This is a genomic window from Vibrio sp. CyArs1 (assembly GCF_022432925.1).
Classification (GTDB): Bacteria; Pseudomonadota; Gammaproteobacteria; order Enterobacterales; family Vibrionaceae; genus Vibrio; species Vibrio mediterranei.
Window position 1 is genome coordinate 1,093,556 of sequence record NZ_JAKRBO010000001.1, and the last position, 57,671, is coordinate 1,151,226.

Annotated in this window: 48 protein-coding genes (2 of these 48 running past the window's edge); 22 read left to right on the forward strand and 26 right to left on the reverse strand. The window is 43.6% G+C overall.

Translation table 11 applies throughout. The features are described from left to right. Positions 1-382, forward strand: partial view of a lactate dehydrogenase gene (locus MMA19_RS05155; protein ID WP_240205681.1) — the 3' portion only. The gene continues 1,091 nt to the left of window position 1, outside the view; the window shows 382 of its 1,473 coding nt (coding positions 1,092-1,473); its start codon lies beyond the left edge, outside the window; its stop codon occupies positions 380-382. 41 nt (positions 383-423) lie between these two features. On the opposite strand, the gene MMA19_RS05160 is transcribed toward MMA19_RS05155, so the two are convergent. Beyond that, positions 424-1,314, reverse strand: a complete 891-nt coding sequence (locus MMA19_RS05160) for a DMT family transporter (protein ID WP_038226127.1) — start codon at positions 1,312-1,314, stop codon at positions 424-426. Between the two features lie 112 nt (positions 1,315-1,426). Here MMA19_RS05160 and MMA19_RS05165 point away from each other — a divergent pair, with 112 nt between their 5' ends. The 4 genes from MMA19_RS05165 to MMA19_RS05180 all read left to right on the forward strand — a co-directional run bounded on the left by MMA19_RS05165 (position 1,427) and on the right by MMA19_RS05180 (position 6,714). Then, a complete protein-coding gene (locus MMA19_RS05165; protein WP_240205682.1) occupies positions 1,427-1,801 on the forward strand; it encodes a DUF3302 domain-containing protein in 375 nt (124 codons plus the stop codon). A gap of 3 nt (positions 1,802-1,804) precedes the next feature. Next, the gene (locus MMA19_RS05170) at positions 1,805-2,935 is read left to right on the forward strand and encodes an HlyD family secretion protein (protein WP_006069327.1); all 1,131 of its coding nucleotides are present in this window, start codon (positions 1,805-1,807) and stop codon (positions 2,933-2,935) included. A 220-nt stretch (positions 2,936-3,155) separates the two neighbouring features. Next, positions 3,156-4,250 (forward strand): NapC/NirT family cytochrome c, encoded by a 1,095-nt coding sequence (locus tag MMA19_RS05175; RefSeq protein ID WP_240205683.1) that lies wholly within the window; start codon positions 3,156-3,158, stop codon positions 4,248-4,250. 16 nt (positions 4,251-4,266) lie between these two features. Next, positions 4,267-6,714, forward strand: coding sequence for a molybdopterin guanine dinucleotide-containing S/N-oxide reductase (locus MMA19_RS05180; protein WP_240205684.1), 2,448 nt, complete (start codon positions 4,267-4,269; stop codon positions 6,712-6,714). Between the two features lie 72 nt (positions 6,715-6,786). Here MMA19_RS05180 and pdxY read toward each other — a convergent pair whose 3' ends face one another. Beyond that, a complete protein-coding gene (gene pdxY / locus MMA19_RS05185; RefSeq protein ID WP_006069330.1) occupies positions 6,787-7,644 on the reverse strand; it encodes a pyridoxal kinase PdxY in 858 nt (285 codons plus the stop codon). A gap of 224 nt (positions 7,645-7,868) precedes the next feature. Between pdxY and MMA19_RS05190 the strand changes: the two genes are divergently transcribed. Together MMA19_RS05190 and gltS are read left to right on the forward strand one after the other, a co-directional pair. Then, positions 7,869-9,143 carry a mechanosensitive ion channel family protein gene (locus tag MMA19_RS05190; RefSeq protein WP_006069331.1) on the forward strand — a complete coding sequence of 425 codons (1,275 nt, stop codon included), beginning with the start codon at positions 7,869-7,871 and terminating at the stop codon, positions 9,141-9,143. Positions 9,144-9,509: 366 nt separating this feature from the next. After that, complete coding sequence (gene gltS / locus MMA19_RS05195; protein WP_006069332.1) at positions 9,510-10,736, forward strand: sodium/glutamate symporter; 1,227 nt, start codon at positions 9,510-9,512, stop codon at positions 10,734-10,736. A gap of 70 nt (positions 10,737-10,806) precedes the next feature. On the opposite strand, the gene MMA19_RS05200 is transcribed toward gltS, so the two are convergent. The 5 genes from MMA19_RS05200 to MMA19_RS05220 all read right to left on the reverse strand — a co-directional run bounded on the left by MMA19_RS05200 (position 10,807) and on the right by MMA19_RS05220 (position 18,276). Beyond that, positions 10,807-11,349: a glutathione peroxidase gene (locus MMA19_RS05200; protein ID WP_240205845.1), complete on the reverse strand. Its 543-nt coding sequence runs from the start codon at positions 11,347-11,349 to the stop codon at positions 10,807-10,809. 198 nt (positions 11,350-11,547) lie between these two features. Next, entirely contained in the window at positions 11,548-12,474 is a 927-nt protein-coding gene (locus MMA19_RS05205) for a DnaJ C-terminal domain-containing protein (RefSeq protein ID WP_038226117.1), read from the reverse strand. Positions 12,475-12,616: 142 nt separating this feature from the next. Then, entirely contained in the window at positions 12,617-14,512 is a 1,896-nt protein-coding gene (gene dnaK, locus MMA19_RS05210; RefSeq protein WP_006069335.1) for a molecular chaperone DnaK, read from the reverse strand. A gap of 203 nt (positions 14,513-14,715) precedes the next feature. Next, complete coding sequence (locus MMA19_RS05215; RefSeq protein WP_031493751.1) at positions 14,716-15,135, reverse strand: Hsp20 family protein; 420 nt, start codon at positions 15,133-15,135, stop codon at positions 14,716-14,718. A 282-nt stretch (positions 15,136-15,417) separates the two neighbouring features. Continuing rightward, positions 15,418-18,276: a M16 family metallopeptidase gene (locus MMA19_RS05220; protein WP_240205685.1), complete on the reverse strand. Its 2,859-nt coding sequence runs from the start codon at positions 18,274-18,276 to the stop codon at positions 15,418-15,420. Between the two features lie 352 nt (positions 18,277-18,628). Here MMA19_RS05220 and glgC point away from each other — a divergent pair, with 352 nt between their 5' ends. After that, a complete protein-coding gene (gene glgC / locus MMA19_RS05225; RefSeq protein ID WP_124941733.1) occupies positions 18,629-19,942 on the forward strand; it encodes a glucose-1-phosphate adenylyltransferase in 1,314 nt (437 codons plus the stop codon). Positions 19,943-20,003: 61 nt separating this feature from the next. Here the strand turns inward: glgC and MMA19_RS05230 are convergent, their stop codons facing one another. The 3 genes from MMA19_RS05230 to MMA19_RS05240 form a co-directional block, all read right to left on the reverse strand. Beyond that, on the reverse strand, positions 20,004-21,170 hold the full coding sequence (locus tag MMA19_RS05230; protein WP_124941732.1) for an MFS transporter: 1,167 nt from the start codon (positions 21,168-21,170) through the stop codon (positions 20,004-20,006). Between the two features lie 86 nt (positions 21,171-21,256). Next, on the reverse strand, positions 21,257-22,207 hold the full coding sequence (locus tag MMA19_RS05235) for a glycyl-radical enzyme activating protein (RefSeq protein WP_240205687.1): 951 nt from the start codon (positions 22,205-22,207) through the stop codon (positions 21,257-21,259). 70 nt (positions 22,208-22,277) lie between these two features. Beyond that, positions 22,278-24,569, reverse strand: coding sequence for a pyruvate formate lyase family protein (locus MMA19_RS05240; RefSeq protein WP_240205688.1), 2,292 nt, complete (start codon positions 24,567-24,569; stop codon positions 22,278-22,280). Positions 24,570-24,830: 261 nt separating this feature from the next. Between MMA19_RS05240 and MMA19_RS05245 the strand changes: the two genes are divergently transcribed. Beyond that, positions 24,831-25,517 (forward strand): GntR family transcriptional regulator, encoded by a 687-nt coding sequence (locus tag MMA19_RS05245; protein WP_240205689.1) that lies wholly within the window; start codon positions 24,831-24,833, stop codon positions 25,515-25,517. Positions 25,518-25,830: 313 nt separating this feature from the next. Next, a complete protein-coding gene (locus MMA19_RS05250) occupies positions 25,831-27,750 on the forward strand; it encodes a fructose-specific PTS transporter subunit EIIC (protein ID WP_240205690.1) in 1,920 nt (639 codons plus the stop codon). 129 nt (positions 27,751-27,879) lie between these two features. On the opposite strand, the gene MMA19_RS05255 is transcribed toward MMA19_RS05250, so the two are convergent. The 7 genes from MMA19_RS05255 to MMA19_RS05285 all read right to left on the reverse strand — a co-directional run bounded on the left by MMA19_RS05255 (position 27,880) and on the right by MMA19_RS05285 (position 32,796). Further along, the gene (locus tag MMA19_RS05255) at positions 27,880-28,707 is read right to left on the reverse strand and encodes a hypothetical protein (RefSeq protein ID WP_240205691.1); all 828 of its coding nucleotides are present in this window, start codon (positions 28,705-28,707) and stop codon (positions 27,880-27,882) included. Positions 28,708-28,718: 11 nt separating this feature from the next. Continuing rightward, on the reverse strand, positions 28,719-29,255 hold the full coding sequence (locus MMA19_RS05260; protein ID WP_240205692.1) for a PadR family transcriptional regulator: 537 nt from the start codon (positions 29,253-29,255) through the stop codon (positions 28,719-28,721). 61 nt (positions 29,256-29,316) lie between these two features. Beyond that, a complete protein-coding gene (locus MMA19_RS05265; protein WP_006069346.1) occupies positions 29,317-29,508 on the reverse strand; it encodes a YqaE/Pmp3 family membrane protein in 192 nt (63 codons plus the stop codon). A gap of 226 nt (positions 29,509-29,734) precedes the next feature. Then, positions 29,735-30,349, reverse strand: a complete 615-nt coding sequence (locus MMA19_RS05270) for an outer membrane beta-barrel protein (RefSeq protein WP_240205693.1) — start codon at positions 30,347-30,349, stop codon at positions 29,735-29,737. A 97-nt stretch (positions 30,350-30,446) separates the two neighbouring features. Further along, the gene (locus MMA19_RS05275; RefSeq protein ID WP_240205694.1) at positions 30,447-31,445 is read right to left on the reverse strand and encodes a DUF1989 domain-containing protein; all 999 of its coding nucleotides are present in this window, start codon (positions 31,443-31,445) and stop codon (positions 30,447-30,449) included. 118 nt (positions 31,446-31,563) lie between these two features. Beyond that, entirely contained in the window at positions 31,564-31,863 is a 300-nt protein-coding gene (locus MMA19_RS05280; protein ID WP_006069349.1) for a hypothetical protein, read from the reverse strand. A 12-nt stretch (positions 31,864-31,875) separates the two neighbouring features. Beyond that, positions 31,876-32,796 carry a DUF1989 domain-containing protein gene (locus MMA19_RS05285; RefSeq protein WP_088878916.1) on the reverse strand — a complete coding sequence of 307 codons (921 nt, stop codon included), beginning with the start codon at positions 32,794-32,796 and terminating at the stop codon, positions 31,876-31,878. A gap of 253 nt (positions 32,797-33,049) precedes the next feature. Here MMA19_RS05285 and MMA19_RS05290 point away from each other — a divergent pair, with 253 nt between their 5' ends. Continuing rightward, on the forward strand, positions 33,050-33,925 hold the full coding sequence (locus tag MMA19_RS05290; RefSeq protein ID WP_240205695.1) for a LysR family transcriptional regulator: 876 nt from the start codon (positions 33,050-33,052) through the stop codon (positions 33,923-33,925). 145 nt (positions 33,926-34,070) lie between these two features. After that, positions 34,071-34,931, forward strand: a complete 861-nt coding sequence (yghU, locus tag MMA19_RS05295; protein WP_240205696.1) for a glutathione-dependent disulfide-bond oxidoreductase — start codon at positions 34,071-34,073, stop codon at positions 34,929-34,931. 76 nt (positions 34,932-35,007) lie between these two features. Here the strand turns inward: yghU and MMA19_RS05300 are convergent, their stop codons facing one another. From MMA19_RS05300 to MMA19_RS05310, 3 genes are read right to left on the reverse strand one after another with little or no spacing between them, the layout of a single operon-like run. Next, positions 35,008-35,328 carry a DUF202 domain-containing protein gene (locus MMA19_RS05300; protein ID WP_240205697.1) on the reverse strand — a complete coding sequence of 107 codons (321 nt, stop codon included), beginning with the start codon at positions 35,326-35,328 and terminating at the stop codon, positions 35,008-35,010. Further along, positions 35,309-35,665: a DUF202 domain-containing protein gene (locus tag MMA19_RS05305; protein ID WP_038226096.1), complete on the reverse strand. Its 357-nt coding sequence runs from the start codon at positions 35,663-35,665 to the stop codon at positions 35,309-35,311. The genes MMA19_RS05300 and MMA19_RS05305 overlap by 20 nt, the downstream gene beginning before the upstream one ends. Before the next feature lie 51 nt (positions 35,666-35,716). Continuing rightward, positions 35,717-37,249 carry a sulfatase-like hydrolase/transferase gene (locus tag MMA19_RS05310; RefSeq protein WP_240205698.1) on the reverse strand — a complete coding sequence of 511 codons (1,533 nt, stop codon included), beginning with the start codon at positions 37,247-37,249 and terminating at the stop codon, positions 35,717-35,719. A 175-nt stretch (positions 37,250-37,424) separates the two neighbouring features. On the opposite strand from MMA19_RS05310, the gene MMA19_RS05315 reads away from it, so the two are divergent. Then, positions 37,425-38,237: an AraC family transcriptional regulator gene (locus tag MMA19_RS05315; RefSeq protein WP_038226094.1), complete on the forward strand. Its 813-nt coding sequence runs from the start codon at positions 37,425-37,427 to the stop codon at positions 38,235-38,237. A 122-nt stretch (positions 38,238-38,359) separates the two neighbouring features. On the opposite strand, the gene MMA19_RS05320 is transcribed toward MMA19_RS05315, so the two are convergent. Beyond that, positions 38,360-40,117: a sodium/substrate symport gene (locus MMA19_RS05320; RefSeq protein WP_240205699.1), complete on the reverse strand. Its 1,758-nt coding sequence runs from the start codon at positions 40,115-40,117 to the stop codon at positions 38,360-38,362. A gap of 10 nt (positions 40,118-40,127) precedes the next feature. Then, on the reverse strand, positions 40,128-41,288 hold the full coding sequence (locus MMA19_RS05325) for a glycoside hydrolase family 88 protein (protein ID WP_038230693.1): 1,161 nt from the start codon (positions 41,286-41,288) through the stop codon (positions 40,128-40,130). Between the two features lie 326 nt (positions 41,289-41,614). Here MMA19_RS05325 and MMA19_RS05330 point away from each other — a divergent pair, with 326 nt between their 5' ends. The 3 genes from MMA19_RS05330 (at position 41,615) to MMA19_RS05340 (ending at position 45,834) form a co-directional block, all read left to right on the forward strand. Continuing rightward, positions 41,615-42,865 (forward strand): carbohydrate porin, encoded by a 1,251-nt coding sequence (locus tag MMA19_RS05330; protein ID WP_240205700.1) that lies wholly within the window; start codon positions 41,615-41,617, stop codon positions 42,863-42,865. A 68-nt stretch (positions 42,866-42,933) separates the two neighbouring features. Next, a complete protein-coding gene (locus MMA19_RS05335) occupies positions 42,934-44,085 on the forward strand; it encodes an anaerobic sulfatase maturase (RefSeq protein ID WP_240205701.1) in 1,152 nt (383 codons plus the stop codon). 12 nt (positions 44,086-44,097) lie between these two features. After that, complete coding sequence (locus tag MMA19_RS05340; protein ID WP_240205702.1) at positions 44,098-45,834, forward strand: DUF4955 domain-containing protein; 1,737 nt, start codon at positions 44,098-44,100, stop codon at positions 45,832-45,834. 58 nt (positions 45,835-45,892) lie between these two features. Here MMA19_RS05340 and MMA19_RS05345 read toward each other — a convergent pair whose 3' ends face one another. Continuing rightward, a complete protein-coding gene (locus MMA19_RS05345) occupies positions 45,893-46,279 on the reverse strand; it encodes a hypothetical protein (RefSeq protein WP_006069353.1) in 387 nt (128 codons plus the stop codon). Positions 46,280-46,516: 237 nt separating this feature from the next. Further along, entirely contained in the window at positions 46,517-47,176 is a 660-nt protein-coding gene (locus tag MMA19_RS05350) for a nitroreductase family protein (RefSeq protein ID WP_240205703.1), read from the reverse strand. Between the two features lie 311 nt (positions 47,177-47,487). Here MMA19_RS05350 and MMA19_RS05355 point away from each other — a divergent pair, with 311 nt between their 5' ends. Further along, positions 47,488-47,913, forward strand: a complete 426-nt coding sequence (locus MMA19_RS05355) for a universal stress protein (protein ID WP_006069355.1) — start codon at positions 47,488-47,490, stop codon at positions 47,911-47,913. Positions 47,914-48,043: 130 nt separating this feature from the next. Further along, positions 48,044-48,640, forward strand: coding sequence for a TetR/AcrR family transcriptional regulator (locus MMA19_RS05360; protein ID WP_124941722.1), 597 nt, complete (start codon positions 48,044-48,046; stop codon positions 48,638-48,640). Between the two features lie 92 nt (positions 48,641-48,732). Here the strand turns inward: MMA19_RS05360 and MMA19_RS05365 are convergent, their stop codons facing one another. After that, positions 48,733-50,220: an MDR family MFS transporter gene (locus MMA19_RS05365; RefSeq protein WP_062458657.1), complete on the reverse strand. Its 1,488-nt coding sequence runs from the start codon at positions 50,218-50,220 to the stop codon at positions 48,733-48,735. Continuing rightward, positions 50,217-51,242: an HlyD family secretion protein gene (locus tag MMA19_RS05370; RefSeq protein ID WP_006069358.1), complete on the reverse strand. Its 1,026-nt coding sequence runs from the start codon at positions 51,240-51,242 to the stop codon at positions 50,217-50,219. The genes MMA19_RS05365 and MMA19_RS05370 overlap by 4 nt, the downstream gene beginning before the upstream one ends. A 238-nt stretch (positions 51,243-51,480) precedes the next feature. Here MMA19_RS05370 and MMA19_RS05375 point away from each other — a divergent pair, with 238 nt between their 5' ends. The 4 genes from MMA19_RS05375 to MMA19_RS05390 form a co-directional block, all read left to right on the forward strand. After that, the gene (locus MMA19_RS05375; protein WP_240205704.1) at positions 51,481-52,404 is read left to right on the forward strand and encodes a LysR family transcriptional regulator; all 924 of its coding nucleotides are present in this window, start codon (positions 51,481-51,483) and stop codon (positions 52,402-52,404) included. A 213-nt stretch (positions 52,405-52,617) separates the two neighbouring features. Then, positions 52,618-54,624 (forward strand): TonB-dependent receptor, encoded by a 2,007-nt coding sequence (locus tag MMA19_RS05380; RefSeq protein WP_240205705.1) that lies wholly within the window; start codon positions 52,618-52,620, stop codon positions 54,622-54,624. Between the two features lie 210 nt (positions 54,625-54,834). Further along, entirely contained in the window at positions 54,835-55,998 is a 1,164-nt protein-coding gene (locus MMA19_RS05385) for an efflux RND transporter periplasmic adaptor subunit (protein ID WP_062458660.1), read from the forward strand. Between the two features lie 9 nt (positions 55,999-56,007). Further along, a protein-coding gene (locus MMA19_RS05390; RefSeq protein WP_240205706.1) for a multidrug efflux RND transporter permease subunit crosses the window boundary here: on the forward strand, positions 56,008-57,671 show its 5' portion. The gene runs 1,450 nt beyond the window's last position; only the first 1,664 of its 3,114 coding nucleotides appear in the window; it begins with the start codon at positions 56,008-56,010; the stop codon falls past the right edge of the window.

A 57,671-nucleotide genomic window follows, 5' to 3' on the forward strand; every position in this document is an offset into this window, starting at 1 on the left:
AAATTGGGCTGATTCTGAACCATCAGAGATGATCGACGTTGTACTGATGGGATGGTGGCGCGACCGCTGGGCAGTGACTCAACAACCTTCCGGTGCGAGTAAAGGAATATGTTATCTAGCCGGGAGTAATCCAAATGTTCCTTATTGGTTGAAATCGGCTTCGACCAAGCAGATAGATTTTTACCAAGACCGATTCCAATTGCTGTTCGAAAGCTTTATCAACGAACCAAGAAGAAAACTAAGACCTGCCGGAATTCATCCGCTATTGGATATCTTCAGAGCGTGGCACAACCTTTGTTACCAAGACAAATCTGGCCAAACTGCGGCGCAACGTTTAGGGGTTACCGACTCGCCTATGACACTAAAATGCCTACTTAGTTAGTAGGCATTTCGATATTATTTTCTGTTTCTTCCTGCATTTGATTACAAGAAAAACAGGGAAATTCCTCCCAATGCACATAATGTCCCAAGTACACTTCGTTTAGTCACGCGCTCCCCACGAATCGCGTAAATGATTAGGATAAACAACGGGCTGGTTGCAATCAGTGTTTGGGCAATCGCAGGGTTGGCGTGCTTTAAGGCTACCTGCTGTAGCCACAATGCTAAGAATGTTCCTACAAATATCGCGGCAAGCAACCAGGTCCAATTCTTTTTCGACATATCTCGGCTTTGAGTAAGAATCGTCGAAAATGGCTTTTTCTCGACAAATGGAATGATGGCGGCAACCGCCATGACACCAATGACTAACCGAATGAGTGCACCTAGCAACGGAGGGAGATCCCCTTGCACCAAAGCAAAGTGGGAAATCACCACCCCAGAAGCCTGACAAACGCTAGCGACGAGCCCATACCCAACACCGTGAAGATTGAGAGCCGACCCGTCACTTTCATTCGGTTGGAATACAACTGCTGTCACCGCAATGGTAGTAATGATAACGCCTAACCAGCTTTGCAATTGCAGTGCTGCACCAAGAAATATAAGCGCGAGAACTCCTGACAAAGGCGGTGCCAAAGATTCCAGCAACAGAGTTTTATTAGCACCGATTCTTTTTAACGCCGCAAAGTAGGCACTGTCACCAATGGCTATACCAATAACACCAGAGATACCTAAAACCCATAAATACTTAGGTTCTATCGCAACCTCTGGCATTGGAGTAAATGGCAGAACAATCAACATCATCAACGACGCGATTGATCCTTTAATGATATTAAGTTGTAACGCAGTAAAGTGATGTGAAAACTGGCTGTAAATCCATGTTGCAATCGCCCAAACCATCGCAGCGCCTACCGCAGCTGCTTCTCCAATAAATCCCACTTTCTATCCTTTTAATTACCGCACAGTGTTGTTTAATACATAAATATAACAGATACTTAACTTACCGAATGAACACATTGTTCTCTTCATTACTTGTTAGCAAGGATGCATTATGTTTCTTGATTATTTTGCTCTAGGCCTTCTTGTCTTCGTTGCTCTGGTTATTTTTTATGGAATTATCGTCATTCACGACATTCCTTATGAAATAGCAAAAGAGCGTGACCATCCTCATCAGGATGCCATACATGTCGCTGGTTGGGTAAGCTTATTTACGCTTCACGCAATATGGCCATTTCTTTGGATTTGGGCAACCTTATGGCGTAGTGAACGCGGTTGGGGTTTTCATAAATTAGAAGAAGAGCAACACGATCTTCATCACCGACTCGAACGTCTTATCGATCAAGTTTCCGAACTTGAGCAAGAAGTCACTTATCTTAAAGGCAAGCAATCTAACGCTGCCGTTCAAAAACAAGCAGAGGAGAAGTAATCCATGGATTTATTACTTATACTCACTTATGCAGCGCTATGTATTGCCATTTTTAAGATCTTTAAGATTCCTTTGAACAAATGGACAGTGCCTACTGCAGTGCTCGGTGGCGTGGTACTAATCGGTACTCTTATTCTTTTGATGAACTATAACCATCCATTTAGTCAAATCGGTGGACAGTTTTACAGTACTACTCCCATTGTTTCTAGCGTGCGTGGTAAAGTCATTGAAGTCGATGTCGAAGCGAACCAACAGCTTGAGAAAGGCGATGTGTTGTTCCGTATTGATCCAATTCCATTTGAAGCGGAAGTGATTCGTGCAAAAGCCGCGCTTGCAGACGCGGAGCAAGATGTACTTCAACTAGAAAGCGCGTACAAAGCGGCCCAATCTGACACAATCAAAGCTCTAGCCGAGCGCGATAAAGCTGAACGAGAATATGCTCGTTACCAAAAAGGCTTTAAAAAAGGCGCTTTTACGGCGCAACAAGTCGATACTCGCTTGCAAACCTTCAAAGCAAATCAAGCCGCTTTGGAAGCCGCTCAGGCGAAGGAAGAAAGTGCACGTTTAGCGTTTGAGTCGCAAATTTACGGTGAAAACACTACCGTTGCTCAGCTTAAAGCCCAATTGATACAAGCTGAATTCAACCTTCAAGAAACTGTGGTTCGTGCCCCAACAGATGGCTTTGTAACACAGTTGGCTCTTCGCCCTGGCATGATGGCTGTTCCGCTTCCACTCGCTCCTTTGATGACATTTGTCCATACCGAAGAAAATTTCTACATTGGTGCATTTCGTCAAAACTCTTTGCAGCGACTTCAGCCCGGCTTCGAAGCTGAGTTCTTATTTAGAGCACTACCGGGCAAGGTGTTCAAAGGTAAAGTCGTCGAAGTCCTTCCTACAATTCCCGAAGGACAAATTAGCGCTAGCGGCACACTTAGAACCACTCAGAGTTTCAACACCATGGGACGTGCTATGGTGAAATTGGTGATCGAAGATGACATGAGTCAATATGTCCTGCCGACAGGTTCTAACGCAGAAATTGCTATTTATTCAGATAGTTTCACTCATGTTTCTATTATGCGTAAGGTTTTGATACGAATGAAAAGCTGGCAGAATTATCTGTATCTTGATCACTAAATAGATATTTGTATTAGAAACTAGGTACATATTCTCAAGGACACCATATGGTGTCCTTTTTTTGTACTCTAATTCCGACAGAGAAAAGTGAGCTTTAGCACAGTTATAAAAACCCACAAGATTAGTGCGCTTATCTATGATTCAAATCAAAACCAAACATACTACTAAAGGAGTAGCGTTATAAATAATCACGAAATGACACATTTATTAATAAATACTTATGAATTTAAAAAAACGATATATTTTGCTCATTACCTGTGTGGGAATATTAATTGGTTGGCTGAGTTTTGGCGGCACTGCTGCAATTATGCACAAAACATCCAGCACCGAATTTTGTCTTTCCTGCCATACGATGCAGATCCCTTATGAGGAATATCAAGGCTCCATCCACTTTACGAACGCAAAAGGTATTCGCGCAGAATGTGCAGACTGCCATATACCAAGTGACCCACTCGATTACGTCATCACTAAAATCCGTGCTTCAAAAGATATCTATCACGAGTTTGTAACCGGCAAAATTGATGATGAAGACAAATATGAAGCACATCGTATGGAGATGGCAGAAACTGTTTGGGCGCAATTGCGTGCGAATGACTCCGCCACCTGTCGCTCATGTCACTCATTTGATGCAATGGATACCTACGAGCAATCTGAAGATGCCGCAAAAATGCACGAGTACGGTATTGCTAACAATCAAACATGTATTGACTGCCACAAGGGCGTCGCTCACTTCGCGCCTGAACCGGAGCTTGATACTGAAGCTTATAACCGTGTCGTTGCGCAAACGGATAACACACCAGCAGATGCAACGACGGTTTACTCCGTAGGGCCTATAGCTCTGCAAGAACTCGGCACCATCAATCCTGCTGTAGAAATGTCCGTGGTTAAACACACTGACACTACTCGCACAGTGGCGCTGTCAGGCTACCAAATGAAAGGGGCAGAACAAGTCCTATATATGGGCAAAGGGCAGCGAAACATCATCGCAACACTTTCAGACGCGGGTCAACAAGCACTGAACGTTGGCGAGTTCGAAGCAGACGAGTATGGAAATGAATGGCGCACTGCCACCCTCACCACCGACATTACTGAACCAGTATTAGGCAGTCCGGATGCATTGTGGGGCTATGCCGAAGAGCTAGACAATGTTTACTGCTCGACTTGCCACGCAAAAATCCCAGCGAACCACTTTACGGTCAATGCATGGGGACCGGTTGCAAAAGGTATGGGTGATCGCACCGATATCTCAGCTCTTGATTTAGAAATTCTCACTAAGTTCTTCCAAAACCACGCAAAAGACGTGGCTGGTCACTAAAAATAAGGAAAGCGTTATGACAGATATTACACGTCGTGGATTCCTCAAAGGTTCAAGTATGGCAGCAGGTGCGCTCGCTTTTACTTCCTTGACTCCCCTATCCGTTTCAGCAGCATCAAAACGAGGCTCAGGTGTTCTAACCGCAGGCCGCATGGGACCGATGCTTTGTGAAGTGGTTGATGGAAAGCTGATTTCCACTAAGAATGCGCTTGCTCAAACGGTACCAAATAGCTTGCAAACTACAGGTCCAGATCAGGTATACACTAAAGCTCGTATCAAATATCCAATGGTGCGCAAAGGGTATCTGGATAACCCTGAAGCACCAGCAGGCGAACGTGGCAAAGACGAGTATGTTCGCGTGTCATGGGACGATGCCTACAAGCTGATTCACGAGCAGCATATGCGAATCCGTAAAGCTAATGGCGCAGAATCGGTATTTGCTGGTTCGTACGGTTGGCGTTCATCTGGTGTGCTTCACAAAGCGCAAACTCTACTACAACGTTATATGAGTTTGGCAGGTGGCTACTCAGGTCACCTAGGTGATTACTCTACTGGTGCCGCGCAAGTTATCATGCCTCACGTTATGGGCTCGATTGAGGTGTATGAGCAGCAAACTACACACCCAATGGTGCTAGAAAACAGTGACGTCGTTGTGCTTTGGGGTATGAACCCACTAAACACCCTTAAGATCGCTTGGAGTTCAACGGACTGCTCTGGTTTGGAGTTCTTCCACCAGCTTAAGAAGTCTGGCAAAACCATTATCGCTATCGACCCAATGCGCTCTGAAACCATTGATTTCTTTGAAGACAAAGTCCAATGGATCGCGCCTCGCCCAATGACAGACGTTGCTATGCTCATGGGTATCGCACACACCTTGGTTAAGAAAGGTAAGCACGATAAAGCCTTCCTAGATAAGTACACCACTGGTTATGACCAATTCGAAGCTTACTTGTTAGGCAAAGAAGACGGTGTAGAGAAAACTTCAGAGTGGGCAGCGGATATCACAGGTGTTCCAGCTAAACAAATTGAGTTGCTTGCTGACATCTTCAGCGACAATCGCACCATGCTTATGGCTGGTTGGGGTATTCAGCGTCAACAATTTGGCGAGCAGCGTCACTGGATGATTGCTACATTGGCGGCAATGTTAGGTCAAATTGGTCTCCCTGGCGGTGGCTTTGGTTTCTCTTACCATTACTCAAACGGTGGTAACCCAACACGAGACGCTGGCGTTCTGCCTGCAATTTCTGCGTCTATTGGCGGTGGTTCGTCTGCGGGTAATGACTGGGCCATTTCAGGCGCAGTCAATTCATTCCCAGTTGCTCGAATTGTTGAAGCCTTAGAAAACCCTGGAAAAGCGTACCAACACAACGGTCATGAAAAAACCTTCCCGGACATTAAGATGATCTGGTGGGCTGGCGGTGCAAACTTTACCCACCACCAAGATACCAACCGTTTGATCAAAGCGTGGCAAAAACCTGAGCTCATTGTTATCTCAGAGATCTACTGGACCGCAGCAGCTAAACACGCTGACATCGTACTGCCTATCACCACCTCATTCGAACGTAATGATATGACGATGACGGGTGACTACAGTAACCAGCATCTCGTACCGATGAAAAAAGTCGTTGAGCCTCAAGGTGAAGCACGTAATGACTTCGACGTGTTTGCTGATATGTCTGAGCTTATCAAAGCAGGTGGTCGCGATGTCTACACCGAAGGCAAATCTGAAATGGATTGGCTAAAAGGTTTCTATGAAGCGGCTCAAAAAGGCGGTCGTGCTGCACGCGTTCGTATGCCTAACTTTGGTAAGTTCTGGGATACTAATGAACTGATCGAAATGAAGTTCAATAAGAAAGCGGCTGGATTTGTTCGCCACGCTGACTTTAGAAAAGATCCAGTGATGAACCCGCTTGGCACGCCAAGTGGCAAAATTGAGATCTATTCGAAAACCATTGAAGGCTATGGCTACGAAGATTGTCCAGCGCACCCTACTTGGATGGAGCCAACCGAGTTCTTCGGCTCAGCTAAAGGTGGCGAGCTACAGCTAATGACAGCGCACGCTGCTCACCGCCTACACAGTCAATTTAACTACGCTAAGCTTCGTGAAGAGTATGCAATCGCTAACCGCGAGCCGATTTCAATTAACACTGAAGATGCGAAGAAGTATGGTATCAAGTCTGGCGACCTGGTTCGTGCATATAATGACCGTGGCCAAGTACTAGTTGGAGCGCTGGTTACCGATGGCATCAAACAAGGTTCTGTTTGTATCCATGAGGGTGGCTGGCCTGACCTTGATCCTGAAACTGGCATGTGCCGAAATGGTGGTGCGAACGTGCTGACTAGCGATATTCCAACTTCACGTCTTGCTAACGGATGTGCAGCGAACTCTTCATTAGTCCGTATCGAGAAGTACACTGGCAAAGTACCGGGATTAATGGCATTCACTCCGCCAAAGAATGCGTAATGTAATTCGGTAAGCAAAACGGGAAACCTAAAGGTTTCCCGTTTTTTCATTGTATAAATATCACGTCAGTCGTTATTTAACCTGAACAATCGTAAACTGCTCTTCAGGCGCCACGATCTCTTCCTGAGCTGCAATAGTTTGTAGTTCCCATTCTTGACGGTTTTGCGTCTCTTTTAAAATGGCATAGCTGGCATTATTCGCGTGAGCAAAAGCTTGCTCGGCCGTCCAGCCCTTTAATAATCCAGCTGTGAATAACGCCGAGATCAAATCACCAACACCAACCGGTTGTTTTGTAAATGTCAGATGTGGACGTTGAGCAATAAAGCAGCCTTCTTGCGTTGCCAACATCATGGTAAATTTATCGTTAGAAATACTATGTAGGTGCTTCACCAGTACCATCTTAGGTCCCAATGTCAGTGCTTTCTGGCACGCCGCTACGGCATCTTCTAATGATTCAATATCCATCTGGGTGAACTGGCTGAGTTCAAACTGATTAGGAACGATAACGTCTGCCATTGGCATAACGTCATTAACTAAATACTCGGTGGTTCCTTGAGGGACAATACAACCTTTCTCCGGGTCACCCATCACTGGGTCACAGACATAAATAGCATCCGGGTTTCGCTGCTTCACTTTAGTGACGGCATCCTTAACTGCAAGACACTGCTCTGCACTACCTTGGTAACCAGACAACACCGCATTGCAGTCCTTTAGCTGACCAATATTGTCGATACCAGCGATAAGCTCTGAAATGTCTTCTGCCGAAAATGCTTTCCCTGTCCAACCTTGTTGATACTGAGTGTGGTTTGAAAACTGCACGGTGTGAATTGGCCAAACTTCAAAACCCATTCTCTGAAGTGGAAAAACCGCAGAGCTGTTGCCTGCGTGACCGTAAACCACATGCGATTGAATAGAGATGACACCTTTCATTGGAACTCCTGCACATTATTGTTCTGATTTAATTCATTGTATTTTCAATATGAGCGCCATCTTGTCAGCAAACAAGAGAAAGGTAATAAATTTCTTATCAGATATTCATAAGTTTCTTTAAACTGTATTGGAAACAAAAGCGTACACTTGTTTCTTCGTCTACGCTTTTTACATAGAATTGCTCCAAAAACGGTCTAACAATATTAAAAACCAAGGACTTTAGTTTGATTGAACACCACTTTCGCGACTTTGTTGCAGATAAATTAAACATCTATATGTCGACAGGCGAGCTCGATGGCGGAACGATGACACTCGTGTTAATCGTTATAAGCTTAGCCATTGCGCTGATATGTTTTATGGTTGCCCATCATGTGTTTGTGCGTTTCTTTAATCATATTCTGCTCAAAACCAATAAGCCTCTGGCGGAATGCGTCACTAATAATCGTGTATTCGAAAAACTCTCTATTCTTACACCACTGTTAGTACTAAACATATTCATACCCATTGCCATCAGTCACTATGACATTCTATCGACAGTGATTGATCGAATCTTAGCCATTTTGATTTTGCTTGTGATTCTCTGGATGGTGTATTGCTTCTTAGATGCGGTGAACGATCTGGCAACTTACAAAGGCATCACGCGTCGCATGCCTATAAAGAGTTTTGTCCAACTGATTAAGCTGTTTACCTTCTTTATTGGCGTCATAGTTACTATTTCAATATTGGCCAATGAAGCGCCCGTAATCTTGTTCTCAGGGCTTGGGGTGGCGACTGGTTTTGTCATGCTGGTCTTCAAAGACACTATATTGGGGTTTGTAGCCGGTATTCAGCTTTCAGCTAACCGAATGGTGAGCCTCAATGACTGGATACAAATGGACTCTTATGGCGCGAACGGTACTGTAGAAGAGATCTCGCTCACTACCATTAAGGTTCGCAACTTCGATAATACTGTCAGCATGCTACCTGCCTATGCATTAGTGCAAAATGCTTTCATTAACTGGCAAGGAATGTCAGACTCTGGAGGGCGTAGAATTACTCGTTCAGTCAATTTAGATGTAACATCGATTCGGTTTGTTTCCAAAGAAGAAGTTGAAGAACTCACCAAACTTCGTTTATTGAGACAGTATATTTTTGAGAAGTCTAAAGAGATGGACGACTACAATCAGAGCTTGGAGCAAGATGACCTAGAAGCGAATCAACGCAAGTTCACCAACATCGGACTGTTTCGAGCTTATTTGAATGCCTACTTGCACGCGAACAAAGACATTCATCAGTATATGTTGATTATGGTCAGACAACTTCAACCAACACCAGAAGGGATACCGCTACAGATCTACGGTTTCACCAACACCACCGATTGGGGACTCTATGAAGGCATTCAATCTGATCTTTTCGATCATATCTATGCCATCATGCCACTATTCGGACTGCGACCATTTCAACAGCTTACTAGCCATGATTTCACTGCCAGTAATAGCTCACACTCTTCAAAAATCTAACTTCAATTCTCTGGCCTGAGGCGTAACACGCCTCAGCATCAGCCAATAAAACTTTTATAAATCCCATATTATTTCGCATATAAGCCATTAAATTTTCTATCTAAATATATTGTTTATCGATTGGTAACTAGCTCATTATTTCGGCACTAATCACGCCTGTTATGCTTCCCTTCCAACAATAGTATTGGTAGTAAACACCTGCCTTTTGAGACGTTGCTTACTCGTAAGGTTGCCAAGTCGAATACAATTAGATTCGACTTTTTTAGCGTCATAGTTTGCCCAATCACATTATAAGACGACGCTACAGGACGAAAGCAGTCGTTACACTCTCAGCCTCAAGGATGGTATAGACAATCGAAGTTAACTATGCACAACACTATTACCATTGATCCATTACAGTCGTTTTTGATCGCGATTGTTGTCCTGTTCGTCGGTAACTTTCTTAAAAAAAGAGTCGCCTTTCTCGACAAATACAATATCCCAGAGCCAATCATAGGCGGTCTTATTGCTGCTGTCTTAATCACGATTCCGCACTTAAATGGTATTGCGATTGAATTTTCACTGCCGTTAAAAGATACCTTTATGATGCTGTTTTTCAGCACAGTGGGTTTGACAGCTAGTTACAAACAGCTTGCTAAAGGTGGTTTTAAAGTCTTTTTGTTTCTGTTTGTCGCAACGGTCTACATCATTATTCAAAATGGTGTAGGTGTAGCGCTAGCATCAGCGCTTGGCTTGAATCCACTTATGGGATTAATCGCTGGTTCAATCACGCTTTCTGGTGGGCATGGTACTGGCGCAGCATGGGCGGGCACATTTACCGAGCAATATGGCATTCAGAATACACTTGAGCTTGCTATGGCTTCCGCCACATTTGGTCTTATCATTGGTGGCATCATCGGTGGTCCAGTTGGGAACCGACTAGCAACCAAGAACAAGCTAAGTTCAGAGTTTGGCGTAAAGCATGATATTCACGCCTCACACCCAGAACTTATGACATACGACGAGGCTCAGCAAGACAAAGTCACCTCTAAAAGTATCGTTGAAGTGATTGGTCTGCTTATGATTTGCGTCGTAGGTGCTAAAACCCTCGGACCAATGATTAAGTCGCTTGGCATTCGGTGGCTTATGATCCCTGACTTTGTCTACGCACTCTTTATTGGGGTCATCATCACCAATCTATTTGAGGCAACAGGGATTAAACGTATCAATATGGAAACGGTTCATATATTAGGAACGACTTCTCTCAACTTCTTCTTGTCGATGGCCCTGATGAGTTTACAGCTTTGGGAGATATACAATCTCGCGGTACCGTTCCTGATAATTCTCACGGTTCAAACTATCGTAATGGCATTATTTGCGTATTTCGTGACGTTTCGAGTGATGGGAAAGAACTATGATGCTGCAGTTATCGCCAGTGGACATTGCGGTTTTGGGATGGGAGCTACACCGACTGCCGTGATGAATATGGGCTCAACAGTAAGCCGTTTTGGGCCATCACCAATGGCTTTCATGGTCGTACCTATTGTAGGCGCTTTCTTTATCGACTTAACCAACCTAATTATCATTCAAAGCTACATCTTCTTTATTGGTTGATACCGCTCACGATAGGCCCAGAGCTTGGATAATCATCTCAGGCTCTTGGGTCTCTTCTATGTCGAACCGCCTACAACTGTTTTTCTATCATTTGGGTGATTTTAGTGTCAGTAGGAGAAATACCTGAAGAGAATACATCAACCACCGCACCATTTTTGTCGATAAGATATTTGTAGAAATTCCACTTTGGGGAAACCCCGCTCTGCTTAGCTATTTCGGAAAACACCGGATTGGCTTGCTGTCCTTTCACTGAACTGCGCGCCATCATTGGAAATGTGACGCCAAAATCGAGAAAGCAGACTTTCGCGGTATTCTCTTCGCTGCCACGATCTTGGTTGAAGTCGTTCGATGGGAAACCAACAACACTAAAGCCCTGGTCCTTAAATTGATTATGTAGCTGTTCTAATTGCTCAAACTGTCCGGTAAAGCCACATTGACTCGCGGTATTAACCACCAATAGTACTTTGCCCTGAAACTGCTCACAGAGATTGGCATCATTCGTCGAGTTTAAGGCTCTTTGAGTTGAATTGAGTATCGTAGGACAAGAGGCTGCCAATGTCTCTTTCGCTAGTAAGCCAAATAGTAGTCCTAAGACCAATGCTTTTAAAACCATGCTCATACTCACCTCCCTTAGACAATGATTTGTTTACGGGTAAGAATAAGAATAGTTCATCGGCAACGATGCTCAAGAATTGAAATAATCACTTATTTGATGCATAAAAATTCAGCCACATAAAGTGGCTGAATTCTAATACGTTACATTGTAATGCGTTGGCTTTAAGGCGGGCTTAGTTCATTTTACTTTAAAAGACTAAAGCGTTGCTCTGAATTGTTCTAACAACTCACGCTGTGCATCGGTCAGATTGGTTGGTGTTTCAACTTGAATCTTCACCAATAGATCGCCCGTTTCACCTTTACGATTTGTTATGCCTTTGCCAGTCATCTTGAACTTGCGCCCAGTTTGCGTACCCGCAGGGATTTTAAGCTTAAAGCGACTGTCTAGCACATTCACTTCTACTTCCCCCCCCAGAGCTGCAGTGACCATATCAACCTTGGTATTGCAGATAAGGTCATTACCATCGCGATCTAAAAACGCATGTGACCTGGTTGCAATAACGAGTAGTAAATCACCCGCAGGCCCACCATTGACACCTAATCCACCTTTACCTGAGTAGCGAATCTTTTCGCCATCTTTGATACCGGCAGGGATCTTTACATTGATCTTTTTCTGTTCACCATTGATTGGCAATTCGACCGTTTTTTCAGCCCCTTGAACCGCATCAATAAAGTCGACCGTCAGAGTATATTCTTGGTCTTGCCCTTTTTGAGCGCGCGGACGCCCACGACCACCTCGAGCTTGTGAGAAGATATCCTCAAAGCCACCAAAGCCGCCGCCACCGAAGCTACCTCCGCCAAAACCGCCACCTCGTTGACGGAATGCGTCACCGAAGATGTCTTCGAACCCACCGCCGCCATGACCACCGTGACCGCCATGTCCACCAAAGCCGCCACCTTCGAATGCCGCATGACCAAATTGGTCGTACTGACTACGTTTTTCTTTGTCCGTTAGAATTTCATAAGCTTCTTTTACTTCTTTGAAATTCGCTTCTGCCGTCGCATCTCCGGGATTTTTATCGGGGTGATATTTCATCGCCAACTTCTTGTAGGCTTTTTTAATATCTTTCTCTGAGGCTCCCTTGGAGACACCTAGCACGCTGTAATAATCTCGTTTTGACATGCTAAAACCTCACTCAATTTCTCACTCAAACGGAAAAAAGGGCGTATGAGTTCCCTCTTACGCCCTGAATACCGATAAGTTTATGTATTTATGAACATAACTCAACTTTTAATTGCTCGAAAACAATTATCTGTCGGTGGCGTTACTTCACTTCTTCGAAGTCAGCTTCAACCACATCGTCATCAACATTTGATTTAGCTTGAGCCTCACCATTTGCCGCTTGAGCTTTCTGTTGAGCGATTTCCATTAGCTTTTGAGCTGCAGCCATTAGCGCTTGTACTTTCGCGTCGATCGCTTCTTTGTCTTCACCCTTGCGAGCTTCTTCAAGCTCAGTGATCGCTGCTTCGATCTTCTCTTTCTCTTCTGCAGGTAGCGCTTCACCAGCTTCTTCTACTTGCTTACGAGTACTATGAATCACTTGGTCAGCTTGGTTACGTGCCGTTGCTAGCTCTTCGAACTTCTTGTCCGCTTCTTTGTTAGCTTCTGCTTCTTGAACCATTTTCTCAATGTCTGCATCGCTCAGGCCACCTGAAGCTTGGATAGTGATCTTCTGCTCTTTGCCAGTCGATTTATCTTTCGCAGAAACATTCAAGATACCATTGGCATCAATATCGAACGTCACTTCAATCTGTGGCAATCCACGTGGCGCAGGCTGAATACCCTCTAGGTTGAATTGACCTAGAGACTTGTTGTACATCGCTTGCTTACGCTCACCTTGAACAACGTGAATAGTCACCGCACTTTGGTTATCTTCTGCGGTTGAGAATACTTGATTCGCTTTAGTTGGAATCGTCGTGTTTTTCTCAACAAGCTTCGTCATGACGCCGCCCATAGTCTCGATACCTAGAGACAAAGGAGTAACGTCTAGTAGAAGTACGTCTTTAACATCACCAGCTAGTACACCACCTTGAACTGCAGCACCCATTGCTACTGCTTCATCTGGGTTCACGTCACGGCGAGCTTCTTTACCGAAGAACTCAGCCACTTTCGCTTGAACCATAGGCATACGCGTTTGGCCACCAACAAGAATGATATCGTTGATATCACCAACAGTTAACTCGGCATCCGCAAGTGCGGTTTTCAACGGCTCAATTGAACGCATCACGAGATCTTCAACTAGAGATTCTAGTTTCGCACGAGTCACTTTTACGTTCATGTGCTTAGGACCCGTTGCGTCAGCTGTTACATACGGTAGATTCACATCAGTTTGAGAAGTAGAAGAAAGCTCGATCTTCGCTTTTTCTGCTGCTTCTTTAACACGCTGCATTGCTAGTGGATCGTTTTTAAGGTCAATACCTTGCTCTTTCTTAAACTCATCAACCAAATAGTTGATTAGACGGTTGTCAAAGTCTTCACCACCAAGGTGTGTGTCACCATTAGTTGCAAGAACTTCAAAGGTTTGCTCGCCTTCGACTTCATCAATCTCAATGATAGAGATATCGAATGTACCACCACCGAGGTCATACACAGCGACGGTGCGGTCACCACCTTTCTTGTCTAGACCGTAAGCAAGTGCTGCTGCTGTTGGTTCATTGATGATACGTTTAACTTCTAGACCTGCGATACGACCAGCATCTTTAGTTGCTTGACGCTGTGCATCGTTAAAGTAAGCAGGAACTGTGATAACAGCGCCAGTTACTTCCTCACCAAGGAAATCTTCCGCAGTTTTCTTCATTTTCTTAAGTACTTCAGCAGATACTTGAGGAGCCGCCATTTGTTGGCCTTTTGCTTCTACCCACGCATCACCGTTGTCCGCCTTAACGATTTTGTAAGGCATGATTTCGATATCACGCTGAACTTCTTCGTCTTCAAAACGACGACCGATTAGACGCTTAATAGCAAATAGCGTGTTCTCTGGGTTTGTAACTGCTTGACGTTTTGCAGGTTGACCTACTAGCGTTTCGCCGTCTGTATAAGCGATAACCGATGCGGTTGTGCGCTCACCTTCAGCATTTTCGATTACGCGTGGTTTGTCGCCATCGAGCACTGCAACACATGAATTTGTTGTACCTAAATCAATACCAATAATTTTACTCATAATAATACCTCTCCTCTTCGCATTATTTTTTATAATGCAAAGTATGTAATTCTATTCTTTATTTGAGTGCAAGTATTTCACTCTTGCACTCTAGATGTCGCTACACTGCATGTGTAGGCAGCAATACTTTTTAGATAAGGCTAGTGAGATCCAATTTCAAATCGAATTCTAAAATCGCCTTATCACATTTCACTTCTCAATGATTATTTGTTGATTGAGATTTTACGTGGCTGCATTGCTTCTGGAACTTCACGAACAAGATCAACGTGCAATAAACCATTTTCCATGCTTGCGGCCTTAACGGTTACGTAGTCAGCAAGTTGGAACTTACGTTCAAAGTTACGCTCTGCGATGCCTTGATAAACGTAGTTTGGTTTGGTTTCTACAGACTTAACTTCACCAGAAACGATAAGCATATTTTCGTTCTGAGTAAGAGTTAGTGCATCTTCAGAAAAGCCTGCAACAGCCATCGTTATACGATAGTTATTTTCGTCTTTCTGTTCGATATTGTATGGAGGGTATCCATTAGAAGATGGCTTTTTCGCGCTATTTTCCGCTAGGTTGAATAGGCGATCAAAACCAATGGCATGACGGTATAGGGGAGAAAAATCTACATTACGCATAATACTATCCTCATAAATAAGCAATAGTTCTTGATGTTTGATTCACCAAGACCGGAGACATACTCTGTTGCACCTCATTGGCGCCTTAAGACATATGTTCCAAGTGTTAACAGGTTAAAGGAGCTTGTTGATATCGACTATTGCAACGTCAACGTCCTTTGATTACAGTTGCCTTTACTTCCCTAATTAGGCGAAGTAGACAACTCAGGAACTCCATTCGGCAGTTCGTGTAATCAATATATGCTTCCGAGACAAACCTGTCAACACTAATATTAGTTTTTTTTATTCTTCTTTCTCTTTGGGCAGTACCGCAACTGTGATCATATCTTTCAGAACGATTTGTTTCGCTAACTGTTGAACATCAGCCGCAGTCACCGCCGATACTAACTGTTTAAACGTCTGCTCATTAGCAAGGTTCTCGGGATAACTTGAAGCTTTGTACATCAGACCAAACCAAAAACCATTATTCTCGTAGCTCTGTTCAATACCATCAATCATAGGCGTCACTGCACGCTTAAGCTCATCATTCGATACACCCGTTTCCTGGATGTCTCTGATCAACTTACGATAGATATCAAACACGATATCGACATTATCAACTGTGGTATTGCTGTTCAAACTAAGATAACCGTAGTCCTTGTACAGTAGTGACTGTGACGAATCAACCCATGGTGAATACGCTTTACCCGTCTTTTCTCGAATAGCATCGTTGACGCGCAGCTGCAAAATAGAACGCAGTACCGCGAATCCAACCACTTGCTTATAATCGCGTCCATCAGGCAAAGAAAAGTAGCCCGACGCTAGTGCCGTGTTCTGTTCTCCTTGGTGATACAACGTGTAATGCTCACCCACGTTAAGCTGGATATCATCTCTTGGTCTAGGAACAAAGTCTTGTGCCTTGATATTTAACGCTCCAAACGTCTGAGCGACATAATCCACCGCCTGTTGTTGGGTGATGTTACCCAGCAAAGACACTTCGATTGGACCTTGATTAACAGAGCGATCGACAAACTGCTTCAATGCGGTTAACGGTAGTTTGTCGATTACCTCCACTTTCGGGTATTCCCAGCGAGGGTCATCTTGATACAACACCTTGCCAACATTAAAACCTAATACGCCCTCTGGAGTTGTCGGGTAACTGTCATAAACTGACTTGAGGCTCTGTACGGCAAGAGCATGACCGCTTGGTCTGTATCCAGGATGTGTCAAAAATGCCGCTGCCACTTTTAGTTGGTCTAGAGTATCTTGTGGTGGAACTCGGTATTGACCTTCGATAGCATCATCAGTCAGGTAGTAACTGGCACCAATTTGTCGCCCTGAGAAAATTGACCGTAAATCGTTAATATCATGAGCTTCCAAGCCACCAGCGATGAAGGCAGAGTCAAACAAGGTAGCTAATGGGGCATCTTTCTTTGCAAGATCAAGCTTGCCTTTGCCCACTCGAACACTGATATAGACCGCATTGGATTCAAACTCAGTTGGTTTAACATTGAGATAAACGCCATTGTCGAATCGATATCGTGTCACATCTCCAAAGGCGGTTTTCTCGATTAGCTTGGCTGTCCCTGGTTGCCCAAAGTTCTGATACGCAAACTGTACTTTTTCTGCTTCTGCATATGGCTTAACTTGCGTCGATTCACTGTCTTTGTATGCCTCAAGTACCGTCTTGGCCGTAACCTTGGACTGGGGTTTATCCATCACATAAATTCTTGGATGCTTATCGCTCCAATGCTTGTTGAATATTTGGTTATACGCAGAAATCTCTTTCGGTAATACATCACTTTCGAATAATGACAATGCAAATTCATTGCTCGTTGATACCGCTTTATTGTTGATATCATTAACGACACCTGCTGCGTAGCTCGAACTCAGCGTATCTTTAGTGGCTTCAGCATCCAGCTTTAATAATGTGTGATATTTATCTAATTGACGCTGAATTTCTTGTTTAGAAAACCCGTACTTAACCGCCTGCCTTAGGGATGATTCCAGCATATTGACCCCAGCCTGCCATTGGTCCGACTTTGTCGCGACACTCAGTTGATTACTAGTAACAACATCAAACTGATTGTAAGAGCCAACATAGGGAGATAACAGTTCGCCTTGGCTTGCGAAAGCGGTTGTCTCTAGACGGTATTGAAGCGCCTGATTAGCTACATAAAGCATGAACTCTTCAACTCGCTTGGCACGAGAATCAGGCGCTCGATTTATAGGCTCTAAGTAGTTAAATTCAACATGTGTCGTCACATTGCTATCTTTAAAGACTCTTGCTTCGGCTGTGGTTGGAAACATCACTTGCTTGCTATAAGGAACAATGTCATGACCTTTGTTATTCCAGCTTGCAAATTGTTTCTCTACCATAGAGAACACAGATTGGACGTCAACATCTCCTGCAATAACTAAGGTTGTATGATTAGGCGTATAATAGTTGTGGTAGAACGCTTTTAATCTCGATTGATTAACTTCCTTCATTCCTTCTAACGTGCCAAGTGGAATGCGATCGATAATATTCGCCCCTTGAAGTACATAGCTAGACCAATCTTTAAGTATTCTTAAATCTAAAGTTGTTCGTTCGCGAACTTCTGAAGAAATAACGGGTAACTCACGAGCAATAGCATCCTTATCTAGTGTTAATTCTGATGCCGTTTCTCTCATCAAAAACAAGGCCGTCGATAGCGTCTCTTTATCGTTTTTTGGCAGATCTAACATGTAAACCGTCTGCTTAAAGTTCGTTTCTGCGTTACTGTCCTTACCAAAAGACAGTCCGTGTCGCTCGAGAATCTGAATCATGTCGCCTTCAGGCACATTAGTAGAACCGTTAAACGCCATATGCTCTAAAAAGTGCGCAAGACCCGGTTGTTTGCCAGTTTCTTGTAGCGATCCTGCACCAACTCGCATTCGAATCGAAATCGCTTTTTTCGGTTTTACGTTCTGAATTACGACAACCCGCATACCATTGTCTAAGACTTTTACATGCAATTTCTCATTCAACGGCAAATCAGACTGTTCAAACCAAAGGGTTGCTTTATTATTCGGCGTCTCAACATGCGCATTGGTTGCATATGAGAATGATAGAAGGAGTAAGGTAACGATAAATACTGATGATTTCATCAGATAAGCTCGACCTAATTGAGGAAAAACCATATCAAAAATTCCCTGAAAGTTGGTGTTGTCACTTGGGCGTAACAATACACAGATAGTGTGCATAGTTTCTTATTGTATTAAAAACTAACCAATGTCTTTGTAATAGTCTGTAGTAGCGTGTTTCGCAATTACATTGTTGCGAGGCATATGTGACAAATCACCTATTTCATAATTTTTGATAAATCTTTACCCACTATGGTATGGATTGCATAAGAAAATTCTGCTCTTATGGAAAGGATTATTAACGACGTCATCGAGCGTGAGAGTCGACAAATAACCGTCCCAAAGAAGGACGACGACAGCCACACTCCCCCGAAACGTCTTTTGTGCTTGTAATATAAGGAGTTATACAATGCCGAAGGAAAATCAATATTCCCACATTTCTAGTAACGCTCGTCTTCGCAATACCACCGCGATGATCCTAGCGGGAGGTAAGGGAACACGGCTTAAAGAACTCACCTCAACTATTGCTAAACCAGCGGTCTCATTTGGCGGCAAATTCAAAATCATCGACTTTGCCTTATCAAACTGTATTAACTCTGGTATCCGCAAAGTTGGTGTACTCACTCAGTACATGGCTCAGGACCTAATTAGCCATATACAATCAGGTTGGCAATCGTCCTATTCTGCCTTAGGTGAAGGTGTCCATATCATTCCTGCGCAACAACGTGTTGGCGAAAACTGGTATCGAGGCACTGCGGACGCTATTTACCAAAACCTCGACCTGATAAAACGACACGATCAAACTGAGCGCATCTTGATTCTTGGTGGAGACCATATCTACAAGATGGACTACTCCCGAATGATCAACTTCCATGTGGAAAGCGGCGCTGATGTCACCGTGGCTTGTATTCAAAAACCCATCGAGCAAGCATCTGAATTTGGCGTAATGGGATTAAACGACGAAGGCGATATCATCAACTTTGTAGAGAAACCAGCAAACCCAACCCCTATGCCTAATGATGATTCTAAGGCTCTCATTTCAATGGGAATCTACATTTTTAACGTAGATGTTCTAGATGCTGAATTGCGTCAGGCTCTTACCTGTCCTGACTATAAGCACGATTTCGGACACAACATCATCCCTAGCCTTATCGGTCGCAGCAATCTCAAAGGCTATGTGTTTACAGAACGTGGTCACCCGGGCGCCAATGGCTATTGGCGAGATGTCGGTCATGTAGATGAATATTATGCTGCCACGATGGACTTACTCGCTCCGACACCAGAACTAGATATCTATGACAAGAGCTGGCCTATTATGACCAACCAAGTTCAGCGTCCTGGAGCTAAGTTTCTGTTTAATGACCCAAATCGTCGTGGATATGCCGTAGACTCAGTGGTTTGCGCCGGCGCAATTATCTCGGGTGCACAGGTTACACATACTTTGGTCTCTTCTGATGTTCGCATCGATGATTTTACCGAAATCACTGACAGCATTTTGCTGCCAAGTGCTTCGGTAGGACAAAACTGCAAGCTGAAGAAAGTGATTGTCGGCGAAAACTGTCACATTCCAAACAGTATGGAAATCGGCTTTGACGTCGAACTGGATAAGCAGCGCTTTACTGTTACTGACGAAGGCATCGTCCTCGTCACTCAGGACATGTTCCCGCTAAAAGAGGACAGCCCTCTCGTTTCCGAAGGTGAGAAAAACGCTCAAACCGCGTAACGGCTTCTCGCATTCCTCTATCAAAACGCCCTAGCTATTAGGGCGTTTTGTGTTTATTAGGTTATACGTTGCGTGAGTTCTTAATAGCTACGATCATCACAAGAAGTACAAAGTACAGTCCAAGAAGCGGAAATGCAGAACCGACAGGCAAAGTCGAAGCAACAAACGAGACCAACGCCGTACACAACCAACTGCCCGAAAAAACAATGGCGTTAGCGACTCCGGCAATATGCGGGAAAGGTAATAACGCCTTTCCCAGATATAACGGAAATAGCATTCCCAGAGAAACTATAATCACGGCAACTGGCAACAAGAACGCCAACAAATTCAACCCATAAATATATTGAAATGACATACCAATCACTAACGCGGCTAGCGACGCAGTGATTGCAACGTTGGTTTTCCGTTCAGCGGATACACTAAATAAAAAACGATTTGCCAAATTACCTAGCAACCAACATGCACCCAACGCTAATGCAATATTGCCATAAAATACCGGACTATAACCCAAACGAGATTGGATGATAAAAGGGCCGACGGTATTGAACGCTGGCAAAATACTGTAGAAAACACCACAAATGATGGCTGTACGTTGAAAGTTTCGATTAAAAACGATCTCGGTAAGATTGCTTTTAATTTGCTCCCCACGTAATGGCTGCACAATTTGCAATGTTTCACGAAAAAACAAGCAAAGAAAAACGCCTCCTAATGCGACCCAGATTGCCAGAGCGATAAAGACCGATTGCCAACCAAACATAGATTCTAAATGACCGCCTACAAACGGGGACAAGGTAATTCCCATCGCAAACGAAATCGTAATCCAGTTAACCGCTTTCAGATACTCTGCTCCATGATACATATCTTTGATCACTGCTCTGCCTCCAACACAAATCAGAGACACGGCTAGTCCTTCAACCAATCGAAGTACAATTAAGCTGTAGATGTTGGGAGAAATGATGGACAGGAGCAAGGCAGCAACCAGCAGGAAGACTCCTATAAGCATTGGTGTCTTGCGGCCGTATGCATCGACAATAAAACCAGCAACTAGCTGCCCAAGGCCAAACCCCAACATTGCTGACGTAAATGACCATTGAGTTACCGTTTCAGTAGCCGAAAACTCGGTTTTGATGGAAGGAAGAGATGGCACCACAATATCCACTACTATCCCACCTAGAGAGATGAGCAGGTACATAAGAATTGCGAGGTTATTTCTTTGCTGGTTAGTCATAGCAAGTAATAAAAGTATCAATTGGGCGGTATATCTACTCTTTTAATCCTAGTCCTCCTCAACGTCTAGATAACGAAAATTCACAACTAACTCAGCGTAACGTTAATCTCACCATAGCGTTTTATCGATTCAATCCAAGAGTTTACTTCGTTGTCGTCAGGCATTTCCGCATCGACATCATACGTTTTGCCAATTTCGGTCGCTTTTTCTTTGCCAAAATTATGATAAGGAAGCACCTCGACCTTTTGGATATTTGTCATAGACTTCGCATGCTGTGCTATTGCCGCAAAGTGGTCATCAGAAAGGTTGTAACCGGGGATCATGGGGCAACGTAGAATCACTGATGCGTTGATTTCGTTAAGCAGCTGAAGGTTGGTATCTACCAAGCGGCGGGTCATGCCCGTTAGCGTTTTATGAAGCTCATCTCCGGTGGCCTTGTAGTCAAATAAGAACAGATCGACATACGGCGCTATCATTCGATAATGTTCCGTTTTGGAAGCACCATTGGTTTCAACACACACATGCACATCATTAGCTTTGCACATTTTCGCCAACGCCAAACAAAATTCGAATTGCTTAAGCGCTTCCCCACCGGATAGTGTAATACCGCCGCCTGACTTGTCGAAATACACCTTGTCTTTAATGACCTCAGCAAAAACCTGTTCTACCGTCATCTCCTTCCCATAGATCTTGAGTGCATCTTGCATACAAGCATCAACGCATTGACCACAGGTTTGGCAAGCGTCAAAATCAACATTGTGGTTACCTTCAGCATCAAAACTATGTACATTGTTAGGACATACTTGCTCGCAGCGACGACAACCAACACATTTATCCGCATTGAACGCGAGCTGTTTCTGAGCGCTCAGTGATTCAGGATTGTGGCACCACACACATTTCATTTGACAACCTTTCATAAACACTGCCGTTCTAACACCTGGGCCGTCATTGACACTGAATTTCTGGATGTCGAATACCACACCTGTAGTTGATGATTGAGCGAAGGATGTTTGAGAAGTAGAGTCTTTGATGAGCATGTTTTGCCTCATAACTGTCGCAAGAAAAAAGGGCGAACCTAAACTACCGTGTTCGCCCAATCGGAGGTGTTTAGTCGTTAAGCGTGCGATTTAGAATTTCTAGCTGTACGTCTTTATCTAGGTTGACGAATTTGGCACTAAATCCACCCACACGAACCACAAGATTCGGGTATTTTTCGGGATTGTGATAAGCATCTTCAAGCTCACCTTTGCCAACTACGCTGACCATAATTTGTGGCCCGCCCTGTTCAAAGTAGCCATCCAGTAAAGCTTCAACGATCATGCGTTTGTTTTGGTACATGTTCTTACTGAACTTCATGTTTTGCACCGAACCCGCATGTATCTCGGCTTTCAATTTTGCCAGCGAGTTTAGCATCGCCGTTGGTCCGTTTTTATCAGCACCACTTTGCGGATTGTTGGCATTACTCATATAAACACCAGTATGACGGCCATCAGCCGACGCGCTGGTTGCACGTCCCCACTCAGTGTTCACTTGGTTATTGATGATGACTACCAAGTAGCTATCCATACCCACTTTTGCTGCGGAATCTTTAATGCCATTGCATATATACTCGTGCATTTCCACCGCGATATCATCGACATACGCATCATCATTACCAAACTTAGGTGCGTTGATCAGATCGTATTTCATACGGTCATAACCATCAAAATTGACGCGTAGTGCCTGAATAAGCTCGCTATAACTGTATTTTTTGTCCTCAAAGATGACTTTTTTGATTGCCGCTAAAGAATCGTAAGCGTTGGTGTTGCCGTACGTTTCGTTAGTACCACCCAACTTATATACGCCACCATCCAGTAGAGCTTTACTACGACCAATACAGTCATCCGTCAAAATACTGGTAAACAAGAAACCCACTTCCTGATTCATCACTTGATAAGAGAATGCTTGAGCCTTCGAGGTCAGTTCAATATAGAAGTCCAGCAGATCTTTGTAGTTCTTAATCACATCATCAAAACTTGTGACCTGCTCAGGTTGTAATAACGAGGTACCACCACTTTTGTTTTGACCGTCCCAAAAATCCGTGCCACCTGTAAGCGAAATGTTCAGAATTTTGAGGATGTTGATACATGTATTCGGAGTTCCAACACTTTTACCAGATAGCACAAACTCACCACAGCCGAATGGAACATAGTGTTGTGCATCTTGTTCGGAAATCTGCATCGAGTTCATTACGGCAGGTACGTTCACATCATCATTATAAAGAATCGGATAGGTCAGACCTTCGCCAATCGCTTCTAGGGCATCTTGGTAAACACTCTGATTCATCCCTTTGTAAATTCGAAGAGTAAACTGCGGCTCAGTATCTTTGTTCTCACGCACTGCCTGAATCGCAAGCTTGCAATATACATCTGCGGTTTCAGGATTGCGTCGACCAAGACCACCAACAACGACTCGACCATTAACCGTGGTTTTACGAGCTTCAATAAGGCGATAGTGTGATCGAATATAATTGATAGCTTGACGTTCAGTAATGCGCCCAGTCTCCAAGTCAGCTACCAGTAAATCACCTAAATAATCATCCATACGACCAAAGTTCACCACCCCAGAACATAAGCTATACAACCATGAGAGCTGGATACCTTGTAAGAATGTTTGTGGTTTATCATTGCGAATGGCATTGAGCGCATCGATCAAGTCATTCATTTGATGTTTGCGCGTTAGGTCAGTGGTGACTTCAAGCTCTTTCGCACACAGTTTGATATGGTGATCAATGACCTTCTCAACAATATCAAAGCAACCCAAGAAGGATTCATGCAGCGCAATGGCTTTTGTATCGTGACAAGCGTGAGCAGAATCGAGCTTGTCACCAATTAGGCGGCGCATACCGTCGATACCATTATCAATCAGCTTATTGTAATCAAGGTACATGCCGCTAAGGCGTGCTGTGGCAATAGCAGGATAGTTTACGTCAACAAACTTACCAAGCGTGGCTTCGGTTAATGTTTGGCGGAAGTAAATGGAGCGCATGTCTCTCTCTTTCCAGTAGTCCAACAATACGTCTACTCGGCTATGCTCTTCAGGAGAAAGTTCCGTTTTAAAGGCTTCAAGTTTGTCAAAATTACAGTAGTGACCCACGCCACCGACAGAAGTCACACTACCAAAACCAATAGGCAGAGCGTCTAGACGACCCACGACGATATCTTCCGATTCGATTTGGCGGAACAACACAGGATAGAGTTCAGACAAGCAAGCCACTTCTCGTTTATAAAGATTTTCTTCACTTTGATGGGCTCGCGTATAAGCTTCCATAATTTCAAGCTGCATTATTGCTGGCTTCTCGCATGGAATTTTCTTGTTTACGTCTACTTGGCTTGGATTATTTTCGATTTTGGATGACATGGTAGGGCTCCTCGTATCTTTATGAGATAACCATAAATCCACACCAAAAATATGTAAATACAAATATTGGTGATTTTGCCAAAAGAATGATCGAGATCATGCATCAAAAAATGTTACTAACCACTTTGTTTTGGAATGGGCTTTTCTGGTAACATCTTGAGTATTAACGGATGGTCTCTCGATACCTTTTACTAGATATGTGTTAACAGGTATCGGCTTAAGAGGCTTTGGTCAGCAATTTGTATAGTTGTAAATGAAGTAATGAAATACGTAGAAGTTTATCAAGCAATCAAGGCTGACATTATCAATGGCCTTTCTCCAGCTTGGTCTCAGCTCGAAGGTGAGCACGCACTATCAGATAAATTTGGTGTCAGTCGCCCAACGCTAAGAAAAGCGATTGAGAAGTTAAAGCAAGAGTCTTTTGTGCACTCTAGACAAGGTTCTGGTATTTTTGTCAATCCGCCAGAATTTTACCAAGACAACAATTTAACTAGTATTTCTGAGCGAATTAATAAAGACACTGACTTAAAAAACATCGTGCTAGAATTTAGTTCAGTCCTAGCAGATCAATCACTTGCAGATAAGTTTCGTTTAGAAGCTGGCGCTAATCTTCATCACTTCAAAAGAATGCGTATCATCAATGGTGAACCCGCTATTCTTGAAGAAACTTGGATGCCAAAGAGTTTATTTCCTGACTTCACAGAAGCTCACTGTGAGCACTCTGTTCTTACCTACGTGGAGCAAGTTACAGGGCATAACATAAGTCATGATGCAAAAACCATCTCCGGCAAGATGCTGAATGACAAAGAAGCATTCCTGCTAAGAGTCGAGCCCGGACACTTGTGCCTTTCTATCCAACATAATGTGTATCTCCTGCATTCAGTACTCGCGCAATACACCATTGAAACCTTGGCTTCAAACGAACTGACCACTGTATCAATACGCTGATTTATCAGTTATTTAAATCACCATATAGGCGGCTTTATCCTATTAAAACCGCCTGTGTTCTCTCCTCAACTACCCCACGCCTTTGGTTAAGACCCAGTCAAAAACCACCACTTGACTTAACAAATATTTTTGTGACTTTGGAAGTGCTTTGGTTTCCAATATTCGTTATCCACCTCACAGTTCACCACAAATCAATATACCCACACACAATATAATGATTTAGATCAATCTCTATCTACAAAACCATTACTAAGATTATTTTAAATTTGTAAATACATAAATTAAAAATCCCTACCAAGAAGAGATCTACATTATGATGAAAGAGATCCTAAACGCGCAGCTAATCAAGCTTGATTTGGCGGCAACCGACAAGGACGCGGTATTCAATGAATTAGCAGATGTGCTAGTCAATGCTGGCAAAGTATCTGACAAACAACAATTTGTGAAAGATGTCTGGGCACGCGAAGAAACCGGCAACACAGGTTTTGAAGATGGCATTGCACTGCCACATGCCAAGAGCGCCTCAGTTGTTTCGCCGGCGATTGCCGTTGGTATCAGCAAACAAGGCATCGAATACGGCGCGGAAGACGGACAACCTTCTAATATCTTCTTTATGATTGCTTCGCCTGAAAAAGCGAGCAACTTCCATGTCGAAGTCCTTGCGAAGTTATCTTCAAAGATAGTAGAGCCTACATTTTTAGAAAACCTACGAAGAGCGACATCTAATGAAGAGGCGCTTGCCTTATTAGTGGCAGACGACAAAGCATCGCAACCAACTGTCACCGCTACCAAAGGCTTTATTATTGGTGTGACGGGTTGTCCGGTAGGGGTTGCACACACTTACTTAGCAGCAGAGGGCATCGAAAATGCTGCCGCCGAAATGGGGTACGAGTGCAAAGTTGAAACAAACGGCTCTGTCGGTGTTAAAAACATCCCTACCGAAGAAGAAATTGCTCGTGCCGATGCCATTGTTGTGGCTTGCGATAAACAAGTTGATCTTAATCGCTTTAAAGGTAAGCGCGTTATTATCACTGGCGTCAAAAAAGCCATCAAAGATGCTGACAAGTTGATTGAACAAGCCCTTGCTGCCCCTCTCTATGCGGGTGATGGTAAGCCTAGCGCGAGCCAAGCGACAACGAGTCCTGGTGGCTCAGGTAAAGACCTATACAAGTACCTAATGAATGGCGTATCTCACATGATCCCATTTGTAGTCGTCGGCGGTATTTTGATTGCCATTTCCCTAGCTATCGGCGGAGAACCAACACCGGGCGGCCTTGCTATTCCTGAAGGCAGTTTGTGGAACAAGATCCTTGATGTCGGTGTGGTCGGCTTCACCCTAATGATTCCGGTTCTAGCCGGTTATATTGCTTACGCTATCGCGGACCGTCCAGGGCTTGCACCGGGCCTCATTGGTGGCTGGATTGCCAACAACGGTTCATTCTATGACGCTGATGCTGGTACAGGTTTTATTGGTGCAATCATTGCTGGTCTCTTGGTTGGTTACTTCGTGAAATGGATTGTCAGCTTCAATTACTCGAAGATGATTCAACCACTGGTCCCTATTATGATCGCGCCAATCGCTGGCTCGCTCTTTATTGCCGCCGTATTCATCTTCATCATCGGTGCCCCAATCGCGGGCATCATGGAAACCATGAACAACGTCCTAGCGAACTTATCAACCGGGAACGTAATCATCATTGGTTTGGTCATCGGTTTGATGCAAGGTTTCGATATGGGTGGTCCATTTGGTAAGGTGGCCTTCCTTTTCAGTGTTGGTCTGATTGCCGAAGGACAAACTCAGTTTATGGGTGCACAAGCAGCAGCCATTCCAGTTGCTCCATTAGGTATGGCATTAGCTGCATTCCTCGGTAGCCGCATGAAACTGTTCGAACGCGAAGAAGTCGAAAACGCAAAAGCAGCAACCGCTATGGGTATGGTCGGAATCTCCGAAGGCGCTATTCCGTTCGCTGCACGTGACCCATTTGCTGTAATCCCTGCGAACATGATTGGTTCAGCAGTAGCTTGTGTGCTTGGCTTTACCTTCGGTCTAACTTGTAACGTTGCACACGGTGGTCCAATCGTCGTTCTACTTGGTGCGTTCAACAAACCTGTTCTAGCATTGCTCGCAATGGCTATCGGTGTTGTCACTACGGCCGCTGTTGCGATTACGCTGAAGAAGATTCGCTATAACAAAGCGCAAAAAGAACAAGCGACACAGTTAGCGATGAGCTAAGTCGCTTGCATATTCGTAGTCTCAACTATAAGTAACCAGACGACGTCATAAGCCAGCAGTGAACTCTGCTGGCTTTTTAGTTTAGCCAAATACGCACAGGTCGGCTCACTACAATCATGACAGTCCGGCTTATCGTTTACACATTAAATAGAGTTTCGATTTGGGGGTTGCAGATACGCTTTTTCCACTAAGAAACGCGGCCTGTTCCTCATCTAGCCAAAAGGGTAAAGCTACGGGCCATGCAGTCACATCAATATGACGTTTTAGAGCTTCAATATCCGGCTTAGTTACTAAACTGGCATTTAGCGATTGGCATGTTTGCTTCGCTACTTCATAAGAGAAACGTTGCCAACGTTGGTTAGCTTTCCAGTTAGAAATGCGTGGACTCTCCGGATAGGTAGGAATAAAGAAAGTCTGTTCGCCAACTTGTTGTTGGGTCTCAATAACAACCTTTGGTTCGTTGTAACTCTTAAGGACTGATGTCACTTGACTACGATTCGCAGAGGTGAATACGTGCTGCCGGAGAAAAGTCTCTTTTTTAATCAGGCTTGAAATATAACGTCCAACCACCTTGGCATCGATATATTGAAAGTAAGGACCACTCAAGCATCGGTAGTACTCTCCGTCAAAAGATTGCACTAGGTTACTTTGCGTAGCAATTGCCACCTTTCGGTGAGTATCATCAACATGAAATGGATTAGAAGAGGCTCCGCATTGCACCCAATAAAAAGCAGGCTTTTCGTCAGGTTCATCATTTCCATACAGCCCCTGACCAATAGGACAGTCCGGTGATAGAAGCGGCAAAAATGATGAGTATCGCGTTGTATCACAACGCTCTTGTACGTACTCGGTAGCCGCACTTTCATGTTCAAGCGCTAACAGTGGAAAGCTATTGATAAGTAAGACGGTTAGAGCGAACCGTTTGTAGTGTGAAGCAAGCAAAGTGTACATTCCCAAAGCGAGTTCCTTTACAGCACTTCTGGAACGATCATGACCTCTCGCTCTAGCGTTTCATCAATGCATTCGTTTAGCCATTGGATTCGTGCTTGTAGCTGTTTACATTGAAGCTTAGCGGAAGAAGCTTTCTGCCTGTCGTGAGCAACATTTTCTAGATAAAGCAGAATGTTGTTCAGCGCTTGTTGAGTTTGGTGCAAACCACTGAGCAAATGTGAATGTATGACATCACTAGAATCCATACTTCCGCTTGCCATCAATTTTGCGCACAGCTCATCTCGTGTTGCAGGAAATGCTAGCTTTCGCCCGAGCCAATTGGCAAGTACCTCTCTCCCCTCTTTTTCAACTATATATTGTCGTTCTGTTGGCTGATAGCTGTACTCGGTCGTACTCATACTAATCCAACCATACGAGGTCATTCGTTTTAGTTCGGTATATACCTGTTGAGAGTTAACTTGCCAGTATGGTAACGCATTAATAGTTCGAACTAATGTCGCACCATTCATCGCTTTTGTACTAAGGTGAGTCAATAAAATGTATTTGAGTGCCATATTCGCCAGATGATTCAAGGAGTTGGTTTAAGATTCTCTAGAGCTAAGTTCAAAACCTTCTCTATTCATCATCTAAGGCAACATTTATTTTTTTATCTGTTTCGTATTGATTCAGTGCGTACACAGACCAAATAACCGCAGGTATCCAACCAATTAAAGTTATTTGCAGAATCAAACAGATCACCCCCGCTACAGGTTTTCCGATTGTGAAAAATTGCAACCATGGAATAAGAATCGCTATTAATAGTCTCATTAGTGTTTCTCTATTGACCAAAAAGTTGGTCATCTACCATTGAAAATATTGCACTAGTATATCTTTCACTCGAAAACATTGATGTCCGATTATTCTTGCTTTGTTTCCTTCATTCTTAATAGGTTGGCATCTATTAGAATCCGCGAACTCGGCCAATGCGCCAATTAATTACGGCAACCTAAAAACAAAGCCAGAAGAAATCAGGCGATCTCCTCTGGCAGCTCATTTAGAACTTAAACCCTACGGTAAAACCAAATTGGGCGTTCTCTTTCACTGGGGTTCGCACTTCTTGGTTTCCGGTCATATAAAAACTTTGTACTCTTGCATCTGCATAAATACCCACAGGCGTGGTTAGCCTTAACCCTGCGGCAGACGTCAGATAATTTCCTGAAAAATTGCCACTATACGCACCAATGTTGTCTTGATTTCCGCTGTGGATGACGGCTAATGGCCCCGTGTTGTATGACTCAATAGAGCCACTTACGTGTGCGCCGCCAAAAGCCGCATACGGCTTTAAACCCCAGCCGTCCGCGATATTAAAAGCATAGCCGACTTCGCCTTCAATTCGCGCATCGTATCCATCAGTTTTGCCACCATACAGCGCATCAGAGGAGTAGTGATTGTTCTCACCATCGAATCTCATTAATGAACCATTAACTGAGAAAATCCGATTAAAATCATAACCAACCTCTATTTTAGGCTGTGCCTTTAATGTCCCTACCCCATCCACTTTCATCCCTGTTGTTGCTCCGGCTCCGATACGAAAACCAACATAGTCATTGCTTGCCTGAGCCATGCTCGAGAAACCCGTTACCAGTGCAACTAACAGTACTTTTTTCATTTACTACCTCTGTCTTTAGAAATGACGCGCAAATAGCGCAGGTTACAACCGCCTAACCCCGCAAAAAAGCGGGGGAAGAAGGAGGAAGAGGTATGTACTACCTTGAAGCTAAGACAGGTAGTTTAATCTCGTCGACTGGGCAATCATGGGCTAGCGTTTGGTCGCGCTTGGCAACACGCTCCAATGCAGCTTGTTCCCAACCTTGAATCCGCTTAGTGGCTTCGCCGTGTATAGGAGCAATACCCGTGTCATACACTTCAATAAACACATCGTTATTCTTAATCTTTGAATAGCAGGTGTGTTGGTCACCATAAGGACAGTTTGAAATCACAACATACAGGTCTTTTTCTGCGTACCACTCAATCGCCGTTCCATCTTTCACAGGTGGGGTTGGACACATTCGAGCTCGCGTAATTCTGTTCTCATCTTGGGTAAAGCGATTGCCTTGAAAGATATTCCAATCATTACGGTCCGAGAAAAATTGAATCGCTTCCTGACGCAAGGTGTCATCTTTAATGTTAGCAATGGCAGGAATTCGCCCAAAGCCATGAATAAAGTTCTCATGACAAGAGTTACGCACGTTTTCTTTACCTTGTGCCAATCCAATCAACTCAGGAGAACAATGCGCTGCTAACCAAATATGCGAGAAACCTTCTGGTAATTCGTCATATGGGAACTCATCTTCCACCAGCGTCGCCATCTTTTCGAAATGACGGCTTTGAGACCAAATACCGGAATAGAGTCTTTGGTTAAGCCCTTCAACAGCTGTAGAGCTTAAATGACAGCTGTATTGCTCTAAGTCTGGGGTTACCATCAGCACGTCCATAATCTGAGTACGACCATTGTTACCTTTTGCGTTCGGACGCTGCTCAATACGAATAACCTGACCTTTTTTCACTAAGAAGGCATTACCGGTTTCTGCTTCAAGTACGTCCGTGTAAACCAATTGACGTTTTTTACCAGACTTAGTCGCTCTCACTTTTTGGTAGAAGTCCAAGTCTGGGCTGATTGCTCTCGCAAACGTCTCTACTGGATCAACATCAGAGTTATAACTAGAGTCGAAGTTTTCTACTTGATTTACATGTTTATGGCACATAAGTATTTACCTATGATTGCAACATCCATGTAGGCTACGGCCGAGGGTTCCTGGCTCGACTTCAGAAATTTAGTAAGCGTCCTTGCTCAGTTTTTGTCCTTTAGAAGATTGATGTCTGTTACTTACTATTGCGCTTTGAAGATTTAAACAACGTCTTAATCTTGCGCTTTATCAAGCCTACGAGAGGCTTTCCTAGAATGGCGATGGAGCCAAATAAAATGACTTCATTAATGGCAAACCCAATGCCGACTATCGATACCGTTTGTTCTGCTGACCAACTCATTGAAGCACCTAGCGCTCCAAGTCCTGCTGGCACAGCAAACATTCCTATGTTGGTAATAATGAAGGCAACCAGCGCCACCTTCTTTATCGGAGTATCAACCAACATTGTTAGATTTGAGTCTGGTTGATTCGACATAAAGACCCCTCTCTATTTAATCGAGTTATCTTTGGTCGCAATGCGTTGGTAGATTCGTTCTTCCCAACCACCGATATCTCCCAAGTGTTTGGTTTCCGGTTGAATTCCCGTGTCATAAACGCTCACATACACTGGGTTTGGACGGGCCTCTGGGTAAGGCAATGCTTGGTCTGCATAAGGACAATTACTTACCACTACATAAATGTCTTTTTCAGCATAGAACTCACAGCCGACACCATCATCAACCGTCGGTGTAGGGGCTAAGACACAGCGCGTAATACCATTGTCGTCTTGAGTGAATTTATTCGGTTGGAACATGTTCACATCATTTCGGTCAGCAAACGTCTGTACCACTTGACGTCGTAGCGTTTCATTTTCAATAGCTGCAATTGCCGGGACTCGGTTGAAGCCTTGAATAAAGTTCTCTTGGCAGCTGTTCACGTTGCCTTCTTCGCCATAACACATATGTAGCCATTCAGGGCAGCAATGCGCTGCAAAGAAGATGTGACTAAAATCTTCATCCATTTTTTCGTATGGAAACTCATCTTCAACCAAGGTTACGATTTTCTCCATATAACGGCTTTGTGACCAAACTGCGCTGTACAACCTTTGATTCAGACCTTCTACCGCGCTGGTATTTAGGTGGTCACCATATTGTTCAAGATCTGGAGTGACAAAATGAACGTCAATGATTTGAGTGCGATTATTGTGTAGGCTTGGACGCTGTTCAAAACGAATGACCTGACCTGCTTTCACCAAAAATGCATTACCCGTGTGAGGTAACAACACATCATCATAGACATGCTGGCGTGTGCCATTGGCTTTAGTGCCACGAACGTCTTCATAGAAAGCGACGTTTGGTGAGACTTTACGCTCATAGGTTTTTACTGGGTCAATGTCTTCGTTGTATACAGATTTGATGTCAGTTGTCATGGTCTTTACCTTCTCTAACTATAATAAAGCGCGTCCGTTCAACTATGTATTGTCAAAACGTTGTTGCCGTTTCCCCCTCTGACAACGCTTATATTAGTCATTTTTTCTGAAATACAAATTCAGTAAACCTTAAGAATAATTGACAGAACAAAACAAAAACCTTAGCAGCTACCCGGAGTTGCAAAGCTCATGAATTCACCTAACATTAAGTGTTATCTACAAGATGAAGAACTTAGGTGTAAGTTTTACTGACATGTTAACTGTTAATCTGCTCCAACTTCAGGCATTCGTTCTCGCTGCGGAAACCGGCTCTTTTTCTGCCGCAGCTAGGAAAATGAAAAAAACTCATTCAGCAATAAGCATGACCATCTCCAATTTAGAGTTAGATGTTAATCAAGCGTTGTTTGATCGTGCCACGCGAAACCCCACCTTGACGGCAGCTGGAGAAGTTCTTCTAAAAGAGGCCAAACTTGTCTTAGCACAATGTGAAAATTTTGAGCGCTTGGCTAATGAACTTGACCCAGAAGAAGAAACGGAATTTACCTTGGCGCTGGATAGTGTTTACAGCGTTCCGATGGAAAAAGAGATTCTGACGTTGCTCGCCGACAAATTTCCAAAGCTTAAACTTAAACTGGTCGAGAAGCCTTCCTCCGGAGTTATTGCATCAGTAGTAAAAGGTGAGGCTAACATTGGTTTCACTCTGCTAGAGCAGCCTATTTTTAGCAATCTAGGATCCATCGCTCTACCTTCAGCGGAGCTACTATACGTGGCTAGTCCCGAGCACCCACTAGCCAAGCTGGAAAAGGTGACACTCGTGGACTTACAACGTCACAGGCAAGCCTATCTTTCCCACGACGTCAACGTTAAGGATACCAGCATCTCAGCCAACGTCTGGGAGTGTGAGTCTATATCAGCGGCCAAGACAGCTATCGCCTATGGAACTTGCTGGGGTATGGCGGTTGAACCCTTTATTAGACCGCAAATTACTTCAGGGAAGCTCGTAAAACTCAATGTTGAGTCATCGCTGAAAAAGAGTATTCCTGCGGCTTTGATATGGAAAATTGGTGATGAGTCAGGGCGGGTTCACAACGCAATTCGCGCTTTGTATACCGAGCAGAAGCTGGACTAAAAGACCAGTAACTTTCTCGTCATATATTATAATTGAACGATTGTTCAAAACATTTGCGATACTAATAAAAACGAGTTAGGATTTTTCTATCAAGTCGGATTCTGATGAAGCAAATAAGCTTCCATTCAATGCATTAGGAGATGCTATGAGTAACGAATATATCCCACCTAAAGTTTGGACTCACGACAGTGAAAGCGGCGGCCAATGGGCTAGCATTAACAGGCCGGATTCTGGAGCACGCCATGAACAAGCGCTGCCTGTTGGAGAGCATGCTTTACAGCTTTACTCTCTCGCTACACCAAATGGGCAGAAGGTTACCATCATGCTAGAAGAGCTGCTTGCTCTGGGTAAATCTGACGCTGAATACGACGCTTACTTAATCAACATTGGCGAAGGCGATCAATTTGGTTCTGGCTTTGTAGACGTTAACCCAAACTCAAAGATCCCTGCATTGCTAGATCGTTCCGGTGACACACCTGTACGAGTATTTGAATCGGGAAACATCCTACTCTATTTAGCAGAGAAGTTCGGTGCTTTACTGCCGAGCGATCCTGCTAAGCGCGTTGAAGCGATGAACTGGTTATTCTGGCTTCAAGGCTCTGCCCCTTATCTTGGCGGCGGTTTCGGCCACTTCTACGCTTACGCACCAGAAAAGTTCGAATACCCAATTAACCGTTTCACTATGGAAACAAAACGCCAGTTACATTTATTGGACGCTAGACTCGCTGAGAATCAATACCTTAGTGGCGACGAATACAGCATTGCTGATATCGCAACTTGGCCTTGGTATGGCAATCTAGTGATTAACAACCAATACAATGCCGCTGAGTTTTTAGACGTAGAAAGCTATCCAAACCTCATTCGCTGGGCTAAAGACATCGCAGCACGACCAGCCGTTCAACGTGGCCGCATTGTTAACCGCTCTTGGGGCGAAGAATGGGAAACACTCACTGAGCGCCATAGCGCTGCTGATATTGATGCAGTATTGGCGAAGCAGCCTAAGTAAATATTAAGTCGTTGCCATTAGCTTTTTGTTGCTAGTGGCAACCTTAACAAAAACCGCTCAAATCATATTTATAGCGTCATGTGCCAACGACAATGCCAACTCCATACAAAAATGCCGCCATGCCCAAAGACAAGGTAATGATCTTGTAACGTCCAGCTTTGCGCCGAATACATGTAGACGATACGAAATACAACGAATAGTAAGTAGCAATACTTAGAGCAGAAGCAAAAAACAAGGCAAAAAGCCAAGTTCCCCCCTCATAATCTAGTGCTTTCTTAAGGATAGATAGAGCGATTAAAAAGGATACAAACAGAGTTCTGAACCATGACAATGTCGTGCGTTCAACTTGTAACCCTGCGCCACTTTTTAACGTAGCTTCATTGGATGAATGAATCACTATAGATGCTACTCAGTAAAACAACGATAACTAACACCATTAAGACGGGAATGATTTTTATGGCATTTGAATAACTAAGATTCGAGTTAAGCCGCATTGCTATCTCATTTCCTCGCCAATTAGAGTAAGCAAAGATCGAGCAGATGATTGATACAGCAAGCAGTGCGATACAAATCAATGGCTTATAAAACTCATCGTTGAGACTATTAGCCAACTGGTCAACGGCTATAGCGGCTGTAAAAAAACCTAACGCTGTACGAATCCACGCTAAAAAGGTTCTTTCATTTGCCAAAGTAAATCTATAGTCAGGGTCATTACCCTGCTTTCTCCAAGACATAATAAGCCCCCTAAAAAGCGGGAATGAACCCGCTTGATAGTTACTTTAATTCTAGACTGGTTTAAGCATTTGCATATCTTCCGAGCTCACTGGAAGATAGCGTGCATTGTGTAAACGATAGGATGACCAATATCCCATCCAGCGAGGATCAGATAAAAGCAAATCTTTCGCTTGCGCGACAATAGACTCTTTATGAATTAGATAATCACTCGAGTCCAATAGGTTTGTTTGATCATCACGATCTAGATGGTGCAGTTCTTCGAAACCTGTAGTGGCATTGTAGCCATAGAAGTATTTCTTATCCTCAATATCCACCTGAAAGCCAAATCCATAATTACAGCCAACATGAACTCCAGTCTGATAAACTTGCGTCAGAGGCCGACGCTCTTCTCCTTGAATCACTTTGGATAGGTTATCACCTTCCATCTGCGGTGGTATTTCAATACCCGCAAAACCTAGAATGGTTGGTGCTATATCAATCGCTGAAACAGCAACCTTACTCACGGTTTCAACAACTCTTTCGCTCTTAGGTGGCTTAATCATTAATGGAATACGAAAGATGTCGGGTTGGAAATAGGAACCTTTATCCGCCATAGCCATACGACCATTCATATCACCATGATCGGCGGAAAACACTATCGCCGTATCGTCCCACAATCCTTCCTGCTTTAAAAACTGAATCAAATGACCGATTGCATGATCAACCACTTCAACTTGGAGCAAGTGACAAGCAATGTAATCAGAGACCATATCTTCGTCATACATACCCCAATACTGTTGATAGAGTGCATATATCGGGTTGTCAGGCTCTACTAGATCAAAACTATCAGGAAGCGTAATGGCTTCTTTTATCTCCTGATAACGTTGCTCTAAACCACTAGGGACAGAGTAGGGTTGATGAGGGTCAAAAAACTCTAACTGACTAAAAATAGGTTTATTTGGAGCTTGGATTCGCGACGCTTTTATTTGGTCAATAGCCAACTTTGCAAGAAAAACCGAGTAATGTGCATCTAACGGGAAATCTGAGCCATCTTGTTGTTCAATCCAACCACCAAAAGAGTTCGCGGGGGACATCTTATCTATTTGTAAACCTCTAAGCTCTTTTCGATATTGTGGAAGTTGAACCCCTTGTGCGGCAAGATAAGTAAGGTAACGATCATCATCTTCTACGGGTGGCCCCCATCGATCCCAGGCATGGACGTTTTCACCAAAAGTACGCACGAATTTTTCAACGCCAACATGGCACTTACCGGAGTGCTTAAGCGAATACCCGATCCGCTTCAAATAGTCTTGGAAAATAATATCATCCAACTCCAAATCTACTTTCATCCCTACAGGTGTTCTTTCACCATTAGATAAGTACGGCGGATGCATTCCTGTAAAAATCGCAGCCCGCGCTGGTCCACACAACGGGCTAGGAGTGAATGCCGAACTGAAAGCAGTACCTCCGTCAGCAATGGCATTGATATTTGGAGTCTTAATTACCTTGGATAGAGGACGGTCTGGGTGATAACAGTCCGCTGAAATCATATCCACGGTAATGAAAATTATGTTCGGCTTTTTCTGTTCATTTCTATAGAACATGCCTTTTCTTTCTTTTGGGTTTAAGAAGTCAGAAATCATCGAGGCCTCAAATATTTACAAAAGTGATAGAGCTCTACTATTCGCGCCTTATCACAGACTACTGATTCCTAAAATTAGAGGAAGTTGCTACTATAAACCATAGTAAAAATCCCTCTTGAATGTAAAAAACGAAACTATGAAAAATCAACCATTGCTCATCGAACAATCGGCTGACTCTTGCGGTATCACCTTACGCTCAATGTGGGATGTGCAAGCCGATGCTAACTACCATATCAAATGGCCTAGAGACCGTGTACTGCCTATGCTCCCTAATGCAATCGTTGCCGTTTACACCATTCAAGGAAGTGGTTGCATTCAGCTAATTAGTGGGAAAGTTCTTACGGTATCTGCTCCAAGTGTGACATTCATAGACAGTCGAAATATAGATAGCTACTGGACAAATGGAATCGTCTGGAATCTCAATTGGTTTGAGTTTTTGATGCAAGGAGTTACCCCTATTCCATTTGAAGAGCCGATTCCGTTAAAAAACGACGCATACCCAGAAATTTTGAGCGAAGTGAAACTACTGATTGCTTCAAAGTCACCAATCAAACTTAATGCAGCTGTCGCGGGATTTGGATTTGTGTTTTACAAGTGGTTAACCCTAATCGACCAATCAAAGCGCATGAGTAGTCAGGAGAAAACTGTTACCGATATCGTCGCTAAAATGAGTGAAAATATCGGACAGAACATTTCGATAAAACAATTCGCTCAAGAGTCGGGCTATACTGAGCAGTATTTAAGAAAACTCTTTTTGAAATATCTGAGCGTTACCCCCAAACAGTATTACTTAAAACTAAAATTGGATGCCAGTATGATGATGCTCAAGCGCCAAGGCACCAATGTAAAGAGAGTAGCCTTTGAGTTAGGTTTCAACGATAGCTTTCACTTTAGCAGAGCATTCAAAAAAGAATTTGGCGTCTGTCCATCAAGTGTTAATGAAACCTAGGTGTTAGCCATTGCCTAAAACGAAAAATCGTTACATTGCGACTAATTAATCAAAAAAGCCGCAAACATATCTATGTTTGCGGCTTTCTATTTAGTTTGTAGAATAGCGAATTATCTCTATTACTATTTTGCTACACTCACAACTTGAGGCTTGTTAGCTAAGCTTTGCGAATATATCAATGCGCCAACAGCAACAATAAACAATCCACACACTAAGAAATAATATGAGTGTTCATTTGGTACTAAGAAAAAGGCAGAAATTACACCACCAAAAATCAGTGTTAATCGGCCTAAAATACGGCTCTGCATAATATCTGATTCTTCCATACCCACAGGTGAAACAATTGGCGTCTTTTGATTAATAAAGAACTGCTCTACCGCTTGTTTACGTTCTCCAACTGGTGCTTTGTAGAACAAACCTGTACAGAAGAAGAAACCCACCGTGATAACTAAATGCATAAACTGAGTGATAACTACGCCTAAGTCACCCAACTCTCGACCTGTCAACGATACACCAATTGTCTCAGACACCCATTGTGCATTGAAAACGTTGTTACTGATCAGGCTCACTACAAACCCGAAGCAAACTGTCGCCCAACCTGCCCAGTCAGGTACTCGCTTAATGAACATGCCTAAAGTTTGTGGAATCATCATAGGAATGTTCACCAACCCTGCAAAAATAATCATCATCGAGAATAAACTGATGCCACGTAATTCATTTAAAAATAGAGCAAAACCAATTACGATTAATCCCATGACACCGGTTGCAATGCGACTAGCTCTGAGCTCTTCAACTTCAGTCGCATCTTTGTTAATCATCGGCTTATAGATAGATTTCACAAATGATGCGGCAACAAAGTTAATTCTTGAGTCTAAAGTAGACATTGTCGCAGCAAACATTGCTGACACCACTAAACCAACCATCCCAGCAGGAAGTAACATTTGAACAGCAGAAAGATATGCAGCCTGGTTCGCTTTCCCACCTAATTGCGGATACAAAGAAGTAAGATCGATACCGGCACTTGCAGACCACATTGGAGGTATGAACCACATGATACTACCAAATGCGAATAGTAATGCTGTAAGGTAGGCTGCTTTGCGAGCTTGAGCGGAGTCCTTAACACACAAGAATCGAACCGATTGACCAATATTATTCATATCGATAACACGTTGGATGAAAATCGCGCCAATCCACAACAAGAATATCTCTTGGTAATGAATGCCGTTACCCGTCCATAACGTGGTGCCTTGCCAATGGTCAGTAATTTCCGTGATGCTATCTACATTGTTCATTACCGCTATAAAAGTCACGACACTGATTGCAACGATCAATAGTGCTTGAAGGAAGTCACTAGATACAACCGCCCATGCGCCACCAGTGATGGTCATAAACACGACAGCCGCTCCAGTAATAACAATTGCTAGTTGAATGTTGATGCCAATAACTGCTGAGATAAAGATAGATACCGCATAAAGCGTGATGGCACCGCCCATAAGACCAGTAATCATATAGATAAAGGTGTAAAAGCGCTCCGTTTTAGCTCCATAACGTTGACGAATCGCCTCCATCGGGGTGATAACATTTAACTGCCTGAATCTGGGTGCAAAAATACGCGCGCACACCAAATAACCAACTATGTTAAATATAAAAATCCAAACGACTGCAAAGCCATCAATATAAGCTTTACCTGCTGCGCCCGTGAAGGTCCATGCACTAAACGTTGTCATAAACGCACTAGACCCGGCCATCCACCAAACCATCTTACCGCCCCCACGGAAGTAGTCGCTGGTATTTGCCACTTGCTTTCGGAATACAAACCCGAGTAACACCATAAATAAGAAATAAAAAACTATTGCACTTATATCGTATCCTGAAATCATTATTGTATCCTTACCAGAAGTAGCGTTGATGCCCACAAATTCGCATCAGGGCTTCGAGATAATAGTAATCACCATAAGGCAACATATTGTTTGCCATATCTTTAGCGACGAAAGAAGCACCTTGAGACAGCAAACCATGAGCCGATTCATCTGCTGTTAAATCACATTGTTCAATGAGGCCTTGTACTAGGTGCATACCCCATTGCTCATAGAAATCCTTTTCTTGCTCGTCTTCACATAAGCTTGCAATCAAGAGAAACCCTGCAGCAGTTATTGCACCTGCTGAGCTGTCTTTGTACGGATGCTCATCGGAAGGTAATCGATAATCCCATACCGGAACCGCATCATCTTGCAAATATGGCATGACAAATTGCGCCAGTTTTTTGGCTAAATCTAAGAAGGATTTATCGCCTGTATATAAATAGGTTTGTGCAAACCCATGAATGGCCCAAGACTGTCCTCTCGCCCAACAAGAATCATCCGCATATCCTTGAAAAGTCTCACCTTTGATGGGCTTTTGTGTAAGAGGGTCAAAGTTAAAAGTATGAAAAGTCGAATAGTCATCACGAACAATATGTTTAGCCATCGTTCTCGAGTGATTGATCGCAGCATCTCGCAATACGTCGCTTTTCGTTTGATTGGCGGCCCAGAAAAGTAATGCGGTGTTTTGTAACGAATCAATGATCGTTTTGCCTTGTGTTTTCTCAGGCCCAAGCACATGAGTTTCATTCCAAGCTACGATATATTGACCTAGTCGACGGTATCGCTGATAGAGACTATGCGCAGCCTCAATAGCCATTGATTTATACTCTTCATCTTCAGTGAGGACGTATCCAGCCACACAGCTGAGTGAATATTGAAAGCCGAGATCATGGTCATGCCAATTGGGGTTTACTAAAAGCTCTTTAAAGTACGGTTTGCGCATATGAGCGCTATTTTTGAAGGTACTATCGCCCGTAATTTGATAGCAAAGCCAAAGTTGCCCTGTCCAAAAAGAGGAAACCCAGTCAGACGGACCGCAGTATTTCCACGTGCCATCTTCATTACCTATCTTGGGATTGTTAATGCCTATTCTGGATATATTACGCTTCACGGAGGACATTGCTGCTTGCAGCTGTCCATTAAAATCATTTCTTTTATACCTTTGTGTAGGATATGCGTGTTCTATCATTGCCACTCTTTCCAGGTTGCTTGTTTTATTCATAGAATTGATATTTACAGCCAGTGTATTAAGAGTGGTAATGAACATTCAATGTTAAAAACAATCTAAAAATGAAAAAAAAGAAACTACTTCGGTAATTTTCCTTATTTGGTTTTTATTTTGTGAAAAACGTCACAAAGCCATTAATTGAGAGAGATCACGCTTATAAAACAATATCACCAATAGTTTCGTTTTATTCATTCATCATTAAATTTCTTCATTCTAATAAAAAAAACAATCCCTTAATTTCTAAAAAAGACATCTTTATCAACAAAAAATAAAACAAGGGAATTACCGTGAAGTATTTGAAGATTAACACCCCACTTTTGGTGTCCTCACTCACACTTATATTCAGCCACAATAGCTTGGCCCAAGACGTAGACTTTTCTAGTTACTTTCGCGCAGGTGCAGGATCCAGCTCTAGCAGTGGTGCAATGGTTTCATATAACAAACAGAAAGTTGGGCGTTTAGGTAACGAGGATGATATTTACCTTGGTCTCGGCCTTGGCACGCAGTTAATGAAGAGCGAGCAACACGATGTGTATTTCCAAACTCGTATGGTCTACAAATCTGATGGTGCAAATGACTGGGAATCAATTAACGACTCAGACACTGACATTATGTTTAAAGAGGTCAATGTCGCAGTTAAAGGACTCATTACGGCGTTACCCGATACCACCGTATGGGCAGGTAAACGCTACAACCAACGCCACGACAACCATATTATCGACACTTATTACTGGAACGTTTCTGGTACGGGCGGCGGCATTGATTATATCCCCTTGGGGGATGGATTATTGTCTGTTTCTGCTATTCGTTCTGACCGTAAAAGCCAAAATTTCGATGATCCAGGTACCGTCAACAACAAACTGAACGTCAACATTCTTGATGCTCGTTATAAAGGTATCAATCTTTGGGATATGGCCGAGCTCGAAGTTGGCCTTGATTATGGCATGCCAAACGAATCTGACGAGTTCACTTTACAGACCCAGAACGGTTTGATGGCCACAGGCTTGATGACCAGTGGAGGTAAATGGGGGAAAAACAATACGGTATTCCAATACGGTACTAATGGCTTTTCCAAAGCACTATTCAACGATCACGCCGGTAAAAACTACTATGCTGAAGTTCAAAAAGACGCATCGGCTTATCGTGTCATGAACTACGGTCTGCTAAACATTAGCGACAGTGTCGTCATTGCCCACTCACTCTACTACACCTCTTCAATCAATGATATTGAACGAGACCAAACCACAACTCAAAAGACGTTCTCCGCTGTTGCTCGCCCAGAATACCGTTGGGATGATTTTAACAAAACCATAATGGAAATTGGTTATTTCGATGCAACAACCGCGCAAGGTGAAGACCAAGCAGGTAGTAAAATTACCTTAGCTCAAGCTTGGGCACCGTCAAAGAGCTTTTGGGCTCGCCCTGAGCTTCGTGTGTTCGCCACTTATTTCCACGATTATGAGAACCAAAATGCCTTTGGCACTGGTAATGACACTGAGTTCCAAGTCGGCATTCAGGTTGAAGGATGGTTTAAATAACCTTCAGCGCCAGCTGTTACGAGCTGGCGCTATCCACATTGCTATTTATAGACGTTAGAGGCTACTTCATGCAATCTCCCCATTCTTTTCACGTTATGGCTAAACCAACCGGATCACTGTGCAATATTCAATGTGATTACTGTTATTTCTTGGATAGAGAAAAAGAACTCACGCAGCCGTCTTCGAAACTGATGTCTGATGAAACATTGGAGCGTTATATCCAGTCTTACATAGAAGCGCAGCCAAATGATCAAGTGGTATTTAGTTGGCAAGGTGGAGAGCCGACATTGTTGGGGTTAGCCTATTTCGAAAAAATAATTACATTACAAAAGCGCCATAATCCTTTAGGAAAAACCATCCATAACGACTTACAAACAAACGGAATCCTACTCAATAAGCAGTGGTGTAAATTCCTTAAAACTCATCGTTTTTTTGTCGGGTTAAGTATTGATGGCCCAAGCGTTATTCATGACTACTACCGTCACAGTCGAGGTGGGCGCCCAACTTTGGAAAAAGTAAAAACAGCCGCTCAGTTATTGCATAAGTACAACATTCCTTTCGCTACACTCACATGCGTCACAAGTCACAGCGCCTGCCATGCCATAGATATTTATCAATTTCTTCGTGATGAGATTAAGTCACGACAAATGCAGTTCATCCCTATAGTTGACCCAGAAGAAATCGAACAAAGCCGTCAATATATCATCACAACAAAACCAACCTACTCTATCACTCCATCATCTTGGGGCACTTTTATGAAAGAGATATTTGATGAGTGGTACAGTCGAGATATTGGTCGTATTTATGTGCCATTTTTTGAGGATTGCATGGCTGTTTTGCTCGGACAACCTAGCTCTTCTTGTATTACAAGTGCAGAGTGTGGCCGAGCGTTGGCTATCATGCAAGATGGTTCGGTGTATAGCTGCGATCATTACATCCAAACCAAACACCAACTTGGCAGTATCAAGCAGCTTTCTCTGGCAGAGATGGCAAGCTCAGCACGCCAAGTAGAGTTCGGAAAATCCAAGAAAAGCACTCTCCCACCAGCTTGCAAACAGTGTCCATACCTTCGTTATTGCAATGGCGGCTGCCCGAAAGATCGCATTGCACCTTCACAAGATGAATCTCCACAAAACTACCTTTGCTCCGGTTTGCATGCTTTCTACAACCATGCCATTCCACAACTAAAACAGCTGGCGACAAAGCTGTATAACCATTAATAAGGGATCATTATGAAACAAAAGGTTATATTACTTTCTTCAATGTTATTACTCGCTGCATGTAAGGATTTAAACAGTCCATATTGGATTGATTTTGTTGCTAGTCGGGATAACGAGACTGGTTTACTAGACACATCAAACACTCTGGCTCCAGAGCGTGTTTTGAATGACTACTCGTATGCTGGGTACTTACGAAGTGATACTCCTCTTCCCACGCAAACACCAACGCTTAGTAATTCAATCTACAAGGTGACAAACGTTCAAAATTACGGTGCAAACCCTAATGACGGAGTGAGTGATAAGCAAGCCATAAAAAACGCCATCGCGGCTATCAAAGAAAGTCGTCAACTTGCAGCAGGTTCATCCGAAACCATCGACGTTCTCTATTTCCCTAGCGGTACTTACATTATTAATGATGCTACTGATGATGCGTCAATTGATCCGGAGAGTCTTGATGACATCAAGAATAAACAACCTATTTTTATCGACCTTGATCGGATCGTCATTTTGGGAGACGGTGTAGGTATAACGACCCTAAAAATGGAAACTAACCTAAAGCCAGAGAATCCATCGAAAAAATGGACCACTCCTCATATGCTTCAAGTGGGAGCACGCAGCTCAGATATCTATAGCAGCGCGGACGTAGTGCTTACATCCACTATCCCAGGCGGTTCAACCAACTCACTTACCGTAGATAATGCACAAGACTTTATGGTAGGAGATAGTGTTGAGCTAAAGAGTCTCATAAAGCGCAGTAATGCGATTGAAAGTGCTATTAGTCCATACCTTATAGAGTACAAAGCTTCTTCTCCTGCTACACCAGTATGGAGTAACCTGCTAAAAGGCTTAGACAAACGCGAGAAACACACAATTCGCAACATTGACGGAAATACACTTCACTTTTGGACACCTGTAGCACACTCTCTCAAGCCCCAAGATAGCTGGCAAGTTAACAAAATTACTTCGTATTCCAACATAGGTATCGAGAATCTGACTATCTCCGGTAATTGGCAAGGTAACTTTGTACACCATCATGATGCACTTCATGACAGTGGCTACAGTCTTTTATCATTACGACAAGCTCACGATAGTTGGATTCGGAATGTAGAGCTCCGAGACTTCAACCAAGGTGGAGTACTCTGGAACACGTATAATGTGACAGCTAATAACATCACCCTATCTGGCACACCAGGGCATTTAGCCTTCACTATTATGTATGGCAACAATAATCTCATTGACGGAATGACGGATAACTCAAACGCTTGGCACGCTCCTGGCGTTTCAAAGTATTCGATTTCCAATGTTTATAAAGACAGTCATTATGGACCGAGCTCTTCAATCGACTTGCACGGCGAACAGTCCATGCATAATCTATTTGATAACATGAATGGAGGCTGGATATATGGACGTTGGGGAGCAAGTTCAGGCAACCAGCCTAATCACCTTCATGGTCTAACGTTTTGGAATCCTGTTAATACCGCACAAGACAGTGCAGACTTTATGTTCATGAAAGACGACGGCATCTATGGCCGCGTTATAATGCCTTATATTATTGGAATGACAGGTAATGAATTTTCTGTCGCACCTAGATCAAAGTACATCAACACCATGATCGAGAAAGGCACAGCAGCATACACTGATGTTCCCGAAGATACGGAAAAGCAAGCCTACATCGAATCACTAGGTACGGCAGTTAAACCCACATCACTTTTCGAAGCACAATGGCAACTGCGTCATAAGCAGCCATAAGGTTTTGCGAGTAAAACACGGGAAGAGGCCACTAGACTGTTGGCCTCATTTTATTGAACTAGAAATACACCCTAAAACCCGCTCTGGCCTCAAGCTCTATATCAAATTGATCCAAATAGATCGCCGGGGTCACGTCCACATAAAACCCCACAGGCTTCACTCTAAATTCCGCTCCAATTCCCGGTGTAAAGGCGATATAACGACTATTGCGATTCACATAGTGCCCACCTGCGAAAAAATAAATCGGCGTATTCTGTATGCCAAAAACTTTGTTGACACCAAAGCCCATTTTATCGTCGAGGCTGACGTTAAAACGTAAATCATTATGTTTAACATCGAGTCCCCAATAAGGGTCGCCGACGAATAAACCAATACCGGTGTCTGCTTTAGCCATTGATACCGAAAATAGTGTAATGACTAAGAGTAGTCTGATACGTTTTTTCATTACTGTTCCACTGCTTGTAAAAGCCGCCAAAGTAAGTCAGTAATTTCAATATATTGTTAGCGGTCTATGGGCTTGACCTATGTTTCACAGTGCTGAATAACACTTGAGCAGAATTGACGCAGGCGTAACGCGGTAGAAATAGTTGCTCACATTTAGAATGTAAAACAAGAAAGTAGAAGGTAGGGTGCAACGAAAAACGACCGCCATAGGACGGTCGTTTGGAAACACTATATTATCTTAAAGTACCGTAATGATGTCTTCTTGAGCTAAGCGCGCCTTTGGTAAGCCGTAGTTGTAGTCTTCACCATCTTTGTGGTAACCAAGAGCTAAAGCAAAGTCACATACATAACCGCCCAATTCATCTTTAAAGATGTCACCGATCAATGCGGAATCGACACCTTCCATCGGAGTAGACGCAATCCCCATGCGCGCTAGAGTGTGTAAAAGGTTGCCCAGTGCAATATACGTTTGTGCTTTGGTCCACTGGCCGTTGTAACCATTTTCATCGGTATTCAGCTCCGCAAAGCCAAACGCGCCATTCAACATTTGGTCAAACATTTCTGCAGGCAGGTGACCGGAAGTAACCTCTACATCCACCACTTTCTTATAGTCGTCTTTGGTGAAGTGTGGGTTATGCGCAAACAGAATCGTATGTGACGCTTCTTTGGCATGCGGTTGATTGAACTGATGCATGTTGACGAACGTATCGTGAAATCGCTGCTTAGCTTCATCACTTTCAATCACAATAAACTTCCAAGGCTGTGAGTTAATTGAAGATGCAGAAAGGCGAATCGCTTCTTTAATGACTTCCATATCTTCCGCAGAAATACGTTTAGCTGCGTCGTATTTTTTAGCTGTATAGCGGTTGTTTAGGTCTTTTATGATTTGATGAGTCACTGTGCTCTCTCCACTTATAGAATCTCTAATAGCTTGGGGGAATTATGCTTTTTCGGTGAGTTTCAGTACCGTAAGCCGCTACTCTAACCCTTAAGCCAAGCTTGTTGATGAGGTGTAGGTTAGGCGTATTGAAGGCGAAGAAAAAGAACCAAACGATCCAGACATTATGGATAATTAATTCCACAATGCTAAAACGGTCAAGATTCAAACTTGCTCTGCTTATTTTCTCTTCAATCCGCGATCTCATCGACAACATTTTGAATAACATAGAACTATGATAGTAATAAGACTTACAACGTGAGGGCATGGTTATGAAGTACAAACATATACTAGTAGCAGTAGAGCTTTCCAAAGAGAGCCACGTGTTAATAGATAGAGCCGTTTTTCTATCCGAGCTTCTGGATGCTGATGTGTCATTGATACACGTTGATGGCACCCATGGAGAGATTTATCCTGAACTAGTTGATATCAGACTCAACCCAGATCAGCGACCACTTCATTTAGAAACCATGGACCAACTGCATGAGTTTGCCGAGTACGCCAAATGTCCGGTTAAGCACTTCATTGTGGGTACTGGTGACTTGGGAGATAAGCTAAAGAGCGCCATTGCCGAGCATGGTTTTGATCTCATTATTTGTGGCCATCATCATGATTTTTGGAGCAAAATTGTTTCTAGCTCTCGACAACTTATTAATACGTCACCAGTGGATGTTCTTGTTGTGCCACTTGAAGAATAAAGTTAGATTCAAGGGCATACACACCTAGCTAGGCTGCTCATATGCAGCCTTTATTTTGCCTGCTTTCTTAATTTCTTCTCTGCCTGCTATACTGTTGAACAGTCGTTCAACAGTATAGATTTCTTCCGTTATGGCCAAACCAGCAAAATTTAATCGTAGTGAAGTTATCCATAAAGCCATGTTGCTTTATTGGGAAAAAGGATTCCACGCCACATCAATGCGTTGCCTGCAAGATGCTATCGATATGCGCCCAGGAAGTATTTATGCAGAGTTTGGTAGCAAGGAAGGCTTGTTTAAAGCAGCGATTGAGCATTATTCGACTCAGGGACAGGCTCGTTTAGACGATCTCGTAAAGCAGTTTTCTTCACCTCTTCAAGGACTTAAGGCTTTTATCTTACAGTCTGTGCAGCCTTGTAGTGTGGATAACCCTAACGCTATGTGTATGTTGGCTAAAACCGTCGCAGAACTTACCGAAGAAAATGAAGAGTTATTAGAGCTTGCGCGTTACTCACTTAGAAAAAATGAAGCCAAGTTTGCTGAAATTATTGCCGAAGCCCAATCCCTCGGAGAGGTCAATCAAGAACTCTCTCCTATGCGACTAGCGCAGCACCTTCAGATTCAGATTATGGGAATAAAGACCTATATTCACGCCACCGACTGTTCGCAGGCTCAAACTAGAGCCTTGGTTGAAGAGCTCTTATCCGGATACATGTTTAGAGTTAAGTAACAACCACCTTAACCCATCAACCTACGTGTGGTTGATGGGTATGTTTTATCCTCTTACTCAAAGATGACACCCATTATTCTGTTAACGGTGCACTATTTAGAACGGATGAAAATCAGCATCGGCATCATAATTACAAACATTACTCCAACTAATTGGAACGTATGAACGTACGCAACCATCTGAGATTGTTCGTGCAACATCATTTGATACTGTTGCAACGCCAGTGGGTCGGTCATTGATAAGCCTTGCGATGCCGCCCAGTTTTGCAGTGCAGGATTATAGGTATTAAAACCTTCGCTTAGCGCATGCCATTGCTGCTGGCTATCACGGTACTGGTAAGTGGTGGCAATTGAGATACCAAATGAGCTACCGATAGTTCGGAACAAGTTAAAGATACTAGCGCCCGCTACCGACTCTTCTCTTGGTAATGTCAGATACGCCAAAGACGATAACGTTGAGAAGGTCAAACCTAAGCCTAAGCCTTGAATAATACTTGGCGTTACGATCCAAAAAGTATCAATCTCCATCGAATACAGAGTCATGAGATACGAACCGATACCAATGCAGGTCAATCCAAATACTATCTTGAGTCGCGGATCAAACTGAGGATTCAGCCGAATCACCAGAATCAGCATACAAGCCGAGGCAAGACCTCTTGGAGCCATGAGCATTCCCGTTGTTGCAACCGGATAGTCCAGCAAGCTTTCTAAGAACATTGGCTGCTGAGTAGTCAAGCCAAACATGGCCATGGAGACGACTGCCATCATCAGCGACGACACCATCAAGTTCTTATCTCGCAACAGCCAAAGAGGTGCAATGGGACTCTTAGTTTTCCAACTGCGATACGCCCACATAATCAAACCTATCACAGACAGAACAATTGCGGTTTGAATGATTCGGGAGTCTAACCAGTCTTCGTCATTACCTTTATCGAGGACAAACTGCAGCGCACCTACACCCAGTGCCATAAATCCAATGATCCACCAATCAAAGTTGGGTTTAGATTTATTCGATAGGTGGATGTATTTATAGATAAGCGCGGTACAAACCAAACCAAAAGGCAAATTCACATAGAAGATCCAACGCCAGTTGAGGTTATCCGTAATAACACCGCCAACAACTGGGCCTAAGATAGGCCCAAGTAGGATACCAATTGAAAAAATGGCCATGGCTTTACCTTTCTGCTCAGATGGATAAATCTGAACCAAGGTAGATTGAGCCAAAGGAATAACCGAAGCACCGAACGCGCCTTGAATAATCCGGAATAGTACCATCTCTTCCAAGGAACTAGCTTGGCCACACAGTGCACTCGCGATAACGAAACCGATAACAGCAACGAGCATCACTTTACGCTCGCCAAATCGCGACACCCAGAAGCTGGTCATAGGGATAAAAATAGCTTCCGCCATACTGTATCCCGTTAACACCCAGGTAATTTGGTCCGCCGTTGCCCCCAAAGCTCCCATCATATGTGACAGTGACACATTCGCCACTGTCATATCGATTAAAACCATGATGGCAGACAACATGACCGCTACGGTAGCGATACCTCGTTTATCAGCGGTGATTTGGTTGGTCATTTCGAGTCACTTTTCAGATCGACAGTCACCTCAACACTTGCACCTACACGAAGTTGAGGCGAGTTTTCTGGCACCTCCAATTTAAGTCGCACAGGGAAGCGTTGTTTAATTTTTACCCAATTACCTGTCGCATTTTCAGGGGGCATAAGAGAAAACGAGGTACCGCTGGCTGGCGATAAACTTTCTATCGTCGCGTTCCATACCAAATCAGGATACATGTCGATCTTGATCTCAGCCTTCTGACCTGGTTTAAGATGAGTGAGATCTGTCTCCTTGAAGTTAGCTCGGACCCAGTAGCTGTTGTCAATGATCACTGGAAACAGCGTTTGACCAACAGAAACAACCGTTCCTACGTGCGCACTAACTTCTCCTGATAGTCCATCTACTGGCGAGGTAATATCGGTATAACTGAGGTTGAGTTCAGCCTGAGCAAGCTGCGCTGCCGCTTGTTGGACGATAGCAGCTTCCAGTCCTTGCTCACCTCGATTCGCAATAGCTTTCTCAACATTTGCTCTTGCTTGCTCCAGGCTTGCCTGAGCATTAGCTAATTTATTCTTAGCAGTATCTAAGTCTTGTGGAGACGCCAATTTTCGAGTGACCAATGAATCAGTACGCTTGTATTCGATCTGCGCTTCGCTCAAGTTTGCTCGCGCTGCATCCAGTCCAGCAACCGCTTCCGTCACTTGTTTGTCAGCGACATCGTGCTGCTGTACCGCTAACTGATATGCTGCTTTTGCCTGCTTCACTGCAAGTAAGTATGGTCGTTGGTCAATTCTAAGCAGCAAGTCGCCTTTGTTGATGCGCTGGAAATCCGCAACTTCAACAGAGACAACCTGTCCTTGAACCTGAGGAGCAACAGAGAGGATCTTCGCTCTAACATAAGCATCCTCGGTACTAGGATGACTGTCTGCATAGATCCATGACCAATACAGAGCACCAAATACTGCTGCACAAACAAGTAGAAAGAGAATTTTTGTCAAGCTAGAACGGGATGATTTTTTCTGATCGGAGTTATCACTCATTTACATAACCTACCTTTATATTTATGTGATCAGTGTAGGATTTTTTTATCACCAAACAATATTATGAGTTGAAACTTTATTAACCACTTTTACAGATTGAAAAATTCACTGAACAGTGTGCAATTGATATTAATCAAAATAGCTTATATCGATGATATTTTATAGGATTTAGTTGCTACGTTCGTATAAGTAGTGCTACTGTTTTTTCAGTTTTTTACCGTACCAGTACCTATCTTAAATGAATCTTAGCCAGCTAGATTTAAGTAATCTTCTGATATTAAAACACTTATTAGAGAAGAAGCATGTTTCTAATACCGCGTTGACACTAAATATCAGTCAACCGACCGTCAGTCGCGCTCTTCAAAAAGGCCGTGATTTATTTAAAGACGAACTTTTGGTTCGCACTACTCACGGTTATGAATTGACTCCCAAAGGCGAACTAATTCGACAAGACATAGGCTCTATTCTGGCTATGTTGGACAATCTAGTTGATGGTTCTGAATTTAACCCAAGCGAATCACGCAAGACCATCAAGTTTTTCGGTTTAGTCCCTCAGGTGAATTGGCTATTGCCTCCCGTATTCAAGCACCTTAGAGAACACGCGCCCAATATGGTCCTCGATATTGATACTGTCCCTCAAAAGCATTTCGATAAATTAATTGCGGGCGAAGTACACTTCTCTATCTCGAGCCAAACGCCGCCAGCAGCCGATCAAAACCTGTATCGAATGCTCATCGCCACTCGTGATTTTCGCCTGCTTATGAACAAAGACCACCCTTTGGCTCAGCAACCCTTAACTCCTGATAATTTAAAAGATTGTCACTTTGGGCAAATATCGCTCCATGGCGACCGAGCTCTCTCTATCCAAAGTCGTTTTAACGACATCGGTTTGTCCACCAATGACCGACCGCTCTCTACACCATTAAGATTAAGTAACTTCAATGCTGCGCCAAAAATGGCTGAAATGTCAGACGTAATTTTCCACCTCCCTACGCCGTTTGCAGAGGATGCCGCACGCAGTCATAACGTGGTGACGAGAGAAGTACCTGAGGAATTACGCTCACCTTACAGTGACATTTATTTGTATTGGCATAAACGCTACCACAATGACCCCATGTGCCAATGGGTTAGAGAAATATTCAAAACGCTCTATCCAAAATAATTTTTGTTACGCAAAATCATTGAAAAAACAGCCAATTTTCACAGCAAATTCACCTTAGCTACACCTCATTTACCTCCATGCTATTTGTGAATAGTGATTATGCAATATCCGGATGCTAGTTATATTGAGCCAACTTATGGATTGATATCTAATGACAATAGTTATCATTAGCAATACCTTTCCCATAAAAATACTCCAACTATTAGGTTTAATATGACCCGCATAACACATGCAATTACGCCCTTAGCAGTGGCGATTTCGACAATCCTTTCTTACCCAGTAATCGCCCAAACAGACTCTGAAAGTCATTCGGATACGCGTATCGACGAACAGATGGTTATTACTGCCACGCATACTGAAGTATCGACAACGAAAGCACCGGCTTCAATCTCAGTCATCACCGAAGAAGATATCCTATCCGAACCAGGTCTAGCACTGAATGACTTAGTCAAAAACATTGCTGGTGTTGAAAGTCAAATGGACGGAGGTAGAGCTGGACGTGAAATGATTTCTATTCGAGGCATGGATGCTGGGTTCACTATGATTCTAGTAAACGGTCGTAAACTCAGCTCTTCGAACGCAGTCTTCCGTGGCAATGACTTTGATCTTGCAGCGGTTCCTAAAGAGAGTATTCAGCGCATTGAGATCATTCGTGGTCCAATGTCCGCGCTTTATGGTTCAGAGGCGCTAGGAGGCGTAATCAACGTTATCACCAAGAAGCCAACCAATGAATGGCAATCTCAAGTCAGTGGTGATTATGGATATCGCGACGACGATGGTGGTTCTGAATACACCGCAGGATTTAATACATCTGGCGCGTTACTAGAAGATGAACTGTTTTTATCACTTTCTATGAATAAGTCTTCTCGTGATCCGTGGCACGCCTTTTCTGGTCAGGGGGTTAGCGATAATGGAAATGTCTATGACCGTTCTCAAGCAACCACTTTAGAACAGCGAGACACCCTTACAGCAAGTGGTAGTCTCCAGTGGTATATCAACAACGAGCACGATCTCGCGTTTGACTTTAGCTACGCTGACGACCAGCGTGATGGCGTGATTGAGTCAACCAATGGTCTAACAGACTCTGAGTCTAAAGTCGTTCGTAATACTCAAGCTTTGACCTACAACGGCACCTATGATTGGGGTGATGCGTTACTGCGATATAATCGTGATGCATTTGAAACCAAAGACAATTTTAATGACAGAAATGCCGACCTAGGTTTGTATGATGTAAATGAAGTCAATCATACTGTTGACGGACACGGTACTACAATCGTAGGCAATCACACATTGACGTTTGGTGGAGAGTGGAAATACACCGAACTAAAAAACCCAGACAGCCTGACTCAAACAGGCAAAGCAACGGTTAACCAGCAAGCACTATTTATCCAGGATCAATGGGCATTAAGCCAGAAAAATACGCTAACCTACGGTACGCGTGTTGATATGCATGAAAGTTTTGGTACTCACTGGAGTCCGCGAGCCTACCTCGTTCATTCTGCAACGGATCAATGGGCGATCAAAGGTGGTGTAGGTACCGCATTTAAAGCCCCCTCTTTAACTCAGTTATCCTCTGAGAACATCGTTAACAGCTGTAAGGGTAACTGCCTACTCGTCGGTAACCCTGACCTGCAGCCTGAAACAAGTCTTAACTATGAGCTCTCTACAAGCTATGTCGATACTTATTGGTCGATGGAAGCTGGATTATTTAGAAATGAAGTTTCCAATCTAATTGACCGCGACCTCGATAATCCAGTTGATAATGTAGGTGGTCGAGATGTCTATACCTACAAGAATATTGATGAAGCGATTATTCAGGGCGCTGAGTTCAGCGGTGAGTACGATATTTTGGCAAATCTTCGTCTGAACGGCACTTACACCTACCTTACTACGGAAGACAAAACCACAGGTGAAGAATTAGAGAACCGCCCAAATCACATGGCAATGGCAAGGTTGGTTTGGGAACCTGTCGATTCAATCAGCACATTCGCTCGCGTTAACTACACAAGTAAAACTTTGCTCTCGGTTGACGATAACGTATACCGCCCATCTTACGTGACCGCCGACCTTGGTATGAACTACTTCGTTAACAACGACTGGCGACTAAGAGCTGGCGTTAAGAATGTCACCAATGAACAATTCGACGATTACGATGTGACACGCCGTGGCTATGTAGTCACACCACGTAATTGGTACGTCGGAACAACGCTAAACTTCTGATTACATCAAAACCACTCTCACGCCAACCTTCACTTAGGTTGGCGTTTTTTCGCCTGTAAAAACACCTTACTACCAACAAATTCCGTTCATACTACTTAACCTATTAATTCAATTCATTAATTTTCCCAAATGCTTCACAGACATTCGCCATTTATGGTCTAAACTCAAACAATAAACATATTATATAATTATCAGAAACAAGGATTGTCTATGTCTTACTTTCCCAAAGCAGATGGTGTCATCGCTAAAGGACTCATCGTTGCGCTACCTATTCTCCTCCTTTCAGGTTGCGAAAAAACTGTCAAAGCCCCTCCTGTAGTCAAGCCCAGTGTAAAAGTTCTCGAAGTGACCATGAAAGAAATCACACCAAGTGAGGAGTTCGTAGGTCGCACTGAGGCAACTCAAGACATCGAACTTAAAGCAAAGGTAAGAGGCAACTTACTAAAAGCCTATTTTGAAGAAGGCAGTATGGTTGAAGAAGGACAATTGTTGTTTGAGATTGACCCTGAACAATATGAAGCCGCCCTCAAGTCCTCCAAAGCACTTGTGGCTCAATCACGTGCTGCCTATGACACGGCAGTTCGTAACTTTAAACGTGGCGAAGGACTGATTAAAGACAAGTACATTAGCCAAGCGGATTACGACAACCTATTATCCGCCAAACTGCAGAATGCAGCAGCACTACAAAGTGCTAATGCTGAGTTAGACAATGCCAAACTTGAACTGGGTTACACCAAAATTCATGCGCCATTTGCAGGAAGAATTGGCCGTGCAGAAGTGTTTTCAGGTGATTTGATCATTCCTGAACAAACCGAAATGGTGAACTTGGTACAAATGGAACCGATTTGGGTCAACTTCCAGTTACCAGAAAAAGTCATTATCAACGCTCAAAAAGCAGCTCGTGACGCTCAAAATCAATACAAAATCGAAGACCTACCAGTAAAACTGCGATTCCCTGACGGGTCGATGTTCGAAGAAACAGGCATGATAGATTTCATCGATAACCGTGTTGACGCCACTACCGGTACTCTAGCTGTCCGTGCTGAGTTTGCCAATACAGAACACCTAATTGTGCCCGGACTTTACGTGACGGCAATAATCGAAGCTCCACGAGTTCAAGAAGTTATGCTCATCCCCCAACGCGCAGTGCAAGAAGATCAGCAAGGTCGTTATGTATTAACCGTTAATAAGGAAAATGTCGTCAAGCGTAAAAACGTCACTTTGGGTAAACGATATGGTGTTGACTGGGAGCTAGAAGAAGGCTTAGAGAAAGGTGAACTGGTCATAACTGAAGGGTTACAAAAAGCCCGTGTAGGCGCTGAAGTCGAGTACGAAATGGATACCGTACAGCCTTTCGATGAAAACGACTCTTAAGGACAAGTTATGATTAGTAAGTTTTTTATACATAGGCCGAAGTTTGCCTTCGTTATCTCTATAGTCCTGACTTTGTCCGGTCTGTTGTCGATTCCTGCTCTGCCCGTGGCAGAATTCCCTAACATCTCCCCTCCGATGGTCTCCGTGACTACATCCTATCCGGGTGCGAGTGCTGAGGTTGTTGCCGACACCGTTTCTAAGGTTATCGAGGCCGAAGTCAACGGGGTGGAAAACATGATTTACATGGAGTCCAAGGGCGCAAACGATGGTAGCTACTCGCTCAATGTTACCTTTGAGGTGGGAACCAATGTCGATATGGCACAGGTTAACGTCCAAAACCGGGTACAACAAGCCATGCCTAGGCTTCCCCAAGAAGTTCAACGAAACGGGGTAAAAGTTGAGAAACAAGACCCAAACATCTTAATGATGCTTAACTTGGTATCACCAGATGGAAGTCTAGATAACCTATTTTTAAACAACTACATGGGCATCAATATTAAGGATAACCTTGCTCGTGTTAACGGTGTCTCTAAAGTAAGCATTATCGGTGGTATGGATTACTCCATGCGGATCTGGCTCAACCCCGATCGCATGGCAAGTTTAGGTGTTACCGTAGAAGAGGCCATTGCCTCAATTCAAGAGCAGAATATCCAAGTTGCGGCGGGACGTATTGGCGCAGCACCAGTACCTCGAGATCAACAATTTCAGTACACCCTCTCCACCAAAGGTCGCTTGAGCCACCCAGAAGAGTTTGAACAAATCATCATCCGTTCGAACCCAGATGGTAGCGCAGTTTATATGAGTGATATTGCGCGTATTGAGCTTGGTGCTGCAAGTTACGATGCGGAAGCGATGCTGGATAACAAACCATCTGCACTACTTTTCATTTACCAATCAAGTGGCGCAAATGCACTCGAAGTAGCGAAAGGTGTCCACGAAGAATTATCCCGTCTTCGCGAGCAATTTCCTGAAGATATGGACTACAAAGTTCTCTACGACACCACTCAGTTCGTAGAAACGTCCATCGATGAAATGATTGAAACACTGTTGATTGCCGTAGCACTGGTTATCTTCGTTGTGTATATATTCTTGCAGGATGTTCGACAAACGTTAGTTCCTGCTATCGCCATTCCGGTGTCTTTAGTTGGTACATTTGCATTCCTACTGGCAACAGGCATGAGCATCAATACCGTGTCGCTCTTCGCCTTGATCCTCGCGATCGGTATCGTAGTAGATGATGCTATCGTTGTTGTAGAAAACACCACTCGTTTAATGGAGGAAGAAGGGCTCAACGCCGTCGATGCCACAACCAAATCCATGCAGGAGGTAACGGGGCCCGTTATCGCTACAACTCTGGTGCTACTCGCGGTATTCGCGCCAACGGCAGTTATGCCCGGTATAACTGGGCAAATGTACGCGCAGTTCTCTATCACCATCTGTATTTCGGTTCTAATTTCCTCGGTGAACGCATTAACACTCAGCCCTGCGTTATGTGCTTCACTACTTAAGCCACCAAAAACGCATGAAAAAGGGTTCCATGCCAAATTCAACGTATTGTTTGAGAAGGCAACCGGAAAGTACACCAACTTTGTTTCGGGAATGGTGCGTAAACTAATGCTCGTTGGCGTCGTCTATGTCGCCTTGATCGGTGCAACGGGCTATCTGGCTACTTC

What these genes read in the sequence shown, in the direction of transcription:
- MMA19_RS05165 (WP_240205682.1), top strand. Translation starts at nt 1,427, where the DNA reads ATGTTTCTTGATTATTTTGCTCTAGGCCTTCTTGTCTTCGTTGCTCTG.
- MMA19_RS05170 (WP_006069327.1), top strand. Translation starts at nt 1,805, where the DNA reads ATGGATTTATTACTTATACTCACTTATGCAGCGCTATGTATTGCCATT.
- MMA19_RS05175 (WP_240205683.1), top strand. Translation starts at nt 3,156, where the DNA reads ATGAATTTAAAAAAACGATATATTTTGCTCATTACCTGTGTGGGAATA.
- MMA19_RS05180 (WP_240205684.1), top strand. Translation starts at nt 4,267, where the DNA reads ATGACAGATATTACACGTCGTGGATTCCTCAAAGGTTCAAGTATGGCA.
- pdxY (WP_006069330.1), bottom strand. Translation starts at nt 7,644, where the DNA reads ATGAAAGGTGTCATCTCTATTCAATCGCATGTGGTTTACGGTCACGCA.
- gltS (WP_006069332.1), top strand. Translation starts at nt 9,510, where the DNA reads ATGCACAACACTATTACCATTGATCCATTACAGTCGTTTTTGATCGCG.
- MMA19_RS05200 (WP_240205845.1), bottom strand. Translation starts at nt 11,349, where the DNA reads ATGGTTTTAAAAGCATTGGTCTTAGGACTACTATTTGGCTTACTAGCG.
- MMA19_RS05205 (WP_038226117.1), bottom strand. Translation starts at nt 12,474, where the DNA reads ATGTCAAAACGAGATTATTACAGCGTGCTAGGTGTCTCCAAGGGAGCC.
- dnaK (WP_006069335.1), bottom strand. Translation starts at nt 14,512, where the DNA reads ATGAGTAAAATTATTGGTATTGATTTAGGTACAACAAATTCATGTGTT.
- MMA19_RS05215 (WP_031493751.1), bottom strand. Translation starts at nt 15,135, where the DNA reads ATGCGTAATGTAGATTTTTCTCCCCTATACCGTCATGCCATTGGTTTT.
- MMA19_RS05220 (WP_240205685.1), bottom strand. Translation starts at nt 18,276, where the DNA reads ATGGTTTTTCCTCAATTAGGTCGAGCTTATCTGATGAAATCATCAGTA.
- glgC (WP_124941733.1), top strand. Translation starts at nt 18,629, where the DNA reads ATGCCGAAGGAAAATCAATATTCCCACATTTCTAGTAACGCTCGTCTT.
- MMA19_RS05230 (WP_124941732.1), bottom strand. Translation starts at nt 21,170, where the DNA reads ATGACTAACCAGCAAAGAAATAACCTCGCAATTCTTATGTACCTGCTC.
- MMA19_RS05235 (WP_240205687.1), bottom strand. Translation starts at nt 22,207, where the DNA reads ATGCTCATCAAAGACTCTACTTCTCAAACATCCTTCGCTCAATCATCA.
- MMA19_RS05240 (WP_240205688.1), bottom strand. Translation starts at nt 24,569, where the DNA reads ATGTCATCCAAAATCGAAAATAATCCAAGCCAAGTAGACGTAAACAAG.
- MMA19_RS05245 (WP_240205689.1), top strand. Translation starts at nt 24,831, where the DNA reads ATGAAATACGTAGAAGTTTATCAAGCAATCAAGGCTGACATTATCAAT.
- MMA19_RS05250 (WP_240205690.1), top strand. Translation starts at nt 25,831, where the DNA reads ATGATGAAAGAGATCCTAAACGCGCAGCTAATCAAGCTTGATTTGGCG.
- MMA19_RS05260 (WP_240205692.1), bottom strand. Translation starts at nt 29,255, where the DNA reads ATGGCACTCAAATACATTTTATTGACTCACCTTAGTACAAAAGCGATG.
- MMA19_RS05265 (WP_006069346.1), bottom strand. Translation starts at nt 29,508, where the DNA reads ATGAGACTATTAATAGCGATTCTTATTCCATGGTTGCAATTTTTCACA.
- MMA19_RS05270 (WP_240205693.1), bottom strand. Translation starts at nt 30,349, where the DNA reads ATGAAAAAAGTACTGTTAGTTGCACTGGTAACGGGTTTCTCGAGCATG.
- MMA19_RS05275 (WP_240205694.1), bottom strand. Translation starts at nt 31,445, where the DNA reads ATGTGCCATAAACATGTAAATCAAGTAGAAAACTTCGACTCTAGTTAT.
- MMA19_RS05280 (WP_006069349.1), bottom strand. Translation starts at nt 31,863, where the DNA reads ATGTCGAATCAACCAGACTCAAATCTAACAATGTTGGTTGATACTCCG.
- MMA19_RS05285 (WP_088878916.1), bottom strand. Translation starts at nt 32,796, where the DNA reads ATGACAACTGACATCAAATCTGTATACAACGAAGACATTGACCCAGTA.
- MMA19_RS05290 (WP_240205695.1), top strand. Translation starts at nt 33,050, where the DNA reads ATGTTAACTGTTAATCTGCTCCAACTTCAGGCATTCGTTCTCGCTGCG.
- yghU (WP_240205696.1), top strand. Translation starts at nt 34,071, where the DNA reads ATGAGTAACGAATATATCCCACCTAAAGTTTGGACTCACGACAGTGAA.
- MMA19_RS05305 (WP_038226096.1), bottom strand. Translation starts at nt 35,665, where the DNA reads ATGTCTTGGAGAAAGCAGGGTAATGACCCTGACTATAGATTTACTTTG.
- MMA19_RS05310 (WP_240205698.1), bottom strand. Translation starts at nt 37,249, where the DNA reads ATGTTCTATAGAAATGAACAGAAAAAGCCGAACATAATTTTCATTACC.
- MMA19_RS05315 (WP_038226094.1), top strand. Translation starts at nt 37,425, where the DNA reads ATGAAAAATCAACCATTGCTCATCGAACAATCGGCTGACTCTTGCGGT.
- MMA19_RS05320 (WP_240205699.1), bottom strand. Translation starts at nt 40,117, where the DNA reads ATGATTTCAGGATACGATATAAGTGCAATAGTTTTTTATTTCTTATTT.
- MMA19_RS05325 (WP_038230693.1), bottom strand. Translation starts at nt 41,288, where the DNA reads ATGATAGAACACGCATATCCTACACAAAGGTATAAAAGAAATGATTTT.
- MMA19_RS05335 (WP_240205701.1), top strand. Translation starts at nt 42,934, where the DNA reads ATGCAATCTCCCCATTCTTTTCACGTTATGGCTAAACCAACCGGATCA.
- MMA19_RS05340 (WP_240205702.1), top strand. Translation starts at nt 44,098, where the DNA reads ATGAAACAAAAGGTTATATTACTTTCTTCAATGTTATTACTCGCTGCA.
- MMA19_RS05345 (WP_006069353.1), bottom strand. Translation starts at nt 46,279, where the DNA reads ATGAAAAAACGTATCAGACTACTCTTAGTCATTACACTATTTTCGGTA.
- MMA19_RS05355 (WP_006069355.1), top strand. Translation starts at nt 47,488, where the DNA reads ATGAAGTACAAACATATACTAGTAGCAGTAGAGCTTTCCAAAGAGAGC.
- MMA19_RS05360 (WP_124941722.1), top strand. Translation starts at nt 48,044, where the DNA reads ATGGCCAAACCAGCAAAATTTAATCGTAGTGAAGTTATCCATAAAGCC.
- MMA19_RS05365 (WP_062458657.1), bottom strand. Translation starts at nt 50,220, where the DNA reads ATGACCAACCAAATCACCGCTGATAAACGAGGTATCGCTACCGTAGCG.
- MMA19_RS05370 (WP_006069358.1), bottom strand. Translation starts at nt 51,242, where the DNA reads ATGAGTGATAACTCCGATCAGAAAAAATCATCCCGTTCTAGCTTGACA.
- MMA19_RS05375 (WP_240205704.1), top strand. Translation starts at nt 51,481, where the DNA reads ATGAATCTTAGCCAGCTAGATTTAAGTAATCTTCTGATATTAAAACAC.
- MMA19_RS05380 (WP_240205705.1), top strand. Translation starts at nt 52,618, where the DNA reads ATGACCCGCATAACACATGCAATTACGCCCTTAGCAGTGGCGATTTCG.
- MMA19_RS05385 (WP_062458660.1), top strand. Translation starts at nt 54,835, where the DNA reads ATGTCTTACTTTCCCAAAGCAGATGGTGTCATCGCTAAAGGACTCATC.